The organism is Bradyrhizobium cytisi (assembly GCF_008123515.1).
GTDB classification, from domain to species: Bacteria; Pseudomonadota; Alphaproteobacteria; order Rhizobiales; family Xanthobacteraceae; genus Bradyrhizobium; species Bradyrhizobium cytisi.
In genome coordinates this window covers 168,156-225,106 of the sequence record NZ_VSSR01000042.1, presented here as the reverse complement: position 1 = coordinate 225,106, position 56,951 = coordinate 168,156, and the positions used below count along the sequence as shown (strand labels likewise).

Genomic DNA, 56,951 nt, shown 5'->3' with positions numbered 1-56,951 from the left:
CGAGCCGACATTGACGCGCGAGAAGCTGCGCAGCGTGCTCGGGTCGAAGTTCTGGATGCTGGTGCGGAAATCGACGGTGCCGACGCGGTACTGCTGGCCTTCCTCGATCTTGAAGGTGACGTTGAAGCCCTTCTTCTCCGGATCGTATTCAGTGAGCGCGGCCACGACCTGGACGTCGGCGAAGCCGTTCTTCAGGTAGAAGCGCCGAATCAGGTCGCGGTCGGCCTCGACGCGGTCCGGATCGTAGACGTCACCGCTGCTGAGGAAGCTCAGCAGATTCGACTCGTGCGTCTTGATGACGTCCCTGAGGCGGTAGGATGAGAACGCGGTGTTGCCGATGAACTCGATCGACTTGACCGAGGTCTTGGCACCTTCGTTGACGGTGAAGATGAGATCGACGCGGTTGTTCGGCTGCTCGATGATCTCCGGCGTGACGGTCACGTCATAGCGGCCGGAACGGCGATAGATTTCGGCGATTCGCAGCGTGTCCGACTGCACCATGGCGCGCGAGAACGTGCCGCGGGCCTTGGACTGGACTTCGGCGGTGAGCTGCTCGTCCTTGATCTTCTTGTTGCCCTCGAAGGCAATGCGCCCGATCACCGGGTTTTCCACCACGGAGACGACGATCTGGCCGCCGGCGCCGCGGTTGATCTTCACGTCCTGGAACAGGCCGGTCTCGATCAGCGCCTTGAGGCCGTCATCGATGGCGGCCTGATCGAGGCGACCACCGGGGCCGGGCTTGAAATAGGAGCGGATCGTCTCCACCTCGACGCGGCGATTCCCTTCGACGGAAATCGACTGCACCGTCTGAGCGAGCGCAGACGAAGACACCAAAACAGCCCCAACCGGGGCAAACACCGGCGCGCCGAACATGATCAGGGTTGCGAGCAAGCCCCCCCGGAGTCGCAGTCCAAACTTCATTGCGCAACGCGCCCTTATCAACTTACCAGACCCAACCCCAAAGTCGGTCTGGGAGATTCCCCAAGTTCGAAGCCGCTTGTAGCCAATTTCACCGACGCCGCAAACGGCCGAGCGCGCCGCAATTTCAATTTCATTCCAAGACGTTGCCCAATAGCAACGCCACACAAAAGCCCCTATCAAGAAGCCGCCATTCGCAGGATGTCGTTGTAGGTGGCAAACACCATCAGCATCAGCACCAGGCCGAGCCCGATTCGGAATCCCATCTCCTGGGTCCGCTCGGACAGCGGACGGCCCCGGACCACCTCGGCCGTGTAGAACAGAAGGTGCCCGCCATCTAGCAGCGGGATCGGGAACAGGTTCAGAAGCCCGATCGAGACCGACAGCACGGCGCACAGATTGATCACGAACTGGAACCCGGCGCTGGCCGCCTGCCCCGACATCTTGGCAATGCCAAGCACGCCGCTGACCTCATTCGGATTGCCCTGGCCGATGAACAAGGAGCCCAGGAACTTGAAGGTGCTGGTGATGATGAACCAGACCTGCTCGCCCCCGATCTTGAGCGCCTCGCCGACACCGACCGGGGCGGTCGAGGCCTCACCGGTCTGCGACTTGTGCTCGACGCCGAGCACGCCGACGTGGTGGCTGTTGCCGAACGGATCCTTGCGCTCGAGCAGCGCCGGCGTCGCGGTCAGCGACACGATCGCGCCATCCCGCTTCACCTGGAAAGCCAGCGCTGAACCGGCGCTCGTCGCGACGATCCGCTGCATGTCGGCAAAGCTTTCGATCGGCTTGCCGTCGATCTGCACGACGACGTCGCCGATCTTGAAGCCGGCGGCGGCCGCAGCGCCTTCGGCGACGACGCCGTCGACGCGCGCGATCGTGCTCGGCTTGCCGTAATACAGGGCCATGCCTGCGAAAATCAGGGCACCGAGGATAAAATTGGCAATCGGACCGGCCGCGACGATGGCGGCGCGCGGGCCGACCTTCTTGTGGTGGAAGCTGCCGGCGCGCTCCTCGGCCGTCATGGCCGCCAGCGCTTCGGCTGACGGGGTCGAAGCCTCGCTCTCGTCGCCGAAGAACTTGACGTAGCCGCCGAGCGGGATCGCCGAGATCTTCCAGCGGGTGCCGTGGCGGTCGTTGAAACCAACCAGCTCAGGTCCGAAACCGAGCGAAAAGGTTAACACCCGAACGCCGGCCCACCGCGCGACCAGAAAATGGCCAAGCTCGTGGAAGAACACGACGATGGTCAGGACGAACAGGAAGGGAACCGCGTAACCGAGGAGCCCATGGCTCAACGTATTGAAACTATGGACGAAAAAGTCGATCATCGAATTCCCTCATCCAGCGCCGCAAGGCCCTGGCCCCGAACTACCTAGGATGCCTTTAAGGCAATTTGAGGCAATAGGGCGGCAGCTTTATTTCGCGAAACATGGTCAACGGATATTGCATCGTCCGCTGAGGTCATGGGGCCGTGGTTCCCGCCCCGGATCCAGTCCTCCAACGTCGCCTCGACCAGCCGGGCAATGGCGCCGAACCGGATCTTGCCGGCGATGAAGGCCGCGACCGCGACCTCGTTGGCGGCGTTGTAGACGGTGGTTGCCCCCTTCCCGTGCCGGAGCGCATCGAAGGCCAGGCGCAGCCCGGGGAATCGCTCGAAATCCGGTGCCTCGAAGGTCAACTGGCCAATCTTGGCCAGATCGAGCTTTGCTGCCGGTCCCTTGATCCGGTCGGGCCAGCCGAGGCAATGGGCGATCGGCGTGCGCATGTCCGGGGAGCCGAGCTGGGCCATGACCGAGCGGTCGGAGAACTCGACCATGCCGTGAATGATCGACTGCGGATGCACCAGAACGTCGATCTCGTCCGGGCTCAGCGCGAACAGATAGGACGCCTCGATCACCTCGAGCCCCTTGTTCATCATCGAGGCGGAATCGATCGTGATCTTCTGGCCCATGCTCCAGTTCGGATGCTTCAGGGCCTGCTCGAGGGTCGCCTGCTCGATGTCGGCCGGCTTCCAGGTGCGGAACGGGCCGCCCGAGGCGGTGATGATGACGCGAACCAGCTCGTCGCGATTGCCCGATGCCAGCGCCTGGAACAGCGCGTTGTGCTCGGAATCGGCCGGCAAGATACAGGCGCCCGCCTTCGCCGCGCGCTGCATGAAGAAATCGCCGGCGCAAACCAGGCATTCCTTGTTGGCGAGCGCGACATGCGCGCCGCGATCGACCGCAGCCAGAGCCGGCTTCAGTCCGGCCGCGCCGCTCACCGCCGCCATCACCCAATCGGCCGGACGCGCGCCCGCCTCGATCACCGCGCTTTCGCCGGCGCCGCATTCGGTGCTCGTGCCTGCAAGTGCGGACTTGAGCTCGGCAAGCTTGGAGGCGTCTGCGATCGCGACGAAGCGCGCGGAGAATTCCTTCGCAAGCTTCGCCAGCGCCTCGACATTGCCGTTCGCGGTCAGGGCCTCGACGCGATAGCGCTCGGGCGAGGCGCGCAGCAGATCCATCGTGCTGTCGCCGATCGAGCCGGTGGCACCGAGCACCGTGACGCTGCGGATGTCGGCCGCAACAGGCTTGTTGTTACGCAAAGGGACAGCGCTCATATCCTCACCAAACCATAAGACCGCTTCCGGCGCTATGCACACCATGGCGGAGGAAGCCGATAATCCATGCCACCAGGATGGCGGCGACAAAGCCGTCGAGGCGGTCCAGAAGTCCGCCATGGCCGGGAATTAAGTGACTGGAATCCTTGACGCCGAAGCGTCTTTTCACCGCGGATTCGAAGAGATCCCCGAGCTGCGAAACCACGGTCAGGACGGCGCTCACGAGCAGCAGCGGAACCGCCTTTCCGGTCCCGCAGGCGGCAAAGCCGGCCGCGACCGCAAGGCTCGCCGCAAAGCTGCCGAACGCGCCGGCCCAGGTCTTCTTGGGGCTGACGCGCGGCCATAGCTTCGGTCCGCCAATGCTGCGGCCAGCGAAATAACCGCCAATATCGGTCGCCCACACCACCAGCAGCACGAACATCAGCGCGGCGAAGCCGTGCGCGAGATCCTGCCGCACCAGAATCGAGGCCAGCAGGGCCGCGGAAGCATAGGCGAATCCGGTTGCGGCCCAGACGAACTTGCCCCGCGCGATCAGCGTCACGATCGCGCCGCCGACACAGCCGGCGATGACGCCGGTCTTGAGGGCACCGAACGCGGCGCAGAAACCCATGATGGCGAGAACGATTGTCCCGGAAGCGGTCAGCGCGGCAGACCCCGCCCCCACCACCATCAGCCATTCCGCGAACAGCCCGATCGACACCAGGGTAACGAGGAGCGCCCATAGCCAGCCGCCGGCATAGGCGAGCGCAATCGCGAGCGGCGCCAGCACCAGCGCTGCGAGGACTCGCATCACTAGATTGCTGGAAGCGGGCGCAGAGCCCGCCGGTGCGGCGTCGTGTTCGCTCACGAGGCGGTTTTCGCGACCAGGCCGCCGAAACGGCGCTCGCGCCTGGCGAATTCGGCGATCGCGCTTTCAAGCGCCGCCTTGTCGAAATCGGGCCAATGGACCGGCACGAACACGAGCTCGCTATAGGCAGCCTGCCACATCAGGAAATTGGACAGGCGCTGCTCACCGCTGGTGCGGATGATGAGATCGGGATCGGGAATGTCGGGCGCGTCGAGATGGGCGCCGAGAGCATCGGCGTCGATCGAGGCAGGATCGCGCCTGCCGTCTGCGACTTCGCGCGCAAGCTTCTGGGCCGCTTTCGCAATCTCCTGCCGCGAGCCGTAGTTGAAGGCGACAATGAGCGTGAGGCGCGTGTTGTCGCGCGTCAATTCCTCGGCCTCGTTCAGCAGCGCGCAGATGTCGCCCTCGAGCCCGTCGCGCTCGCCGATGATCCGAACCTTGACGCCGTCGCGATGCAGGGTCGCGAGATCGTTGCGGATGAAGCGCTTGAGCAGACCGAAGAGATCGCCGATCTCGCTCGCCGGGCGCGACCAGTTCTCCGAGGAGAACGAGAAGATGGTGAGATAGCGGATGCCGAGCTCGTGCGAGGCACGCACCACGCGGCGCAGCGCCTCGACGCCGCGGCGATGCCCCTCCGCCCGCGGCAGACCGCGCGCAGCCGCCCACCGCCCGTTGCCATCCATGATGATGGCGACATGCGCAGGCGCGTCGGACCGGTCTGGTCCTTCCGTGGCGGGCGCGGCGGCGTTGGACATGACGGCAGCCTTAAAACATGATCCGGACCCGAAGGGCCGCGTGAGCGCAAGGTGCGAAGCGGTGTTCCCTCGCGACAAACGCGGAACGCGTTTGCGCGGAGATCATGTACGAACAATACTCCAGAGCGTGACGATCATGCTCATCGAACTTTAGACGGTGAGGATTTCTTTTTCCTTGGCGGCCAGCAGCTGGTCGATCTCGGTGATGGTGCCGTCGGTCACCTTCTGCACCTCGTCGGCGTGACGCTTCTGATCGTCCTCCGACATCTCGTGATTCTTCTCCAGCTTCTTCAGAACATCGAGACCGTCGCGACGGACATGACGCGCGGCCACCTTGGCGGCTTCGGCGTATTTGTGCGCGACCTTGACCAGCTCCTTGCGGCGCTCCTCGTTCAGCTCGGGAATGCGCAGGCGCAGCACCTGGCCTTCGGTTGCCGGCGACAGGCCGAGATTGGAATCGACGATCGCCTTCTCGACCGGCTTCACCATCGACTTGTCCCAGACCTGCACCGAGATCAGGCGCGGCTCGGGCACGCTGACGGTGGCGAGCTGATTGAGCGGCATGTGACTGCCATAAGCCTCGACCTGCACCGGATCGAGCATCGAGGCCGACGCGCGGCCCGTACGCAGGCCGCCAAGCTCGTGCTTGAGCGACTGGACCGCGCCCTGCATGCGGCGCTTCACTTCGTTGAGGTCGAAATTATCCGTGGCCATCACGTTTCTCCTTCAATATCCCGGCGACCTCACCGCGCCCTCGGGCGCGCCAGATGAGCCGTCAGCCGGCGACGATCGTCCCGTGGCCGGCGCCGCATAGAATCGCGCCGATCGAGCCGGGCTCCGCGATCGAAAACACGATGATAGGCAGCGATGTCTCGCGGGCAAGTGCGAAGGCGGTCGCATCCATCACCTTGTAGCCGCCCTCGATGGCCTGCGAATGCGTCAGCCGATCGAATCGCGTAGCGGACGGGTCCTTCTTCGGATCGGCCGAGTAGACGCCGTCGACGTTGGTCGCCTTCAGCACCACCTCGGCACCGATCTCGGCGGCGCGCAGCACCGCCGTCGTGTCCGTGGTGAAGAACGGATTGCCGGTTCCGCCGCCGAGCAACAGGATCCGGCCCTCGGCGAGGTATTTGTGCGCCGCGGCGCGGGTGAACAGCTCGGAAACCTCGGGCATGACGAACGCCGAGAGCGCCTTCGCCGGCGTGCCCTTACGCTCGATCGTGGCTTCGAGCGCGAGGCAGTTCATCATGGTGGCAAGCATGCCCATGGTGTCGCCGGTCGGGCGCGACACGCCGCGGGAGGACACCTCGACGCCGCGAAAGATATTGCCGCCGCCGATCACGACCGCAATCTCGGTGCCAAGCTCGCGGGCGGCGATCAGATCGTCCGCAACCCGGTCCATGGTCGGCTGATCGATGCCAAAGCCTTGCTGTCCCGCGAGATATTCGCCGGACAGCTTGATCACGACGCGACGATAGACCGGATCAGTCATGAGCACTTTCCTCGTCCGGGCGCCGCTTCCGGCGGCACGCCGGAAGGAACGTTCCGGCGCTTACTTCTTGCCGCTGGCCGCCGCGACCTCAGCCGCGAAGTCCGATTCCTGCTTCTCGATTCCCTCGCCGAGAGCATAGCGCACGAACCCCGCGATCTTCACGGCGCCGCCGACCTTGCCTTCGGCTTCCTTCACCGCCTGTGCCACCGACTTGCCGGTGTCGTGGATGAAGGCCTGCTCGAGCAGGCAGACTTCCTTGTAGTAGGTCTTCAGGCCGGACTCGACGATCTTCTCGATCACGTTCTCCGGCTTGCCCTGCTGGCGATATTTGTCGGCGAGCACGTCCTTCTCACGCTTGACGACAGCCGGATCGAGACCGGACGGATCGAGCGCGAGCGGGTTGGTGGCGGCGACATGCATCGCGATCTGGCGGCCGAGCGCTGCGAGCTCGTCGGCCTTGCCGGGCGATTCCAGCGCCACGATCACGCCCATCTTGCCGGCGCCGTCGACGACCGCACCGTGGATGTAGCTCGACACCACGCCCTGGCTCACTTCGAGCGAAGCGGCACGACGCAGCGTCATGTTCTCGCCGATGGTGGCGATCGCGTCGTTGATCGCAGCTTCCACCGTGACGTCACCGATCTTGGCGGCCTTGATCTTCTCGACGTCAGCGCCAACGTCGAAAGCGACCTGGGCGACCATCTTGACCAGGCCCTGGAACTGGCCGTTACGCGCGACGAAGTCGGTCTCGGAGTTGACCTCGACCACGACGCCCTTGGTGCCCTTGGTGAGCGCGCCGATCAGGCCCTCGGCCGCGACCCGGCCCGACTTCTTGGCGGCCTTGGACAAGCCCTTCTTGCGCAGCCAATCCTGCGCCGCTTCCATGTTGCCGTCGTTCTCGGTCAGCGCGGCCTTGCAGTCCATCATGCCTGCGCCGGTGGACTCGCGCAGATCCTTGACCATCGCAGCAGTGATCGTTGCCATCGTTGAAAATCCTTCTTGCCTGCCGGTTCGCCGCGGCGCGGCTCCAATTGCCCCGCCGCGGTCCATCTCAGGTATTCGCGTCAACTGAATGAAATGGTGGCCGGATCCTATCCGGCCAACCGATCGCTCTTTTTGACTATTCCGCTTCCGCGGTCAGCGCCTTGGCCTTGGCCACCCACGCATCCGCACGGCTCGGCAGACCGACTTCTTCGCCGATCTTGTGCGCGGTGTCGTGATCGAGCTCGGCGAGCTGCCAGAAGTGGAAGATGCCGAGGTCGTTGAACTTCTTCTCGATCGCGCCCGACACGCCCGGAAGCTTCTTGAGGTCGTCGGCGGTGCCGCGCGGGCCGGCAAGGCCCTGGAAGCCGGCGGTCGTGGGCAGCTCTTCGGCGACTGGACGGGCCGAGGCGCCGACGTCGATGCCGGAATCGCCCTGGGCGCGCGAGATGCCGTCGATCGCGGCGCGCGCAATGAGATCGCAGTACAACGAAATAGCGCGACCGGCGTCGTCATTGCCCGGCACCACATAGGTGATGCCCTTCGGATCGGAGTTGGTGTCGACGATCGCGGCGACCGGAATGTTAAGCCGCTGGGCTTCCTGGATCGCGATGTCTTCCTTGTTGGTGTCGATCACGAAGATCAGGTCGGGCAGACCGCCCATGTCCTTGATGCCGCCGAGCGAGCGATCGAGCTTGTCGCGCTCGCGCTGGAGCGTCAGGCGCTCCTTCTTGGTGTAGGAGCTGGCTTCGCCGCCGGCCAGCACCTCATCGAGGTGACGCAGACGCTTGATCGAGGCCGAGATCGTCTTCCAGTTGGTCAGCGTGCCGCCGAGCCAGCGCGAATTGACGAAATACTGCGCGCAGCGCTTGGCCGCGTCCGCGACGCCGTCCTGCGCCTGGCGCTTGGTGCCGACGAACAGGATGCGGCCGCCCTTGGCAACCGTGTCGCTGACGGCCTGGAGGGCCGTGTGCAGCAACGGCACGGTCTGGGCGAGGTCGACGATGTGGATGTTGTTGCGGGCGCCGAAAATGAACGGAGCCATTTTCGGATTCCAGCGGTGAGACTGGTGACCAAAGTGCACGCCAGCTTCGAGCAGCTGACGCATAGTGAAATCGGGTAGTGCCATCGTTCTAGTTCTCCGGTTGGTTCCTCCGGAAGCGTGTGAGCAAGACGGAGCGTTTCGCCCCGGCTGCCACCGGACGGCCTTGTGAGCCATGCTTCCGTGTGAGATGGCGCGCTGTATAGCGCCATTTCGGCCAGAAGCAAGGAAATAAGGGCCTTTCCGGGCTTTACCGCCCGCGAAAGGCCCTTTTCGGGGTTTCCGCCCTACCCGCTAGCACCTGGGCTGGTTGGGCGGGCATTTTTTCGCCGCTGGCGGCGGCGCAGGCGGTCGTGGCGGAGGGGCGGCCGGACGCGGCGGCGGTGGCGCGACCGCCATTCGCGGCGGCGGCGGTGGGGGCGCCGGCCTGGCGACGGGCGGCGGTGGCGGAGCGGGCCGTGCGGCTGCAACCGGCGGGCGCGGTGGCGGGGGCGGCGCCACGTGTGGCGGAGGTGGAGGCGTCGGCCTTGCGAGCGCCTGCGGGTGCGGCGCTGGCGGCGGCGGCCTTGTGACCTGCGCGGGCGATGGCGTTGCAGGCCGCTGGCCCTGCGGCTTGATCGGCTCGCGCGCGGCGACGGGCGGCGAGGGCTGCGTCGGCTTTCCATTGGTCACATTGGTCGTGGTCACGCCCGGCTTACCTGCCGGGGTCAGCTTGGTCTCGCTGGGCCTTACCGGCGCAATGGCCGTATTGGTGGGATTGGCCGTATTGGCATGCTCCTGGACGTTCGGACGCGCTCCTCCGGTAGGCGGCGCATTTGACGGCGTCGTCTGCGGTGTAAGTTTGGCGTTGGCAGGCTGCGAGCTGCTACCGGGTTTGGTGGTTGCGCCAGAGCCACCGACGGGGTTCGTCGAGGACGTCGACGAAGACGTGCCCGTGGCAGCAGTTCCTGTCTGTGGCGCGCCCTTGATCGCGGGCGCGGTCTGGCCGGGCACGGGCAAGGAGTGGCCGGCCGGCGCACCGGCCTTCGTATCCGCCGTGCTCGGCGCGGTAGCTGTCGCCGGATTGGCCTTGCCTCCGGCCGTGGTTGCGGTTGCGTTGCCGGTGACCGGAGCGCCGGGGGCTCCCGTCTTCGTCGTAGCATTGCCGGTTCCGGGCGCGCCCGCCGGACTCCCCGCAGCAGCGTTGCCGGTCTGCGTCGTGACTTGGCTCCTTGTCTTCAAGGCTGCCGCGCCGGCCTTCGTTGTCGGATCGACCAAGGCTGTCTTGGGGACAGGAGCCTTGTTGTCCCGAATCAAGGCGGCCTTTTGAACCACGGTCGGCGGCACAGCCGTCGTTGCCCCGACAGGCTTTCCGGATGCTGCCACGGTCGCGGTGATGGCTGGATCACCCGCTGCCGCTGCTGGTGCCGGTGCTTGCTGGTTGATCACGGTGTTGATCACCGTGGTGTTATGGATGTTGTTGAAGATGATGTTGTTCGGCGGCGGCGCGACATAGACCGGCGGACTGTAGAACGCCGGGATCGGCACGAACATCGGCTGCGGCAGCACGAACAGGCCGACGACGGCGAGCGGCGGTGCCAGCACCACGAAATCCGGCGGCGGCGGCGGACAGAAATATTCCGGCGGCGGCGGCGGCGGCGCGAAGCCAAAATCAGGGTCGCTGAAATACAGCACGGGACGATCGACATAGACCACCTCGGCCGGCGGCGGCGGCGGCACGTCATAGTCCATCATCGCGAAGGTCGGCGGCGGCTCGAGCGGCGCGGTCAGGATCGCCAGACGCCGACGCGCATCGCCCGCATGCGGTCCGCGCGGATAGCGGCGCAGATACGACCAATAGGCGTCCGCCGTGTCGGCGCGATAGGATCGCCGCCAAGTGATCGCCTCGCGGCGCGCCGCCACGATCGCCATCACGCGCTTCGCCATGGGATCGCCGGGATAGGCGGCGAGAAATTCCTCATAGGCCGGCAGCGTGTCGCGCTCGAGCGCGGCCGCATAGGCGTCCTGCACGCCGAGATCGCGGATCGGCTTGTTGCGGATCGCAGCGACCTGGTCGGGCGCAGCCTGCGGCGGCGGCGCGTCCGGGGCGCGCTCGAAGAAGGCGAATTGCGCGGAGACCTTCTGGTCGTCCCACGGCACCTGCGCGCCCTTGGAGGCCTCGTTGACGCGCAAGCGAACGCGGTCGAACACCTCCGGCAACGACAGGCCGCCGGTGCGGATCATCTCGGCGAGCGATTGCGCATAGATGCCGTACGGCCCCGGCTCTTCCGGCGCCACCGTGCCGGGCGCGGCGTTGAAGGCGATCAGCATGTTCGGATCGGGCTCGACCAGCGCCAGGCCGCTCGCGATCGGCTGCTGGCCGCCCTCGATGAAGGGCTGCGCGCGCGCCGCGTCGAGCACGACGATATTGGCCTTGAGCGGAATCGCGGCGAGCTGGCGGGTATAGTCGCTGATGCGCAGTGCCTCGGTCGGAACGTCGGTATCGCGGCTGATGTTGGAATCGACCGGGATGAAATAGTTCTCGCCGGCGAGCTGCACGCCATAGCCGGCCAGATAGATCATCGCGACGGTGCCGGGGCCTGAGGCCTGCGCCTTCTGGATGAAATCGCGAAAGCTCTTGCGCAGCGTGTCGCCGTCGAGATCGCGTGCGCCGACCACGTCGAAGCCCGCCGCCTGCAGCGTCTGCGCGATCAGGCCGGCATCGTTCGCGGTGGTTGCCAGCGGTGACTTGGCATAGGCGCCGTTGCCGACCACGAGCGCGATACGCTTTTCCTGCTGCTGCGCGCGAGCCGGTGTCAGCGCGCCCGCAACGAAGAGGATCGGCAGAAGGAGGCAGATGAAGGCCTTGTGTGTCCCGCGCATGGCTTGCTCGTTATTGTTGTTGAGATGCCAGCACGCATGAGACGCGCGGCCGGCTGAACGGCAGTTGAACGAAAGTCCCGGATTGAGGCAGCGGCATGGCGCCAGCCGAGCGCGATGTCCTGTGTAAGCTCCGCGTAAGCCTCAGCCTTTTTGCGTGAGCATCAGCCTTATGCTTCAGCCTTGCGCGATCGGATCCACGGTTCCCGTGGTGAGCCGATAGATGCCGCCGACGATCTTCAGCTTGCCCTGTTCCACGGCTGCACTGAGGATCGGCGCGGCCGACTTCAGCTTGGCGATGTTGTCGACCACATTCTGCCGGGTCGCCTTGTCGAGCACGTCCCCGCCCTGCTGCATTGCAGCTTTCGCGGCCGGCGCGATCGCATCGACCAGCGAGGGAATGTGTCCCGGCGGCGATGTGTTGTCCTTGAGTGCCTTCAGCGTCGCACCGATCGCGCCGCAGGCATCATGGCCGAGCACGAGGATCAGCGGCGTGTTGAGCACGGCGACCGCGTATTCCATGCTGGCGATGGTCTCGGTGCCGGCAAAATTGCCGGCAACGCGGCAGACGAACAGATCGCCGCGGCCGGTGTCGAAGGCGTATTCCGGCGCGATGCGCGAGTCTGCGCAGCTCAGCACGGCTGCGAACGGATTCTGGCCGCCGGTCAAGGCCTCGCGCTCATGCTTGAAATCGTGGCGCCGCGTCACGCCGTCGACGTAGCGCGCATTGCCGTCCATCAGCCGTTTCAGCGCCGCATCCGGCGACAGCACGTTCTGCGGTTTAGGCGGCCTCTTGTTCTCCTTGGCGAAGGCTCGGCCGGCGAAAGCGACGCTCAGCGCCGAAGCGGTCAGCAGCATCGCGGAGCGCCGCGACGGCGTTGATCTGTCACGCATGGTTCCAGAGCACTGATCGCACATGTCCCGATCCCTCCCGGCGCGACGGACGCGCCCTCATGGACGAGCACCGTCGCGGCCGATCATAGCCGCGATCACGTGACGAAACCACTACATCCGCAACGCGCCTTCGCGGCAGCAGGCTAGATCTGCTGCACGTCCACCACGCCCGCGACCGCCTTGATCGCACCTGCAATCTGCGGCGAGACCTTGAAGCGGCCGGGCAGCTTCATCTCGACCTCGGTCTCGAGGTCGAGCATCATCACCAGCGAGACCTCGCCGTCGCCGCCACCGCGCGGTGCGATGCCGGGGCTGCCGATCTTTGGCGCGGCGCCGTTGGCGTCTGCGGCCTCAGGTCCCGCCAGGCGCTTGGCGATCGAGTCCAGCGACTTGGTGTCACGCACGAAGATGCGCAGGCCCTTCTGCGTCTTGGCGGCGGCGTCATCGAGCGGCTCGGCATGCAGGACGCGGGCGCGGACGTCCTCGCCCTGCAATTCGGCACCGAGCTGGAGCAGCACCGCGGCGCCCGGCTCCAGCACGTCGCGATATTGCGCAAGGCCTTCGGAGAACAGCACCGCCTCGAAATGACCGGTGGGATCAGACAGCCCCATGATGCCCATCTTGTTGCCGGTCTTGGTGCGCCGCTCCATGCGCGACACCACGGTGGCCGCGACCTTGCCGGCGGTGGCGCCGGTCTTCACCGCGCGCGAAAATTCCGCCCAGCTCTGCACCCGCAGCCGCTTCAGCACGGTGGCGTAATCGTCGAGCGGATGGCCCGACAGGAAGAAGCCGATCGCGTCATATTCGCGGCGCAGCCGCTCGGCCGGCAGCCACGGCTCGATCTGCGGCAGCATGATGGTGGGCGCGTCCGCCGACATGCCGAACATGTCGTTCTGGCCGATGGTCTCGGCCTGATGGGCGCGCTGGCAGGCGGCCAGAATCGAGTCCGCGCCGGCGAAGACGCGGGCGCGGTTCGGCTCCAGCGTGTCGAAGGCGCCAGCGGCAGCCAAACTCTCGATAATGCGCTTGTTGATCGCCCGCGGATTGACCCGCGCGGCGAAGTCGGCGAGCGAGGTGAACAGGCCCCGCTTGGTCCGCTCCTCGATGATCTGATCGATGGCCTGGATGCCGACGCCCTTGAGTGCTGCGAGCGCGTAGTAGATGACCTTGTCGCCGACCTCGAAGGTCGCGCCGGAGCGATTGATGTTCGGCGGCTCGACCTTGATGCCGAGGCGCTGCGCCTCGGAGCGGAATTCGGAAAGCTTGTCGGTGTTGTTGAGATCGAGCGTCATCGACGCTGCGATGAACTCCACCGGATAATGCGCCTTCATGTAGGCGGTGTGGTAGGACACCAGCGCATAGGCCGCCGCATGGCTCTTGTTGAAGCCGTAGTCGGCGAACTTTGCGAGCAGCTCGAAGATGGTCTCGGCCTGCCCCTTCGGCACGCCGTTCTTCACCGCGCCGGCGACGAAGATCTCGCGCTGCTTCTCCATCTCGGCGCGGATCTTCTTGCCCATGGCGCGGCGCAACAGGTCGGCGTCGCCGAGCGAATAGCCCGACATCACCTGCGCGATCTGCATCACCTGTTCCTGGTAGATGATGACGCCGAAGGTTTCCTTGAGGATCGGCTCGAGCACCGGATGGAGATATTCCGGCTCCTCGTCGCCATGCTTGCGCGCGCAATAGGTCGGGATGTTCGCCATCGGGCCCGGGCGATAGAGCGCGACCAGCGCGATGATGTCCTCGAAACGGTCGGGACGCATGTCGACCAGCGCACGCCGCATGCCCTGGCTTTCAACCTGGAACACGCCGACCACCTCGCCGCGCGCCAGCATCTGGTAGCTGTCGGCATCGTCGATCGGCAGCGTCGCGAGATCGACATGGATGTCGCGCGGCTTGAGCAATTTGCAAGCGACGTCGAGCACGGTCAGCGTCTTCAGGCCGAGGAAGTCGAACTTGACGAGACCGGCCGGCTCGACCCATTTCATGTTGAACTGGGTCACCGGCATGTCCGACTTCGGATCGCGGTACATCGGCACGAGCTCGCTTAGGGGGCGATCGCCGATCACGATGCCGGCGGCGTGCGTCGAGGCATGGCGGGTCAGGCCTTCGAGACGTTGCGCGATGTCGAAGGCGCGCGCCACCACCGGGTCTTCGTCGCGGAAGGCCTGAAGCTTTGGCTCGCTCTCGATCGCAGCCGCCAGCGTCACCGGCGCGGCCGGATTCTGCGGCACCAATTTCGTCAGCTTGTCGACCTGGCCGTACGGCATCTGCAGCACGCGGCCGACGTCGCGCAGCACGCCGCGCGCCTGCAGCGTACCGAAGGTGATGATCTGCGCGACCTGGTCACGACCGTAGCGCTCCTGCACGTACTTGATCACCTCGCCGCGGCGGTCCTGGCAGAAGTCGATGTCGAAGTCCGGCATCGAGACGCGCTCGGGATTGAGGAAGCGCTCGAACAGCAGGCCGAACTTGATCGGGTCGAGGTCGGTGATGGTCAGCGCCCACGCCACCAGCGAGCCCGCGCCGGAGCCACGGCCCGGCCCGACCGGAATGCCCTGGCTCTTTGCCCATTTGATGAAGTCGGACACGATCAGGAAGTAGCCCGCGTATTTCATGCGCATGATGACGTCGAGCTCGAACGCCAGCCGCTTGGAGTAATCCTCGTCCGTCGTGCCCTGCGACAGGCCGTGCACGCGCAGACGATTGGCGAGCCCCTCCTCCGCCTGCCGCTTCAGCTCGGTCGACTCGACCGCAGCGGCATCGGAGCTCGCAGCGGCGCCGACCGTGAATAACGGCAGGATCGGTTTGCGCGTCATCGGGCGGAACGAGCACCGCTCGGCGATCTCCACTGTGGACGCCAGCGCCTCCGGAATATCGGCGAACAGCACCGCCATTTCGGCGCGGGTCTTGAAGCGGTGATCGGGCGTGAGCTGCTCGCGCTCGGTCTCCGCGATCAGCCGCCCGCCGGCGATGCAGAGCAGCGCATCATGGGCCTCGTAGTCGTCGGTCGTGGCGAAATACGGCTCGTTGGTCGCGACCAGCGGCAGGCCTTTAGCATAGGCCATGTCGATCAGCCCGCTCTCGATGCGCCGTTCCTTGTCGATGTTGTGGCGCTGCAATTCGACATAGAGGCGGTCGCCGAACAGGCCGGCGAGACGCTCGCAGCGCGCGGCCGCAATCTCGGTCTGGCCGCTCGCAAGCGCGAGCGAGATCGGCCCGTCCGGGCCGCCGGTCAGCGCGATCAGTCCCTCGGTCTCGCCATCGAACCAGTCGAACTTGATGAACGGCGCGTGGCTGTCGGGCGATTCGAGGAACGCGCGCGAATTCAGCCGCATCAAGCTGCGATAGCCGCGCTCCTGGGCTGCCAGCAGCACCACGCGCGAGGGCGGCAGCGCGTTGCGCGCATTGGGGTCCTGATCGCCGAAATCGATCGCGAGCTCGCAGCCGACGATCGGCTGGATTCCGGAACCCGCCATCTTGTCCGAGAATTCCAGCGCACCGAACAGATTGTCGGTGTCGGTCAGCGCCAGCGCCGGCTGGTGGTCCTTCTTTGCAAGCTCGGCGAGCTTGGCGATCTTGATCGAGCCCTTGAGCAGCGAATAGGCCGAGTGAACGTGAAGGTGGACAAATCCGGCGCTCGGCATGGTCGCGTGACGGCCTCTTGCAGATGAGTTGGAGCGGTTGCCGGCAGTGGAGGCATCCTGCACTCGCCCGGCCGACTCGCCTCACAATGGTGGGGGCTCGCCGCGCCGGAGTCCACGCCAGAGCCGCCGATCGGCCGCCTCATCCCGCTTTTCCCCAAGGGGCCGCCCAGCGGCGCGCTGTCAGGTTCCCGACCAACGGTTTACAAAACCGCTGGTCTAAAGCTGCGGGATCAGAGCTGCGGTATGACCTGGGCCCAGATCGCGATCATCCCGACGAACAGTGCGATCGAAGTTAGTGCAGCGGCTTCTTCCACGAAGATCCTGAACATGGCTTGCTCCATCACCAGAACGTATGAAGAACATTGTTCTCATTTCGTTCTCAGGAGTCAAGCAGACACAGCCGCTTCAAAATGAAATGGTTAACTTGCTGAATTACATAATAAAAAAGCCCCGGCGCAAGGCCGGGGCTTTCGACGACCGCCTCTTGCGAAGCGATCGTCTCAGTATCTTGCTCAGTACTTGGCGAGGATCGGACCACCGAACTTGTAGTTCAGGCGGACGAGACCCATGTCGACGTCCTGGCGAACGCGATCGGTCTGAATACCAGTAAAGGTGATGTCCTTGTCCGACAGGAAGATGTGGTTGTACTCGACACCAACCGACCAATTCGGAGCGAAGCCGAACTCGAGGCCCGCACCGACGGTGCCGCCCCAACGGCTGTCGCTGACGGAAGCAACGGTCGCACCGGCAAGACGAAGCTCGTTCTTGGTGCCAACCACAGCCGCACCGCCCTTGATATAGAGCAGGACGTTGTTCCAGGCGTAGCCGACCTGGCCGGTGATCAGACCGAACGAATCGATCTTCGAGCGATTGGTGAAGCCGGTCAACGCGCTGAGATTGTCGCCGGAGAAGTCAGCCCAGTTGCCCTGGCCTTCCAGGCCGAACACCCACTGCGCCGACTGCCAGCGATAACCGACCTGACCGCCGACCGTACCGCCGGTCGCGTTGTGCGAGCCTTCGCCGCCAACCAGCGGAGCGCGCTGATCCCAGGTCGTGTGAGCCGAAGCGCCACCACCGTTGATACCGATGTAGAAGCCGCTCCAGTCATAGACGGTTGCGATCATCGCCGGCGCCTTGGTGTAAGGACGTGCAGCGAGGTCAGCAGCGAGCGCCGGTGCAGTCGCGCTGATCGCGACGAGGCTCACAGCTGCAAGCAACATATTCTTGTTCATTTGAATCCCGTTCCAGTTTCGTCGTTAGGCCCCCGGGCCATGGCGACGTCATATCAGCCATCGACGGAATTGCTGTAACCTCGACGCAACAGTTCACTCCAAAGGGCCTCGCAACATTAATGAAAGTTTAGCGACGCGCGCGCGGAAACCCTTTGAAACAAGAGTCTTCAGCAGTTCCAACGTCATCGACGCGACATGCATCGCGACCGCGCGAAACAACGTCGCACGCACGATCCTGTGATCCGAGAATCGAAGAATGCGCGCATCGTTTTCTCTCCCCATTGTCGCCACATTCTCACGCGCGATCGCCACAATTGCGTTCATGTCGGGCGTGAACTCTCCCGTGCGCGGGCAAACCTATGATCCCCATTATTGATCCCGACTGTCCTGCCTGCATGCAGATCTACGGCAGCGTCAGCTATTTCGATTGCTGCTGCGCCTCGCTGGAGCAATGCCAATTTCTCGCCGTCGGCCGCTCCGCAAGCTGCGTCGCAATTCCGTATTTCGCACAGAAGAAGCCCGGCGGCCCTCGCCGCTCGCGACGCGTCGATTGAGGGATCAATGCCGCTTGCGGCGGACCCAGCCTCCGCACGCGGGAATGCCACTAAAAGTTGTGACCACTCCGATCATCCTGTAACGTTGGCGCGTGTCCTTTCCCGCCCGGTCTGCTCATTAGATGCTTGCCCGTATTCTGCTTCTCGTAGCCTCGCTGACGATTCCCGGCGCATTGCGTGCAGAACAGACACCGGCCGAGAAGGCCGGATTTGCCGCCAGGCTCACGATCTACCTTGCCAAAGGGCCCGCAGACGCGTGCGGGCCGGGCTGCGACCGCTGGATCGCGATCGAGGGCCAGGTCGATAATGACGCTGCGTCCCGCGTTCGCCGCTTCCTCGCCGGCGTCAAGGACACGCAGCGTCCGGTCTATCTTCATTCGCCCGGCGGCAATGTGGAGCAGTCCTACGTCATCGGGCGGCTGTTGCGCAGCCGCAAGGCGGTGGCGCGGGTCGGCCAGACCATCGCGACGGCATGTGCCGCGGGCACGCAGGTGGACGCTGCATGCCTGAAGACGAAGAACGCAGGTGGCGAGATCGAGGCCGAGCTCACCACCTACCATGCGATGTGCAACTCGGCCTGCGGTTACCTGTTTCTCGGCGCGACGTCGCGCGAGGTGGCACCCGACGCCGCGCTGGCGGTCCATAACTCCAGGCTCGTCCTCGCCATCCACGGCCATCCGCCTCCGGGACTGCTCGCCGAGCTCAGGCAGCAGCGCACGGCAACCGCCGACCGCGATCGCACCGCCTACATTGCCGCCATGGGGATCAGCCGCGAGCTTGATGATCTGATCCACACCGTGAAGTTCGAAAATCTGCATCTGCTGACGCGCGCCGAGCTGTATCGGTTCGGGATCGACACACGACCGCTTGCCGAGACGATGTGGCGGCTGGAGAAGGGAACGTGGCCCTACGTCAGCAAGTTCGCGGTGCGGAAAAAGGAGAACGATCCTTCATTCCGGACGATGGAATGGCGCCTGTTCTGCGAAAGCAAGAATCGCGTGCCGCTGATGTTCGCGGCCGAAATCGACGACGCGGCGACCGGCAAGAGTACGATCACGATGACGGTCGGCGCCGATGCGATCAGGGAGACCGGCGGGCCTCTGGTGCGAGCCACGAAGTACGAGATGTGGAGCGGCGCCGTCGATCCCGACATGGTCAAGACGATGCTGACATCCCGCACCCTGCAAGTCCGCGAAGGCAAGACGATGCCGGACGGAAAGGCGGAGATGGCAAAGTTCGACATCGACGTGACGGGCCTGGCGCCGATGTGGACGCAGTTGGTGGCATCGTGCCCGCCGGCAACGACCACCCCGAAGAGCGCCTGGCCAGCCATTCCGCCACCGAGGCGCGGCAGTTAGCCATGGGCCCGTCGCGCTGACGCGAGGATTGCTCCCCTTCACCCTCGACATTTCAAGTTGGCCTTCGCAACCGCCATTTTCGCAAACTGACGTCCGGCCGCTCAGCTATACCAAGGCCTGTTCCGAACGCGTGTACACGCGTTCGGCTTGCGCAAAGTGGGATCGTGATCTTCGAAGTAGTCGAAATTGACCGTCCCAAACGTCGTCTGAGGCTTCGGGCGAATTCCGGCCTACGATCACCAGTTGATCCGGAGTCCAACCTTTCCGTTGTAGGCAAACTCACCTCCGTCAAAGCGGCTCTGGTATGACGCATTGGCGTAGAGTGTCGTCGTCGTATCGATCTGCCCGCTTATGCCGGCGTTGATCTCTCCCCAAAGACCGCCGAGGTCTGCGTGAAAAGGGACGAAGCCCGTCTCGGAGGAGAACAGGGTTGTCGGATTGCCGAGAAACTCGTTCCAGAGATTTGGACGTATCCAGGCTGTGACAGTGCGCGCACTATCATCGATCGCCCAAGTCCGGCCAAACCGGGCGCCGACGCGGGCGGCGAGCGAATTGACGTCCGTAAAGCGGACTTGGGCAGCGATGTCGCCCGCGTCGTTGATATGGATGTTCTGATAGACCAGTTGCGCTTGCGGTTCGATGAAATATCCATTTCCAAGCTTGAACGGATATCCGCCCTCGAACGACACCGCTCCGCCCTGGGCACCGGTCTTGAGCGCCGGAATCCCCGAGTAATCACCCACGCTGCGAATGTCGTAGAAGGTGCCTTGCACGATTGCGTCAGTGTACCAGCCGGTCGACCCGAAATGCGTCCAGTAGCCGCCGAGCGTGTAGGCCGCGAAGTCGCTGCTGCCCATTTCACCATCGAAGTGAGCAACCCGCCCCTGGGCACCGCCAATCGCAAAATAGGCCCCCGCCTGATCGCGCGAACCATCGGGACGGTCATGCCGGTAGAAATCCATGCCGCCCTGCACCGCCTGGAAATTGTACGAGAAATGTGGGCCTGCCGAGCCGCCAAGCACGCCGAGACTATCGCCTTGGTGCACGCCATTGACCCCGATCATGCGAGCCCAACCAACCTTCGCGTTCTCGGGATTGACACGGGCGCGCTCGTCTTCTTCGTCGCCGACGCGCTCGTGAAGCGAGTCGAGCAGACTGCGCCCATACAGCAGCGTCATCGACGGGATTGCCGCATAGAGCGACGTCTCTTCCCGATAATCCGGAAGAACGCCGCCGCCGCCGCCGCCGCCGCCACCACCACCACCGCCGCCGCCACCGTCACCGCCACCGCCACCGCCACCGCCACCGCCACCGCCACAGATGCGCAAGTTCGGATGAGCAGTGCAATCGAGCGCCGAGCGCAAATACCAGGCCTGCGGATTGCTGGCGTCCACGCTCGATCTGAACAATGAGTATCGATAGGGCCCGGCCAAAACCGGACGCGACAAATTGAACGATCCAGGGTCTGTGGTCCCACCGTTGATCGCGTCGACGACAAGGATGCCATTCCCGCTGGTGAGCGCGCCGGCGCCGGTGGTGTTCGATATCCGCAAGAAGGAGTGGCCGCTCGCGTTACCGCCATCGATGACGAGCCTGTCCGACGGCGAACCATCCGTTCCCAGATATGTGTTCAGACCGAGCCTGCCGCCCTGGCCGACATAGTTCACCGCGGTGAGCGTCTTGTAGCTGGATAGTTGCGTCGGGTCGCTGCCCGGAGGTGTGAACTGGATCAAGCTCCAGGCATTGGTCAGGTTGGTGAGATTGGAATTCCCCGTCATCGTCCAGAGTGAATTGTTCTGAAGCGTGACGGTTGAAGTGCTGCCGCCGTCGGTGGTCGCGGTCCCCTGAAAACTCGAACTGTCGGCAACGAGGTTGAATGCCGCACCGCCGCTCACGGTCAGCCATTGACCGTTGTTGACTGTCGCCGTCACACCGGTGAAACTCAGATTGTTCGTGCCACCAGGCGCTGCGACCGAGGCGCCGTTCGGGCTCGTCATGACCACGCCGGAGAGCGTCACATCGCCACCACTCACGTTGAGTGCGTTGGCCCCGCTCCCGTTCGCCGTCAGCGAACCGCCGCTCATGCTCAAGACGCCGCCCGTCGTGACGCCGGCGGCGTGGGTGCCCGCGCCGGATGTGGTCACGGTGGTACCACCGGTGAGCGCCATGCTTCCCGAATTGTCGGCCTGAACACCACGTCCGTTTTCGCTGGTTGGAACAGTCACGACCGCGCCGGACGCAGTGAGTGTGCTGCCGGCGCCGCTGGACTGCATGCCGATTTCGCCGCCGCCGCTACCGGTTGCTGCGACGCTGCCTCCAGTCAGCGAAATCGCTCCACCGTCCAATGCTTTCGCGCCGACATCGCCACCGCCTCCGGACACGGTGATTGCACTGTTGGTCGCGGTGATCGTGCTTCCCGCCGACTGCGCCAGCAAGCCGGTCTCGCCGCCGCCATTGCCTTCTAAGGTGACGGTGGTCTGGTTCAGCGAGACCGCCGCGCCGCCATCCGCTCGAACACCGATGTCGCCTCCCCCTCCGCCAGGCATCGAAATGCTGGTTCCGGTCGAAGCGATCAGGCTACCCGTGCCGGTCGCCCACAATCCGGTATTGCCACCGCCGCCGGCGGCATAGCTGATCGTATCGTTCGAGAGATCGATGGAGGCGCCGCTCGTGGCTCTGGCCGCCACGTTATTGCCGCCACTGTTCAGGCTCACGCTCAGCCCCGTCGAGCTGATCCTTGTGCCGGTGCCATCGGCCAGGAGTGCAGTGCCACCTCCTCCGAAGGCGGGATTGATCGCCGACCCCGGTAAAAAAATGATTTGCCCGCCGCTCTGCGCTGAAGCCCCGATGCTCCAATTGCCATTGATGCTGGATCCTGGGCTGAAGATGATCGTGCCATTCGTATCGGCAAGCCCGCCAACGCTCCCGCCATTGAACGGGTTTATGGTCACGTTGTTGGTGGTGATGGACGCGCTTGTGCTGGCGTGAACGTCCGGCGTCCCGGTCAGCGTGGTGTTCGCGTCGATTGCGCAATTTCCGGATGTAAGCGTGACGGTCGAATCGGGTGCCACGGTACAAGATTGGGCCGAAGCCGTATCAACCACCACCCCCGAGGCGATCATGGCGATGGCAGCCAGACCGAACCTGCGGATGTTGCCCGGGATATTCTGAGACTCGGTCCTCTTACGCGTGTCGTTGACGGAGGCTGTCGGTAAAACCCTTGCGAACCCGTTTGCACGCTGTGGCGAAACGACGCAATCGGTGGAGCTCGTGCGCAATGCCGAGCCAGTCAGATGCTTCATCGGGCAATCCCTTCCCTATCCAACAGTCGCTAAGCGACAAATTGAAAAAGCGGGGCCGCCGTTCTGGCGAGGAACGCTAGATTTTAATGCAATTTAACCTTGCAAATCATGATGCTCACTCTTCCGCCGGATCGCGCCGCGATTGTGACCGAAATGGCTTGGTTGAGACTTTGATGCCGAGCGTGGCGAGAGAGTCACAGATCAATCGTCGAACTCGATCGGGGTCATGCACCGTTGCGCTCTCGTCCATCGATCATCGGCACCACGACAGGCCACGGTTGCATTGGAAGTTTTTAGCGCATGCACGCCAGCCGCATACGGTTCCATGTGCGGCGGAGCAGCGATTGGCCTCACCGTGCCTCCAGCACGAATGATGGGCATTCCACGCGCGAGCATATTCGCACCTTTCGCGCACCCTGTGTTCTGCAGGAAGAGTTGCTGCCTCCTCTTGCGCTGCCACGCGGGAACCGCTTCTGCGGCTACACCGGCGTGTAGATCACGAGCTTCAGCGCGGGATCGTCATTGGCCTGAAAGCTCAGCTAGGGCCGCAAGCCCCCCGGCGCCGCTGTTTTGGCGCCGCCCGGATCGTCATATGCGTCGTGCTCAGCCTGCCGCTGCTATCTTCGCGCGGAACGACTCCTGTCCCTCGACGATCTTGTCGATCAGCGCATCGAGCGCCCAGAAGCGCTCGCGAATGTCGAAATCGACCGCCCGGCTCTCGATACGGGAAAAGGTGCCGAGCCGCTGATGATAGAGCTTGGCCAGTTTTGGATAGCCCATCGGCTCAGCCATCGCGGCAAGCGCGAGATAGACCGACAGCTCGTTCGCCAGCGACGGATGCTTCGTGTGCCGGGTCAGCAACCACTTGTAGAGATCGGGATGGAAATTCGTGAACACACCGGTAAACCCCGGCGCCCCCGATTTCATCGCGTCGAAGGCGATCGCGGCATTGGCGTTGACGATCGTCAGCGGCGAGCCGTTCGTCAGCTTGACCCGGCGCTGCACGGTCGCGAGATCACACGAGACGTCCTTGAGAATCGCGAAACGGCCGCTGTCGGCACAAAAGGCCAGCTCATCGTCGGAGAGAAGCCGGCGAAATGGCGCCGGGCATTCATAAAGACCGAGGGTCATTTCCCTGGGCAGCCGGTCGAGCAGCCAGGTCAAATTGTCGGTGAAGATCGTCCGCGTCGGATCGAGGGACGCGAGACGGTTGGTCACCAGAACCAATCCGTCGACGCCCGTCTTCGCGATCGATGTCAGCTCGGTGAGCTGGTCCTCCCTGGATTCGCTGATATGCCCGGATGCGATGACAGGAAGCCGGCCGGCAGCCGTCCTGGCGACAAATCGCGCCAGCTCGACACGTTCGTCCAGCGTCAGGAACTGCATCTCGCTGGACTGAGCGACCGCGAACAATGCGTCGGCACCGTTGGCGATATACCATTCGATCAGCCTTTCGAGGCCGGAATAGTCGATCGTCTTCGCTTCGGTGAACGGCGTCAGCATCACGGGAATGATGCCCTTGAGTGCGATGGTCACAAGCAAACTCCAGACAGTGGCGAATGAGGCGGCGATTCCGCTGCCGGTTCGCGGGGCCTTACACCGGAGGCGAGATCGCCTGCAAGACCTCCCTGAACACGCCGTACTGCAATTTGAAAGTTTCAGGGCTATAGTCTTGATAGTATCCCGCGGTCACCGCGACGACGAGATCGAGCTCCGGGACGATGCGGATCGACTGGCCACCTCGGCCCTGCGCGGCGATCGATTGGACAACACGCCCATTGAGCCGGGAGCTCCGCAGCCACCATAAATATCCATAGGACTGACCGTCGGTCGCCTTGAGCTTCATTGTTGTCGACGCCTCGATCCATGCCTTGGAAACGACTTGCCGATCGTTCCAGCGACCGCCCGCGAGGACGAGTTGGCCGATCTTAGCCATGTCGCGCGGTCGCAGGCGCAATCCCCCGCCGGCGTCGCTGTCGCCTTTGAATCGGCCCCACTCGAATTCGGTGATGCCGAGAGGATCGAACAGCGTCGCACGTGCAAATTCATCGAGCGGACGGCCGGTGGCCTTGCGGACGATCGCCGAGAGCAGCGTGAGCGCGCCTGTGTTGTAGAAGAACCCCTGCCCGGCCGGTGCAGTTACGGGAAGGCCGAGGACGTAGCGACAGGCATCCTGCGCCATATGCATGCGCACTTCGTCGTTGTCGTCACCTGTCGCCGGAGTTGCCTCCACCCACTTCAGGCCCATCGACATGGTGAGCACGTGTGAGAGCAGAATGCGATCCTTGTCCGGGGACCGCAGGTCGGACAATTCGGGGAAGAAGCTGAAGACCGGTTCGTCGAGGCTTCGGATGAGGCCCTGGTCGATCGCGATCCCGACGACCAGCGACGCGACGCTCTTTGAGCACGATTTCAGATTATGCAGTGTATCGGCGTCGAAGCTGATGTCCCTGACCCGGACGCCGAAGATGCGACTGGGGACCTCATCAGATCCTTTGAAGTATCGCTCGAACGCCAGTCGACCGTGGCGAGCGACCAGCACGGCATGGATGTTAGAGCCGGAGCTTTCGAGTCGATCGGTCATCCTGCACAGCGCGGCCTGGTCGACGTCATTGTCTCCATTGGCGGACGGAACAGACCAGCCGTCATCACGCCTCGCCGGAGCGGCACAATTGGCCGGTGGGCCAGCGCAGACCGGAGGCCCGGCGATTGGCGCCAAGGCAGCTCCGCCGAGAAGCGAAATGAATTGCCGACGCCTCATCCGATCCCTCGCCGACCTCGCTTTCCACCGCGAGCCAATGCTACGAATTGTAACATTAATTTGCGTTGGCCGCAATGATGGTGCGCGATCTTCGCTGCCTGCAGGCACTTTGCGACATTGGGCCTCACACCGGCGTATAAATCACGAGCTTCAGCGCGGGATCGTCATTGGCCTGAAAGCTCGTGTGCTCGAAATGCAGCACGCCCTTGGTCGGATGGGTCATGGTCTTGCGGCCCGACAAGGTGCCATGCACCTCGTGCGCGCCCCACCATTTGACGAATTCGGGACTGCCTTCGCGCAACCGCGTCAGCAATTCCGCAAACGCGGGATCGCCGGCCCAGACGTCGTGAGTGGCGCGAAACATCGCGACCATGCGCTTGGCCACGTCGGCCCAGCCTGCACCGTAGGACTTTCGCGTGCGCTTGTTGGTCATCATCAGCAGCAGCGTGTTGCGATCCTGCTCCGGCAGGCGGCCGAACGCAAAGATCTCCTCGGCGGCATCGTTCCAGGCCAACACATCCCAGCGTCGTCCGGTGATGTAGGCCGGATGCGGCAGGCTCTCGACCAGGCGCAGAATCGGCGGCGGCACCATCTCGCGGGCGAATGCCCCCCTCGCGCCGTCGCGCGCGAGGTCCTTGAGGTGCGCGTGCTCGGTCTTGCTGAGGCGCAGTGCTCGCGCCAGTGCATCGACGGTGGTGACCGACGGGCTGACGGTGCGGCCCTGCTCGAGGCGGATGTACCAGTCGACCCCGATGCCGGCGAGCTGGGCGACCTCTTCGCGGCGGAGCCCCGCGGTGCGCCGCCGCTGACCTGCGGGGAGACCGACCGTCTTCGGCGACAGCTTTTCGCGGCGGGAACGGAGGAAATCGCCGAATTCGACGCGGCGTGGATCGGCCATGGCGTGGTCCCGTGGATGGAGGGCTTTGGGAATACTAGGATAATACCAGGCCTTCCTATCCCTTCAAGGGCGCCGCATATGGATATCACCCGAGTTCGAGGTGAACATCATGAAAGCTGCCGTACTCAAATCCTTCGGATCGCCGCTGGTGATCGAGACTGCTCCGGACCCGGTGCTCGGCACCGGCGAGGTTATCGTCGACGTCGTCGCCACGCGCGTTCTGTCCTACATGAACGAGGTTTTCAGCGGTGAGCGCAATTATGCGCTCGAGCTGCCGATCATCCCCGGCCCCGGCGGCATCGGCCGGGTGCGCGCGATCGGTCCGGACGCAACCAGGCTCAGCATTGGCGACTGGGTGTTCTGCGACCCGACGGTGCGGTCGCGCGACGATGTCGTGGCGCCCGATATTGCCCTGCAGGGACTCACGGCAGCCGGCCCCGGCGGCATGCGCCTGCAGCAGCATTTTCGCCACGGCTCGTATGCCGAGCAGATGCGGGTGCCGACCGAGAACGTGAAGCGCCTTGGCGCGATCACGTCGGAAGAAGCCTCGCAATGGTGCGCGCTCGGAACGGCGCTGGTGCCCTATGGCGGCTTTCTTGCCGCAAACCTGCAAGCAGGCGAGACCGTGCTGGTGAGCGGGGCCACCGGCAATTTCGGCAGCGCCGCCGTCTCCGTCGCGCTCGCGATGGGCGCGGCCTGCGTGGTGACGCCCGGCCGCAACGAGAAAATCCTGGCCGACCTCGTCCGCCGCTTCGGCGCGCGGGTGAAGCCGGTCAGGCTCACCGGCAACGAGGACGACGACCGCGAGGCGATGAAGCGCGCCGCGCCCGGGCCGATCGACTGCGTGCTCGACATCATGCCGCCCTCGGTCAGCACGCGCGTGGTGCGGGCGGCGGTCATGACGGTGCGCGCCTATGGCCGCGTCGTGCTGATGGGCGGCGTCGGCATGGCGGGCGGTCCGGGCCTCGAGCTGCCCTACCCCTGGCTCATGCGCAACTGCATCTCCATTCATGGCGTCTGGATGTATCCGCCGGATGCGGCAACGCGTCTGATCGGGTTGGTGCGCGCCGGGCTGCTGCGGCTCGACGAATATGTGACGACGGATTTCGACCTCGACCACGTCAATGAGGCCGTGGCCGACGCCGCCGCCAATGGCGGACCGTTCAAATTGACTGTGATCAGGCCGTAAATTGCCTGCCCGCGGCAATGCGCTGCTGCGGCGGGTTTGCCTGATCAATCAAGCAACTGGAACACGTCACCCCGATCGTGGCCGGCAGCGGCCGTCTACTGTGCATGGGGTTGTTTTCGCGTTTGCTTTATTCGAGCTCGACGACCTGGCCGTCGGCCAGCGACACGCGCCGGTCCATGCGGCCGGCGAGCTCCATGTTGTGGGTCGCGATCAGCATCGAGACCTTGGTTGCCTTGACCAGCTGCATCAGGGCCTGGAACACGTGGTCGGCGGTGTGCGGATCGAGGTTGCCGGTCGGCTCGTCCGCGAACAGCACCCGCGGTGCGTTGGCGACGGCGCGCGCAATTGCGACGCGCTGCTGCTCGCCGCCCGACAGCTCCGCCGGACGATGGGTGATGCGGTCGCCGAGGCCGAGATAGCCAAGGATCTCCTTGGCGCGCTTGACGCTCTCGGACTTCTTCAGGCCGCGGATCATCTGCGGCATCATCACGTTCTCCAGCGCCGAGAATTCCGGCAGCAGCCGGTGCGACTGGTAGACGAAGCCGATATCGGTGCGGCGCAGCTGGGTGCGCTCAATGTCGGGCAGTTGCGAGGTCGGCGCGCCATTGACATAGACCTCGCCGGAATCGGGAGCTTCGAGCAGGCCCGCGATGTGCAGCAGCGTCGACTTGCCCGAGCCCGACGGCGCGACCAGCGCGACCGACTGGCCCGCCCACAGCGCGAGCTTGGCATTGTCGAGAATCGTCAGCGCCGCCTCGCCCTGCAGGTACTGCCGTCTTATCTCGTGGAGATAGATGACCGGTACATCTTCCGCCCCCTGCTGCTCCATCAGGCCCTCACTCGTACCGCAGCGCTTCGACCGGATCGAGGCGCGCGGCGCGCCACGACGGGTAGAGCGTCGCCAGGAACGACAGCGTCAGCGCCATGACGACGACGGCCGTGGTCTCGCCGACGTCGATCTCGGCGGGCAGCTTCGACAGGAAGTAGAGTTCCGGCGAGAACAGCTCGGTGCTGGTCAGCCAGGACAGGAATTGCCGGATGGATTCGATGTTGAGGCAGATCACCAGCCCGACGAAGAACCCCACCAGCGTGCCGACCACGCCGATGGATGCGCCCGTAATCAGGAAGATCCGCATGATCGAGCCTTGCGAGGCCCCCATCGTGCGCAGGATCGCAATGTCGCTGCCCTTGTCCTTCACCAGCATGATCAGGCCGGAGACGATGTTGAGAGCGGCGACCAGCACGATCATGGTCAGGATCAGAAACATCACGTTGCGCTCGACCTGGAGCGCGTTGAAGAAAGTCGAGTTGCGCTGGCGCCAGTCGACCAGGAACACCGGCCGGCCCGCGGCCTCCGTCACCGATTTGCGGAATGAATCGATCTTGTCGGGATTGGTGGTGAACACCTCGATCGAGGTGACGTCGCTGCTGCGGTTGAAATAGGCCTGCGCCTCGGCGAGCGGCATGAAGACGAAGCCGAGGTCGTACTCGGACATGCCGATCTCGAACACTGCGACGATCTTGTACGGTTTTATGCGCGGCGTGGTGCCCATCGGCGTCACCGCGCCCTTCGGCGCCACCAAGGTCACGCTGTCGCCGGCATGCAGCGACAGCTGGTCGGCGAGCCGCCGGCCGATTGCGACGCCCTGGCCGTCGTCAAACCCCTCGAGCGATCCCTGCTTGATGTTCTTGGCGATCGAGGTGAGGTTATTCAGGTCGTCGGAGCGGATGCCGCGCACCAGCACGCCCGAGGCGTTCCAGGGCGAGGACGCCAGCGCCTGGCCGTCGACCACGGGGGCAGCCAGCCGGATACCCTGGACCTGGCTGATGCGCTCGGCAACGTCCTTCCAGTCGGTCAGCGGCGATTCCAGCGGCTGGACCAGGATATGGCCGTTCAGCCCCAGGATCTTGTCGAGCAGCTCTTTGCGGAAGCCGTTCATGACGGCCATCACGATGATCAGCGTGGCGACGCCAAGCATGATGCCAAGGAAGGAGAACCCGGCGATGACCGAGATGAATCCCTCCTTGCGCCGCGCCCGCAAATAGCGCGCCGACAGCATCCACTCGAAGGGCGCGAACGGCGCGGTTTGAACGGTTTCAGTCATGGTCTCATCCATCGCTCGATAATCCCATGATTCGGGGTCAATTGTGGCCGGATTGGCGGCCGCGATATCAGGCGATGAACAATATTCAGCCGACTAGGCGGGCGACCGCGTCCGCTGGCGACATCGTCTCGCGGGAGCCGTCACTGCGCTTCTTGATCTCGACCTTGCCGTCAGCCAGCCCCTTCGGCCCGATCATGATCTGCCAGGGGATGCCGATCAGGTCGGCGGCGGCGAATTTGGCGCCGGCGCGCTGGTCGGTGTCGTCATAGAGCACATCGACGCCCTTGGCCTGGAGCTCGGCATAGAGCTTCTCGCAGGCCGTATCGACCGCCGCATCGCCCTGCTTGAGATTGAGGATCGAGACGCGGAACGGGGCCACCGCCTCCGGCCATTTGATGCCGGCATCGTCATGGCAGGCCTCGATGATGGCACCGAGCAGGCGCGAGACGCCGACGCCGTAGGAGCCGCCATGGATCGGCACGTCCACGCCGTCCGGGCCCGCCACCGTCGCCTTCATCGGTTCGGAATATTTGGTGCCGAAGTAGAAGATCTGGCCGACCTCGATGCCGCGGGTGTTCACGCGCTTGTCCGCAGGCACTTCCTGCTCGAACCGCGCGGGATCGTGAACGTCCTCCGTCGCGGCATAGACCGAGGTCCACTGCTTGATGATCGGGGTCAGATCGCTCTCATAGTCGACGTCCTCGCCCGGCACCGGCAGGTCCAGCACGTCGCGATTGATGAAAACACCGGATTCGCCGGTTTCGGCGAGCACGATGAACTCGTGGCTGAGGTCGCCGCCGATCGGGCCGGTTTCGGCGCGCATCGGGATCGCCTTCAGCCCCATCCGCGCAAAGGTGCGCAAATAGGCGACGAACATCTTGTTGTAGGAGATACGCGCCGCCGCCTCGTTGAGGTCGAAGGAATAGGCATCCTTCATCAGGAACTCGCGGCCGCGCATCACGCCGAAGCGCGGCCGCTGCTCGTCGCGGAATTTCCATTGGATATGATAGAGATTCAGCGGCAGGTTCTTGTAGGACTTCACGTAAGCGCGAAAAATCTCGGTGACCATTTCCTCGTTGGTCGGCCCGTATAGCAGCTCGCGCTTGTGGCGGTCGGCGATGCGCAGCATCTCCGGGCCGTAGGCGTCGTAGCGGCCGCTCTCGCGCCAGAGGTCGGCGAGCTGGAGCGTCGGCATCAACAGTTCCAGCGCGCCGGAGCGATCCTGCTCCTCCCGCACGATCTGTTCGATCTTCTTCAGCACCCGGAAGCCCAACGGCAGCCAGGCATAGATGCCGGCCGCCTCCTGGCGGATCATGCCGGCGCGCAGCATCAACCGATGCGAGACGATCTCCGCTTCTTTCGGATTTTCCTTCAGGATGGGCAGAAAGAACCGCGACAACCGCATGGCAAGACTCTGGGAATCAGTGGTGGCCCGCAGTGAAACCGGATTGGAAGCGAAAACACAAGACCGGGAATGAGGAAAAGCCGCTAACGCGGCGGAATTCCTGTCATTTTTCCGTCGACTTCAGGTTCGAGTTGAACCCTGCCGACTTAACGCGGCGCGACCTCGAGCTCGTCCTCGAGAGTGACTTTCTCGAAATCGGTCACCAGCGCATCGATCCGCACATGCCAGCGGCCGGCGAAGGGCAGCTCGACTTTGCGCACGTGCCAATAGCCGTCTGGTCCCAGCTCGGCGTCGCGTTCCATCGGCTCGATACCGCGCTCGGGCAGGCTGAGCGTCAGCGTCGCCTCCTTGACCTTCAGCGGCGTCGCCTCGCCGGTCATGAGCTGAAGCACGAAATCGTCCACGCCGGCCTTGCCGGGGGACACCAGCACCTGGAACATCGCCTTGTCGGTATGGATGTGGATCGCCAGCGGCGTCTCCGGGAGGATGGTCCGCGGCGGCGGCGTGAAGCGCCAACCGGCGACGACGGCAAAGATGCCGAGCGCGACCCCGCATTCGAACAGGATCGAGCGCCTGAGCGCGGGCGCGGCCCTTTGGTCCTTCGCCAGCGCCGGCGTCAGCCGAGTGCGATTGAGCGCGGCGAGCCCAAGCAGGGATAAAACCAGAGCCAATTTGACTGACAGAATGAGTCCGTAGCTCGTCTCGACCAGCGCTGACGGCTTTTCGAGCTGGATGATTGCAAGCGTGAGCCCGGTCAACGCCAGCGCGGCGACCACCGGCATGGCGATGCGCGAGAAGCGGTTCAGTAGCGGCAGCACCGCCGGCGTCGGCTTCGACAGCAGCGCTGCTAGCGGCGCCAGCGCGCCGATCCAAAATGCAACCGCAAGGCCATGGAAGAAGATCGCCGGCCGCGTCGGCACCTCCGGCGGCGCCGTTGCGGCGTGCCCGGTCATGGCGAGCGACAGGCCGACGCCAGCGAACGCGACCGCCGCAAGAGCGCGCGCATGCCACGCGCGGCCCAGCGCCATCAGCGCGAGCAGCATCGCCGCAATGGCGACGAGCAAGGCTGGGCCGGCGCTGGTGACGAATGCGACGGTCCAGGGAGCCGCCGTCACGAGTGCTGCCGGCGGCAGGCCAAGGAGATCGAGACCCAACACGCCCAGCGAGACAATTGCGCTTGGGAGACCGACAAGCAGCGCGGCGCGCGGCGCGCCCATCCCCGCCATTGACCGCGAAATCCAGCGGGCAAAGAATACGCCGCCGACACCGACAAACAGCCCGAGATAGAGACCGATCCGCGACAGCCAGATCAGCGCGTTCAGCCGGCCATCCGCATTGGCGGGCGGCTTCGTTGCGGTGGGCGCACCGATCGAGAAGATCACGGATCCCGCGACGGGATGGCCGTCCTGCGAGATTACCCGGTAGCTCACGACCACCGTGCCCTGCGGCAGGTCCGGCGGCATCGCAACCGAAATGCTCTCGCCGGATGTCGTGACGCGCGCATCATCGCGCGCCCTGCCCGCGCCGTCGATCAGCTGGATCGCGCCGGGTGTCACCGCCTCGTTGAAGCGCAGCTCAACCGCCTTCGGCGCGCTCTGTAGGAGGCTGCCACTCGTCGGCTCGACCGAGATCAGCGCCGCATGCGCCGACGCGCCGGTCGAATAGCCAACCAGCACGAGCAGTGTCGCGAGCGCAGCAAGAAGACGCATTACGGCTTTGGCAAGAGTTTCACGCCCGGCGCCGGCGACTTGCCCTCATGCGATGGCCCTGCCTCTTCCGCCGGGATTTCGATCCAGCGGCTGACACCCTTCTCGCATTCCTGCACCACCGGAAAATACAGCGTGGTGTTGGGCTTCAGGCTGTCGGTGAGGAAGCTGCTGACGACGAACTCGTCGTAATTGTGGTCCGGCAGCTTGCCGCCGGACCAGACCACTTCCTTCACGCCGGAGGTCAGCTTGTTGCCGTGATAGTCGTACGCACTGGCATACTGGCCCTCGACGACATCAACGTTCCAACCAGCCTTCGGCATCGGCTTCACCGCGATGACTCCGTCGGGGATCTGCACGCGGATCTTGACCGTCGGCGAGCCGGAGCAGCCGTGCGGCACGGCGAAGACGGCCTTATAGGACGCACCGACCGTGGCCTGCTTGCCTTCCAGATAGACATGTGCCGCCGCAGGCGATGCGGCGAGCGCAGCCATCAGGATCAGCCAGGGTGTCTTCGACATGCTCGATCTCCCGGGGTTTAGATCACACGCGTCACATTTTCATTCCCGAATGGTCGGGCATTTTCTTCATCATCATGCTTCCGCCGCCGCCGGGCGCCTGCGCGCCGACGCCCTGGACGTCGAGCGCGACGGCGACCTTACCGGCCTTCTCGAATTCGAGCGTCACCGCCACCTTCTCGCCCTCCTTGAAGGGGCCCTTGAGCTCTTGGAGCATCAGATGATAGCCGCCCGGGGCGAGCTTCACGGTCTTGCCCGGCCCGATAACGAGCCCCTTGTCGAGCGGGCGCATCTTCATCACGCCATTGTCCATCGTCATTTCGTGGACCTCGGCCTTGCCCGCGATCTCGGCGGTCACTTTGACGAGCTTGTCGGGCGCCGTGCCCTTGTTCTCGATGGTCAGGAAACCGCCGGCGACTTTCGCGCCGCTCGGGGTCGCCCGGCTCCAGCCCTGGGTGATGACGAGATCGCCCGCCTTGACGTCCTCGGCGCGGACCGGCACCGCGATCACGACCGCCGAGAGCACTGCGAGCGCGAAAATGCGTGAGAGTGTGTTCATGTTGATTGCCTTTCTTGTCGCCATTGAGGGGGTACCACCCGTCAGAACGTGTACTTGCCGGCGAGAACGAAAGTTCGTCCCGGGAATGGATGGAACAGGAAGTATTGCGCGTTGAAGAGATTATCGATGCCGAAGTCGAACGCGAAATTCTTCGTCGCGTTGTAGTGGATCTTCAAGTCCACAACAAAAAAGTTATCGAAGGCGCCGTAGACGTGCGGGATGATATCCGAGTTGTCCAGCGTCGAATACTGCTTGCCGCTGTAGCGCGCCGCAACCGTATAGGCCCAACTGTCGTTCGGCCGATAGGTCACGCCGAACTTGGCGCGCCAGTCAGGCACGAAAGGTACGCGCTTGCCGACGACACTGGTCGGTCCCTTCCAGTTCGGATCGGAGATGATTCTGGAATCGACGTAAGTGACGCTGCCGAAGACTTGCAGGCCGTTCACCACCACATTGTCCTTGTTAGCCGACAGTTCGACGCCCTGCATGCGAACGGCCGCGACGTTGCTGACCGCCGTCTGCACCGACTGCGCCCCTCTCGCGTCGGTCACCGTAGTCGATTGCGAAATCAGCGCATTGTTGGTCCGCTCGCCGAACACAGTGAGCCGCACCCGCCCATCGGCCCAGCGCCGCTCGAGATTGAGCTCGCCGGTGAAGTCCTGCTCTGGTGACAGCAGCGGATTGGCGAGATAGGTGACGCCGCCCACGCTGATGTTCTGGTAGAGCTCGGTCACCGTCGGATAGCGGTAGGCTTCACCGAAATTCGCAGTAACATTCCAGTCCTTGTTGGGATCGAACGACAACGACGCCTTCGGCGAGAAATTCGTCGAGGACAGGCCCGGCTGCCACGTCGGCACTGCCGACGTGACGACACCGGCGCTGGTCGTCGTGGTGTTGAGATTGAAACCCTCGACCGCCTGCCAGCTCTCCAGCCGTCCACCGAGCGTCAGCTTGACGATCGGAGTGATCTTCCAGGCATCCTGTACCCAGAGAGCTTCGGTGCGCGTCTCGCCGACACCGGTCGAATACAGCTGGCCGTTGCCCGCTGAGGGCGCATTGAACCAGACGGTCGAGGCATAAACGGGGTTCTCGAGCCGGTAGCGGTCGCCGTGCGCGCCGAAGCTGATCTCGTGCGGACCATCGATTCCGAACGGACGCCAGATGCCCTTAGCTTCGGCGTTCTGCCAGTTGGTGCCGTCCATCCGCGTCGCCTTGCCGTTCAACGAATAGCCAAGGCCCGGCGACGGCACCACAGTAAAGGGATTGATGAGGGTATCCTGGAGATAATTGTAGCTCGACGCGGCAAGGTCGAAATCGAATACGCCCTTGGTATCGCTTTTGAGCGAGACGGCGTTGCTCATATGGAGCTGATCCCAGGTGTACTTGCTGCTCGCAAAGCTGCTGATGCTGCCGAACGTCGGCAAGTCCGTTGCGGTCGATCTGAGATAGGTCTGCGGATCGGAGGTTTGGTGATTGTTCCAGATGCCGAGCGAATACGTCGCCTGCACCAGTGGCGTGATGTCGTAGGCGAGCCGCAGATTGCCGGAAGTCTGCTGCGAATGCGCCAGCGTGCCGGTGCCAACGACGTTGGCAACGCCACCGGTCTTGTTGAGTGCGGCAAAACCACCGGTCGTGCCGGCCGGGAACGAGGCGTTGGTCGTATATGTCAGCGGCTGCTGGTAGCTATCGAGATAGTTCGCGCTGACAAGCCAGGACAGCTTGCCATCGCGATTGCCTGCGGCGGCGCTGGTCTGGCTGGTTAAATAGGTGTCTTTGGTGCCGTATTGATTCCACGGCATCACCGAGACGGTTTCCTTGGCCACCGCAAACGGCTTTTCCGGCATCTTCGAGGTGATCAGCAGAACACCGCCGATGGAATTGCCGGGATAGGCGGCCGCGAACGGACCGTTGAGGAAATCGACCCGCCCGATCGCCTCGGGAGAGATCAAGTTCCATTTCGGCGAGGCGCCGGAGTTGTTGTTGCCGATCAGCGCCGAGATCAGGAGGTCATCGTAATAGATCAGCGTCCGCGCACTCGAGTTCAGGCCCCAGCTTCGCGTCGCGAGCACTGCCTGATTGTCACCGTCATTGCGCTTCCGCACGAACAGGCTCGGCATGTATTTGACGGCGTCCTCGGGGTCCTTGAGGTTGATGGTCTCGTCGACCTGCTTTGCCGTGATGCTGAAGGACCGCTGCGGCAGTTGATAGCGGGTTACCGCCGCCGGCTGATCCAGCGACGCCCGGACGCCGCCCGCGCCCTGGTCAGCCGCGACCGAGGTCGGTCGCTCGACCGCAGGCTTTGCCAAATTTCTCCTGGCGCCAGCGGTTTGCACCGCCGGCTTGCGCGGCTTGGGTTTTACCGCCGCGGGTGCATCGACGGTCACCGCGGGCAGCTCCTTTGGGCTGCTCTGGGCGAAAACGTCACTCGACGAGGCGAGCAGCGCAGCCTGAATGGCAACGACACTCACGCCGCAGCGGGCATGACGAGGTAACATCTCGGGATTCCTGACGCCGGCTTTCTCTTCCGGCCATTCGACAGCATCAATCGCCAACGGATCAACCGCGGCGATCACGAGGGGTCGTCAGGAAAAGTGGGGAGGTCCCCGCGCCTGGGCGCTTGAGCCCTTATGGGCAGCGACAGCGGACGCATCCGCCTCGTGCCACACCACGCGCTCGGCGTGGCGGAAGGGGACGGAGAGCACCGCGTGCGGCGGCGAATCGAACGATGCGTTAGCCTGCGCCAGACAGCACAGCGCGCAGGCGCCGGCATGCGCGGTCGGCGCGTTCTGGTCGTTCGGAGTACCCTGCTCGCTGACGCTGTGGCAGATAACGCCGGTGCCAAGCGGATCGGCAACGGCCTGGCCGGCCGCCCAACAGGCGGCAATCGGCGCCAGCACCTGCATCACCAAAGCGAGCAGGACAACCGGTAGGAATTTTTGCAGCCGAGCGCGCATCCGCCGAACCATTCGTTCGCTTACTAACTAAACACCGCCGGCCGCGGAGTCGAGATCGCTTTTTCGATTCGATTGACCGAGATCAAGCTCATGTGCTGTCGCTTTCAGTTTACGAGGTGTATCGCGGGGTGCATCGTGCCAAGGATCCCGACAATGGTGAGAACGGCAAGACCGAGAGCAAGCTCGATGGCGCTGTTGCACGCGAGCCGACGCAACGCGCCATTGCCGGACGGGGCAAGCCGCGGCACCAACACCAACCGGTTGATCAGGGCAATTATCAGCATAAGCGCGAACAGGCCAAGCTTGAGCAGCAACAGCCGTCCATACTCAGTGACGATAAGCGCATGCACCGAGCCGACCAGGATGAAGGAGTTGATGAGGCCCGTGAGCAGGAGCGCTACCACGCTGACCATGCCCATGATCGAAAATCGCCCCACAACGTCGCGGACCGGCGAGATCGCCTTGCTTCGATAGGCCGCATCCAGGAACAGGATCAACGATGCCAGGCCGCCGATCCAGGCTGCTGCCGCCATCAGGTGCAGCGCATCCGCAGTGAGATGCACGTAGCCTGCCTCGCCGAGGGTCGAGCCGGCATGGCCGCTCCAGGCGAGGCTTGCCGCAAATCCGAGTGCGGCCGCAAATCCAAGCCATTGCGCGATCGCCACGCGATCATAGACGAGGCAGGTTGCCAGACAGATCGCAAAGCCGGCTCGAACAGTTGTCAGCTGCCCGAACTGCGTTTCGTGGATCACTGTCGACAGCACGTCCGCGGACAACGCATCGTGGAGCGGCATCCCGCTCATCGAGGCGGCCTGAAGCAACAGCCAGATCGCGCCTGAGATTACGGCAACGCCAAGGCCGAGGCAGGAGACGCGCAGGGTCGGCGTCCCGAACGAAGCAGCCGCGGTCGCTTCCGTGCGCAAGGCCGGCACAGCGATGACGACCCGAAAGATGACATCCCCGACCGTGATCGCGGTCGCAGCGAAGTGTACGGCGCGCGTCGCCACCATCGGCGCGTCCGGTGCTGACCAGTCCATCGGCGATCAAGTCCTCAAGGACCGACCTGGAAGGTGAAGCTCCCATCGGTCGTATGGGTATCCACGGACAGCACGCGCCAGTTCACGTGGTAGGTACCGGCGCCGCCTGATTTCAGCGAGACCGACACCTGGTTGCCGCTGACGCGCGCCTTGCCGGCATCCACGCGCTGCCCGGAGGGACCTGTGACGGTTACCGAGCTGAACGCTGTCTCCAGTTTCTGGGTAAACCAGAGCGTCACCTCGCGCGGAGCACTCGCGACCCTGTTGCCGACGCGCGGCTCCGCATGGTCGAGAAAGGCGTGGGCGCTCGCTTTGCCGGACATCGGCGGAGCCAAGAAGAGGACCAGCAACGGTATGATCCAATTTGGGGATGCACGTCGCATGATCAATTCCTTGCAAAGGGATTGGCGGACTGGACCGGACCGCCGAAGATCGGCCTGCCGATCCCGCGCGGATCGATATCGTCGAGATAGAGGTGCAACTGGCCGATCACACCGACATGACTCCCGCTTTGCCGATTGATCGGAATCAGCGCCTCGACCCCTACCTGAAAGGTGCTCCCGACCCAAATGACTCCTGGGTTGATAGTGCCCGTCGTCATCGTACCCGACGTCAGGGTATTCGCCACCGGCGTCTGCAATGTCGCTTCAACCAGCGGGATCAGATGATCAATGAAGTCCGGCAGCCCAAGATCGATCACCGCGGATTTCAGATAGGGCATGCTGTACTGGATAGTCCCACCCCAGTTGAGCACCCGCGGATGGAATTCGGTATCGGCTATTACATCCCCAGTGTCGGGGTCGATGCCGAAGGTCGTAGTCGAGTTCCTGCCCGGTATCGAATAGCCAACCTGGCCGGTGATCGCGACCGGCCGAAGCCATGACAAGGTGTCGGGTAGATCGCCAAGACCTTTGCCGAAATAAATGGTTGGCGTGTAGGTATTGAACGGATCTGCTCCGACGCTGTCCGCGCCCGTACCACCCCATTCAACGTTCAGCCCCACCGACATGACGAATTCATGCGCGGGATCCCTGAAGATGCGGTACTTGAACGTGGTTTCGAGATTTTGAAATCCGTGTGCGCCGGTGCTCGTCGGACCACCGGGTGGGCTGAGCACGCTATAGGTTGTACCGACCGAGATCGCAAAGGCCTCGGTGATCCGTTTGGAAAACTCTGCCGAGAAGTCGCGCTGCCGGAACGGGGGATCGTCACCCGTCTTGATGCTCGATACCGTGGGTAGCGATAGTTCGTCGTTTACGCCTGGATCGTCGATACCTAGCGTGGCCGGAAAGAAGCGGTTGCCGACGATTTCGTGGGCACTTCCACTCAGCGGAGTGAGCGCGACAGCAAGACCCGACAGGGCTACGCCGGCGTGACGGATAAACATGAAACTCTCCACGGGCGTTGAGGTGTGAAGGCATTGGCGGCCGGCAGGCCGCAAGACTTCAGATCAACTGAGGTGGCGCGCGCGCCCGGGCATTGGAGCCGCCGTGGAGCACGACGATGGCCGCATCCGCCTCATGCCAAACCACGCGCTCGGCGTGGCGGAAGGGGACGGAGAGCACCGCGTGCGGCGGCGAATCGAACGATGCGTTAGCCTGGGCCAGACAGCACAGCGCGCAGGCGCCGGCATGCGCGGTCGGCGCGTTCTGGTCGTTCGGAGTACCCTGCTCGCTGACGCTGTGGCAGATAACGCCGGTGCCAAGCGGATCGGCAACGGCCTGGCCGGCCGCCCAACAGGCGGCAATCGGCGCCAGCACCTGCATCACCAAAGCGAGCAGGACAACCGGTAGGAATTTTTGCAGCCGAGCGCGCATCCGCCGAACCATTCATTCGTCCGCTAACTAAACACCACCCCCGCTCTGAGTCGAGGTCACTTCGGCCGCCTTGTTGGGGTGGCGCAGATCTCTCGAAAAATGTGCTCGGACGGCCTCGCTCCGAGGCCACGTCCGGCATTTGAGGCAGCCGCGCCGGCCTGTCCGTCCACAGAATTCTTATGTTTGTCATATACTTATGGGGTCAAATAACCCGATCATTTCGTCAACTGCTCGAATTTTGAACAATCGTTGCCGAAAATGATGACAAGTGAGAAAAGTTGATCTAGCATCCCTCTTGCTCAGGCTAGCCGCGAGGTCAAAGTCTGGTGGTCCAAGTCTCGGGAGGAGCCCCTGGCGCGCAAAATGCAGCGTCGCCCCGCCAATCAAGATCAAATCTTAGAATCGGGGATAATAGGGTCGACACAATTTTTGAGCGGGGCTAGGGCCCCGCTCTTTTTTTGCCTTGAGCGGCCGACACGCCGATGAACGCGTCATCCAATCGAACAGAGCTTTGAGATCGCGGCATCGCGCGGCCCGGATCTCACGCCGCTGGTCTATCAACGTCTGCTCCGCGAGCATCCCGAGACTGGGGCGAAATCCGCGCGATAGCGGATTGGGTGGCGTGAGCTCTTCGATTGTGAGAGACTTTCCAACATCGGTCGCGCAATCAATGACGCGCCGACAAAAATATATGGGAGCGAGCGATGTCCGGGACGAAAGATTTCTCGACGACGAGGCGCGATCTTCTTCAGGCGGCTGCGACCGCCGGCGCCGCAACTGCGATCCTCGGCAGCATGGGCATAAATCCAGCATTGGCAGCCGAAGTCGGACGATCCGAGAAGCCGCTGAAGGCGGCATTCTCCAACGCCGGCCTTCAGGCGACGTGGTGCGCACAGGGCAAGCAGGCCGCGGAATTCTGGGGCAAGCTGTTCAACGTCGAGGTCACCTGGTTCGATGGCCAGCTCGACGCCGTGAAACAGCGCGCGGCGATCGACAACATGGCCTCGCAGAAATGGGACTTCGTCGCAATCCAGGCCTTCGGCATCGGCACCCTCACCCAGCCGGTGCAGAAGATGATCGACGCCGGCACGCCGGTGATCGACATGGACACGCTGATTGCGCCGCTCGACCAGATCAACGTCCATTCCTTCCTCGCCCCCGACAACGAGTTCATGGGCGCCTCGGTGACGCAGGCGCTATGCAACGCGATGGGCGGCAAGGGCAAGATCATCATGACCCAAGGCGCGCTCGGACATACAGGCGCACAAGGCCGCGCCAAGGGGTTCAACAACGTCGTCAAGCAATTCCCTGGCATCGAGGTGCTCGACACCCAGCCGGCCGACTGGGACGTCTCCAAGACCGCGCGGCTCTGGGAAACCTATCTGACCAAATACCCGCAGATAGACGCGGCGTTCTTCCACAATGACGACATGGCGCTCGCTGCCGCCAACATCATGAAGGCGCACAACCGCACCAACATCCTGATCGGCGGCGTCGACGCCATGCCGCCGGCGATCCAGGCGGTGAGCGAGGGCCGCATGTTCGCGACCGTCCGCAATCCGTCCTGCCGCATCCATGGCGGCGCGATCATCGCCGGTGTCGCGGCAGTCGCCGGTGGCGAGAAGAGCGGCCAGGGCATCCCCAAGAACGTCGTCACCGACGGTCCGGTCGTGACCAAGGCCAATGCCGCCGGCATGCAGTGGATGCAGGATCACTTCCTGATCTGAAATCCTCCAAGATCTGATCTTGCATGCCTGAGGGTCAACAGCCCATCCTGGAACTCCAGGGCATCACGAAGAGCTTCGGCGGCGTCGAAGCGCTTCGTGGTGTCGACTTCGCGCTTCTTCCCGGCGAGATTCACGGTCTCGTCGGCGAGAACGGCGCGGGAAAAAGCACGCTGATGAAGATCATCGCCGGCGTGCACACCGAGTTCTCGGGCCGCGTCCTGATCGACGGCCAGGCGACCCACTTCCGCTCGGCGCGCGATGCGCACGCGGCCGGCATCGCCATGGTGCATCAGGAGCTCTCCGTCGCGCCCGATCTCACCGTCGCGGAGAACGTCTTCCTCGGCAACCAGCCGACCAACCGCCTTGGCCTGGTGCAATGGCGGCGCATGGCGCGCGAGGCCGGCGAACAGCTTGCTCGATTCGGCATCGACGTCGATCCGATGTCGCGGCTTGGCGACCTGCCGATCGGGCTGCAGCAGCTGATCGAGATCGCCCGCGTGCTGTTCTCCGGTGCCCGCATCGTCATCCTGGACGAGCCGACCTCCGCCCTCTCTCCACCCGAGGTCGAGCGACTGTTCGTAACGCTCAAGCGGCTGCGGGAGCAAGGCACGGCCATCGTCTTCATCTCGCATTTCATCGAGGACATCCTTCGCGTGTCCGACACAGTGACCGTGTTCCGCAACGGGCGGAAGGTCGCCGAGACCGCGAGCGCCGCGACCTCCAAGGGCGCGCTGATCGAGGCCATGATCGGCCGCGGTGGCGAAGCGCTCGAGCACAGCTATACTGACGATTTGATGCTGCCGCGGCCGAGCGACAGCTCGGTCGTGCTGAAGGTCGACAAGCTGTCGCTGGCGCGCAGCCTTCAGGACGTCTCGTTCGAGGCGCGCGCCGGCGAAGTGCTCGGCATCTACGGCTTCATGGGCTGCGGGCAGCAGGAATTGTCCCGCATCCTGTTCGGCAAGCTGAAGCCGGACGCCGGCACCCTCGCCGTCGACGGCACGCCGAAGCGATTTACCAGCACGGCGGCGGCGCGGCGCGCCGGCGTGGCGCTGGTGCCCGAAAGCCGGCGCGCCATGCTGTTTCACCAGGAGCCGGTCTACAAGAACATCTCGATCAGCATTCTGGACCGCATCTCGTCGCTGCTGCTCAAGCCGGCGCAGGAGCGCGACATCGCGAAGCACCAGATTGATCAATTGCAGATCAGGCCGCCGGTGGTCGGCCTCGATCTCGGCATGCTCTCGGGCGGCAACCAGCAGAAGGTCGCGCTGGCAAAATGGCTGACCTATCCGCCCAAGCTGCTGGTGCTGTGCGAGCCGACCCGCGGCATGGATGTCGGCGCCAAGAACGACGTCATCAACATCGTCCGCGACCTCCGCGCCATGGGGCTCGCGATCATCGTGCTGTCGACCGAGCCGGAGACGGTGCTGTCGCTGGCCGACCGCATCCTCGTGCTCAAGCGCGGCGCCGTGGTGCGGGAATTCAGGAACGAGCCGGTCAGCAAGGACCGCCTGCTGGAAGCGGCGTGACGGAGAAGCACCATGGTGAGCAGTGAGACGGCTCCAGCGACGGGACAGCGCGCACGAGGCCTTGTGCCCTTCCTGCGCTCGCAGATGCGCAACATCGCGCCGTTCCTGACGCTGATCTTCCTGTCCGGCTTCTTCGCGCTTGCCAGCCCCTCCTTTGCGACCATCGACAATCTCGGCAACATCCTGACGCAGGTGTCGGTCACCGGCATCATCGCCGTCGGTCTCACCTTCGTGATCCTCTGCGCCGAGATCGATCTGTCGATCGCCGGCATCGCCAACGTCACCGGCATCGCAGTCGCCTACTTCACGCTGCAGGAATCCTACGTCAACATTCCAAACATCCCCCTTCCCGGCGCCGCCGCGATTCTGCTCGCGATCCTGCTCTGCGCGGCGCTTGGTCTCGTCAACGCGCTGGGGCTGACCGTGATCGGCATCCCCTCCTTCATCATGACGCTCGCCATGATGCAGATCGCGGCCGGCATCTCGGCGCTGCTGGTGCGCGGCCAGATCGCCTACAAGGTGCCGGACCTGATCACGACGCTCGGGTCAGGCGCGATCGGCGGCATCCCCTGGATCGTGATCGTCGCGGCCATCATGCTGCTCGGCGGCCATCTGGTGCTGACCTACACGCGCTTTGGCCGCTACATCTACATGGTCGGGGGCAATCGCGAGGCGGCCGAATATTCCGGCCTCAACGTCAAGCTCATCCTCGGCGCGGTCATGGTGATCTCCGCGGTCTGCTCCGGCATCGGCGGCATGCTCGGCGTCGCCCATTTCGGCAGCGCGCAGCAGAACGAGTTCGACACCTATTTGCTCGATTCCATCGCCGCCGTCGTGGTCGGCGGCACCAGCCTGTTCGGCGGCCGCGGCGGCATCGGCAACACCATCGTTGGGCTTTTCGTCCTCGGTGTTCTCAATAACGGCCTCGACCACGTCAACATCGACAGCTTCCTGAAGATCCTGATCCGGGGCGTGATCCTGCTGGCGGCGCTGATCATCAACGTCTATGCGCAGCGCCTACGAGAAAAAGCGGCGGACTAGACCGCCCCAAAACAAAGCCGCAAAAACAACCCCATGCACAGTAGAAATTTCTGGGGAATTTGGCGCGGAGCGGTTTGAGTGCCTGCCGCGACGGCGTTTGACACGTCGGGCAAAACAGGAGCACGATGTCATCATCGCGGTGTGTGCCGATGGGCTCAGGACCGTGCCCCGACCACCGTCATTGCGAGCGGAGCGAAGCAATCCAGACTGCCGCCGCGGAAAGATTCTGGATTGCTTCGCTGCGCTCGCAATGACGATGTGGAGACAGGAGAGCCATTTAGTCCGACGACAGCCGCGAGAAGCGGAAATTGCAATGGCTCGCGCCGCCCGCTAGCGTTTGTGCTCTTTCCAGGCGAATGCCTCGCGCTGCGTAGGCGACGAAATCGAGCCCGCAGATGTTCGGCAGGATTTCCTTGTCGCCATGGCGCGCCGCGAGTTTGCAGAAGCCGCAAGCCTTGTAGTTGATACCGAATTCAAAGGTGTCTTCCGGACCCGGCTCGACGAAGTCGTAGACGAAATCTTCCGGAAAATCCTTTTGATGGCTCTCAGTCGCGCTTGTTGCCGCCTGCTCGCGCAGCAGAGCCTGGTTCTCCGGCGACATGAATTGACGCCCCGAGGCGAGACGTTCCGCTTCTGACACGGCGAGCAATTGCGCTTTGTAGGTCTCCCGCTCGATCTCGCCGATCACGGGCACCGGCACGCCGTGCCGTCGCAGGACCCGACTAATGGCCATAAAACCCATCAGACGCATGAAGAAATCGCTCATGCGGCTTGCCGCACCGCCGACATAGGGCATCTGGGTGAGCACGATCTCGAATTCGTCCATCACCTCTCGTCTGATCCCGTCGATCCCGGTGAGATGCGCGCGTTCGCGCAACATCGCATCGGCAAGGTCGAGTCGATGGCGCATGGCGGCCTCCATGGCGTCGCGATGCGTCCCGTAGAAGGGATGGATGTTCTCAGCCATTGGACACCTGATAGGATTAGCTCATTGCACGATCAGCAAACTCGGCTTCAGTCGGCGGCGATCGCCTCGATCTCCAGCAGCCATTTGCTGTCGACGGTCTCGACGATCACGACCGTCAGCGCGGGCTGGTGTTCCCCGAGCACCCTGCCGCGAATGGTGCGGTTGGTCACGACCTGATCGCGATCGGTCAGGAACGTGGTGACCTTGACCAGGTGCTCGACGCCAAGGCCGGCGGCGGCGAGCACCTCGATAATGTTGCGCCAGGCCTGCTCGCATTGCGCCTCGAAACCCTCGGGCACGGTGCCGTCGAATTGCTCAGGGACCTGGCCGCTGATGAACAGCAGGCGGCGGTGCTGCTTCAATTCAAGTCCCATGCTGTAGCCGCCGGCAGGAGCATGGACCGATGCGGGATTGTGGCTGACGATGTGAGCTGGGGGCATGGGCTTTTCTCCTGATGGCGGGTCGACCGTATCCGGCGGCATCGGCGTCGCGCAAAGCATCATTCCTGCAGCTCAGCGCAAGAAAATCTATTGCAAGGTCACGGCCCGTCGGTGTCAAACTGGTGCGCGATGACCTACACCCTTCCACCCCTCAACGCGCTTCGCGCTTTTGAGGCCGCCGCCCGGCATCTCAGCTTCAAGCTTGCCGCGCACGAGCTGCACGTGACACCCGCCGCCGTGGGGCAGCAGGTGAAAGCGCTGGAGGCCCGTCTCGGCGTGCAACTGTTCGATCGGCTGCATAAGCAGCTCATCCTCACCGCGGCCGGTCAGGCCTATCTGCCCGGGGTCTCTGAAGGCTTTCGCCACATCGCGGAGGCGACCTTGCAATTGAAACCGGCAGGCGCGGCGCTGCTGCAATTGGGAGTCCATGGCAGCTTCGACCTGCGCCGCCTCGAATTGGCGAGGTTTCGCAGCGCGCATGCGGAGATCGGCTTGCGGGTGCTGCACCCGGCCGGCCTGCACGAATTGGTCGAGGGCAAGGTCGATCTGCTGATCGCCCGCGGTCTCGGCCACCATCCGGGCTATCGCTGCGAGCGGGTCGATGAGGGATCGGGCTTGGGCGATTGGCTGGTTGCGCCTGAAGGCACCGCGGATTGCCCTGAGATCGTCAGTTTTCGCGAATGGTTGCGCGCCCTGCCGGTTGCGAATCCGCTCGCAAACCGGCGCCCTCGTCTTGTCGGCGGCGCCGGAAGTTGAGAAGCACGAACCCTCGATCCGATATCTCCACGTCCGCTCTCAAAACTCAAGCTTGTCACGTATGGCTGCGATCCCGGCTCTCGCGCAGGCTTCATCCGCATCGCCGCCCGGCGCTCCGGACACGCCGACCGCTCCGACCAGAGCGCCGCCTGCCTCGACGATCAGTCCTCCTCCTATGATGACCACCCCGGGAAGACTCCGAATGCCCGACTGCATCATGCCCGGCTGGCTGACCGCATTCAGCTCTGTCGTGCTGGTCTTGAACGACGCAGCTGTCCAGGCCTTGCCGGATGCCGTTGACAGCGTATGGGCGCCTGCAAAGCGATCACGCAACATCACTTGCGTCACGCCGAAGCGATCGACAACGGCGACGGCAACCTGGTAACCATGATCACGGCAGCTGCCCAACGCAGCGGTCGCGAGATCGAGCGCCAGCTCCGGAGTGAGTGACTTATAGGCGACCAACGCATCTTCCGCCCGCATTGGGCAGATCGACGCGATCAGCAGGGCCGTCGCGACCGATAAACATCTGACATTCATGGTGGTCTCCGGCAAGGTGGACGAACCTCTATTTGATCTCACCATATGTCAGATCGTCGAACAGGGTCACGCTATCCGCCTTGGTCCAGAGGCCGATCATGCCGGCATCCACGATGGTGGCGTCCTCCACTTCGAATATTGGCTTTCCGTCATAGCTCACCTTGAATCGACCTCCAGCGAAATCGCAACGCAGCACGTGCCATTGCCCTGATGTCACGGGTGCGCTGACGCCGTATCCGCCCTTGCGGCCGACGATCCCCAGCGATGTCCGAATGCCCTTGATCGTCTTGTAGAGCACGACATTGTCCTCCAGCGCGTTGGCCCGGACGACGTAGTAATTGTCGGCATCCCTCGCCCGCCAGATGATGCCCGCGGCGCGATCTTCCGACCCGGAGACGGCCTTGAATTTGACCTCAACGAAGCCGTTGCGGATGGCAGTGTCGCGTCTGATCGCCACCGGAAATGTCGCTCGTCCGGATTGCTTGAGAACGTTCGGCTTGCTTGGCGCGGAGGGTTCGGCCTCGACGGTCCATTTCGGCTCTCCCTTGCCGGTCATCGTCAAGGTCCATCCCTCGGGCGGCATTCCGACAGGAGCATTGTCAAAATTCAGGGTCTCGGCCACGGCGTTTCCTCCCACTGAAAAAATCAGCACAGTCGCCACGAGCCTCGCGCGTAAAGAAGATCGCGACGGAAAGCCTGCGATGGTGCACATCATCAATCGTCCTGCCATAGAGATTCGGGCCATCGAAGTCGTTTGCGACATGCCGCCGCTCCAGTTATCACCCATCGGAGAGCACCAGCACGCCGCCGTGGCTCGGCGAGATCACGTAGAGCCGATCCGGTCCCACCAGAGCGGTCGTATGCGCGCCGGCGCCCGTCACAGTAGTGATGCGATCGCCCGACCGAGGATCGATCGTCTCGATGACGCCTGGGTTCCCAATCGCCACATGCACGCGACCGGTCGCCGGATTGAAGAATGTCACGTCAGGCGGCCCGGCAATCGGCCAGACGTTGGTAACCTTCCCGGATGTGCTATCGATCTCCACGAGATCACCGTCGTCGCAGGCAGCGTAAAGGCGGTTGCGCACGTGATCGATATCGAGACCGTGCGCGCCGCCCGACGGCAACGGCCAATGAACGATGTCGTCGAGATCAGGCAGCCGCGCCGACAGGATCATCGACGGTTCGCGGATGCAGAGAAACACGCGCTCGCCATTGGCGTCAGTAACGCACCAGCGCGGCCTGCCCGGGAGTTCAATGCTGCGCTGCGTCATCTGCTTCAAATCAATGAGCTGAAGCGTCGGTCCTTGATTTGCGTCGCCGATGCAGGCGGCAATGCCAATCTGCCTGTTTTTGATAATGACCGCGCCGTTCGGACGCTGCCCCGACGGGAACACGCCCTTGATCTCGTATGTTGCAGCGTCCATCCACGTGATCGTCGCCGCGCCACGGTTGGTCGTGAGTATCTCCCCGTCGTCGGCGACCGCGCCGGCTACGGCCGGAAAACCAGGGAGAGTTGCGATATGCTTCTGCGCATCGTGATCGATCACCTCAATGCAGCCATGTGCCGTATGCGCGATGAAAACGCGACGGGTCTTCGGATCGAAGGCGGCGTGATCGAAATCGCTGTCCTGTCCGTTGGGGATGGCGATCGTGCCAACAGTCTTCAGCGGCATGGTGTCCTCATCAATCAGCGAAGGGAAGGAAGCGTCGATGCGATCAGCGACACTCCCGCGAACAGCAGCAGCGCAAGCACCGTCTTGCGGAAGGTCTCGTCGTCAATCTTTCCGAACAGCCGGAAGCCAGACCACAGGCCGACGACCATGAAAGGGACGCCCAATGCGTACAGCTTCGCCGTGTCTTTCGTGATGGTTCCGGCGGCGATTTGAGAGAGCGAGATCACGACGAAGGCCACGAACAACACCGGCTGGAACACGGCCCGTTGCACATCCTTGGGCCAGCCCCGCCATTGGCAGGAGATCGTGGAGATCACGCCGCCCAGCCCCGTCAAACCGCCAAGCAGACCATTCGAAATGCCGATGGCGATGTCGGCTCGGGTGCCGATCTTGATCGGAGCGAACACCGGTCGTGCGAGGCCGTATATCGAGTAGACCATCAATAACACACCGACGCCGAGCCGAAGGTAAGCCGGGTTGAGATACGAGAGAATCCCAACTCCAATCGGAATCCCGATAACGGTCCCGAGCGCGAGGGGCCACGCCCTGCGCAAATCCAGCGACTTGCGCAGCTTGAAGATGCCGTAGCCCTGTGTGAGCAGGCCGTAGCCGGCGATCAGAGAAGCAGTCTGCATCGGCGAGATGATGTGCAACCAGACACCGGACACGACCAGCCCCATCGCGAAGCCCGAAAAGCCGCTGACGAAGCCGCCCACAAGGGCGGCAAGAGCAAAAACAACAAAGACAAGCCCATCCATTAGGTCGTGCTCCCCTAGCGAGGTGCGAGCACTTGGATGGACCTCCATCTTATTGGGACGACGACGACAGACTGCCCCGTCGTCAAGCGCGAGCCCCAGTCCCGAACGTCGAGGTGAGAGCGTCTTGTCGCGCCAGGTATCAAGCGCGGATCTGCCGCGAAGTCCGCGTCGATACGCACATCGATCAGCGTCGGCGAAGTGGCCGTGCCGATCAGTCGGGATAATTTGTCGGGTGAGATAGAGGCGTATGATGTTGACATGCTGCGCCCTTGGTGACCAGGACGCGATTCTTGGGCATGTCGCCTCGCGGGGAGATCGCAATTCCCCGTGGCGCGAATAAATGCCCTGATGGCCGGACTGTCAACCCGCCTGCGTTGAAAGCTGCAAAGAAGTCATCGGGGGGAACGCGGGGGGAACCCGTCACCGCCGTCCGCCCCGCCGGCGCATCGTCAAGCCGTTCGATCGGGGCGTGGGTCGCGCCCAAGGCGGCGAGGTACCACGGCGCATAGGCTTGTCGCTCCGGTGGACCGCATGGCCGAGATCCCGGCCTCGAGCAAGAGGAGACGGCGCTTGCTTGGCACAACGACTTCCATCACGGCGCTCCTGTGGATGCGCGGGGCCGTGGCGGCGCCGGGACCTGTCAGTCAGCGCCAGGCCGGTTCGTTCTTCTGCTCATAGTCCTTGAAGGCCTTCTCGAGACCACCCAAAACCTCGGCGGACGTCTCGAACATCGCCTTCAACTGTGGCTCGTCGACCTTCTGGATGTCTTCGCGCAAATGGTTCCGGATATCCCGGAGGGCCTTCTGCATCTTCTGAGTATGGTGTCGCGGATCGCGGCCTGCCGCACTTGCCATAACCAGTCTCCTCGCTGCTCATATGGCTCCGCCGGACTCGAAAAAGCGTCCGGCGCGACGCCGCGTCAACGGACGACGAGAGACGTCGTTCCAACTATGTTTCGTGCAACCCCTTAGAGGTTACCACAGCGAGGGCGAAGATCCTGTTCCAGCGTGGCCGTCGCCCTTCGCGGGCCGCTGAAGAAGCGGCCACCTCAGGATGGCGGGGATAGAGCGAAGCTCGCTCAACCGAGCTCGTCATTGCGAGCGCAGCGAAGCAATCCAGGCTGTCGCCGCAGAAGGATTCTGGATTGCTTCGCTGCGCTCGCAATGACGATGGGGAGATAGCACGCCAAGACGGACCCACCATCCTAGAGGTGCTCGCTTTCGTTCGAAGCCAACGCCGCCTGCCCCGCAATCTCATCCGCTCGCCAGCAGCGCACCGCATGCCCATCCGCGCGCGTCTCCAGCACCGGCCCCGGCTCCCTGCGGCATACCGCTTCCGCATAACGACACCGCGGGCTGAACGCGCATCCGTTCGGCGGATTGAGCGGATTGGGCTGGTCTCCCCCTGTCGTCGCCAGCGGGGCATGGCGCAAGGGATCGGGGATGGCGGCAATCAAGGCTTGGGTATAGGGGTGCGCCGGGCGTTCGAAGATTTCGCGCCAGTCGCCGTTCTCGACGATGCGGCCGAGATACATCACGGCAACCCTATCGCTCATGTGCTCGACCACGCCGAGGTCGTGGCTGATCATGATGTAGGACAGACCGAGCGTGTCCTTCAATTCCAGCAGCAGGTTGATGATCTGGGCGCGGATCGAGACGTCGAGCGCCGAGACGGGCTCGTCGCAGATGACGAGCTTGGGGTTGAGGATCAGGGCGCGCGCAATGCCGATACGCTGGCGCTGGCCGCCGGAGAATTCATGCGGGTAGCGGTCGGCCTGCTCGGGCCGCAGGCCGACATGCCGCAGCATGGTCGCGACGCGATCCTCGATCTCGCTCCTTGCGGTCACGCCATGCACACGAAGGGGATCCTCCAGCGTGCGACGCACGGTCTGGCGCGGATTGAGCGAGGCGTAGGGGTCCTGAAAGACGATTTGGACAGTCCGGGCCAGTGATTTGCGATCGCCGGACGGCCGGCCGGTCACGACCTGCCCGTCCAGCACGACGCGGCCGCGCGTCGGTGTCAACAGGCCCAGGATCGACAACGCCACCGTCGACTTGCCGGAACCGGACTCGCCGACGAGGCCGAGGCACTCGCCGCGCTTCAGCTTGAGATCGACGCCGTCGACGGCACGAAGTAACCGCTGGCCGCGGCCGAACAAGCCGCCGCCCAGCGGAAAATGAACCGCGAGATCCTCGACGCTGAGAATGAGATCGTCGTCCGGCCTCCCCTCACCCGATCTGTTTTTGGGCTCATGCATGGTGATGACACCTCACCAGGCCGCCGGCTTCAAGAGCATCCGCCATCGGCACGACGGTCCTGCAAATGTCCGTCGCATTTGCGCAGCGCGGATTGAACCGGCAGCCCTCCGGAAAACTCGTGATCGCCGGGACGACGCCCGCGATCTCCTTCAGCCTGCTGCGGCCGAGCGCAGCACGGCTGCCGAGCCGCGGCAGCGAGGCGACCAGGCCTTGCGTATAGGGATGCGAGGGCGCGCGGAAGATGTCGGCGGAGCCGCGCTCCTCGACGATGCGGCCGGCATACATGACGGCGACGCGGCGGCAGACATTGGCGACCAGGCCGAGGTCGTGGCTGATCATCAGGATCGCCGTGCCGCGTTCGGCGCAGAGATTGCGCATCAGCTCGATGATCTCGGCCTGCACGGTCACGTCGAGCGCGGTTGTCGGCTCGTCGGCGATCAGGAGATCCGGACTGCAGGCGAGCGCAATGGCGATCATCACGCGCTGGCGCATGCCGCCGGAGAGCTGGTGCGGGTAATCGTTGACGCGCCGCTCCGGCGCGGGAACGCGGACGCTCGCCAGCGCCTCGACCGCAAGCTTATTGGCCTCGCGCCAGCTCTTGCCCTTGTGCAGCACGAACATCTCGGCAATCTGCCGCCCCACCGGCGAGACCGGGTTCAGCGCCGTCATCGGCTCCTGGAAGATCATCGCGATGCGATTGCCGCGCAGATCCCGTTGCCGGGCGGCTGAAAGGTGCTGGATCTCCTGTCCGTCAAACCGGATGACGCCGCCGCCGATCGACAGCGGCTGCCGCAGCAGGCCGATCAGGGCGAGCGCCGTGATGCTCTTGCCGCAGCCGGATTCGCCGACAAGACCAAACGTCTCGCCACGATCGATGCGGAATGAAATGCCCTCGGCCGCCGCAACGCGCCGCGATCCATTGTCGAGATCGATGCGCAAATCCTGGACCTCGATCAGCGGCGCGCCGGTCATGTCCGCCTGCTCCGCGATTGGGGATCGAGAATGTCGCGCAGGCCGTCGCCAAGCAGATTGAGCCCGAGCACCGTCAGGAAGATGGCGAGGCCCGGAAATACCGAGAGCCACGGCGCCGTCGTGATCTGGTCACGGGCGTCCGACAACATGCTGCCCCAGCTCGGAAACGGCGGGCGGACGCCGAGGCCGAGGAACGACAATGCGGCCTCGGAGAGGACCGCGCTGCCCATGCCGAGCGTGCCGATGACGACGATCGGCCCCAGCATGTTCGGCAACAGCTGCGTGATCATGATGCGCAGATCGCCGTAGCCGAGCACGGTCGCGGCCTGCACATAGCCCTGGCTCCTCAGCGACAGCGCCGAGGCCCGCGCGATCCGGCAGGTGAAGGACCAGTTGGTCAGCCCGAGCGCGATCAGCAGGCTCGTCAGGCCGGGTCCAAGCACCGCCATGATGGCGAGCGCGAAGATCAGCGAGGGGATCGCGAGCATGACATTGGTCAGGGCGTTGACGACATCGTCCCACCAGCCGCCCCAATACCCCGCGCTCAGGCCCAGCGCCACGCCGATGACGCTGTTGATGAGCTGCGAGACGATGCCGACCGTCAGCGAGACACGCGCGCCGTAGACGACGCGGGAATAGATGTCGCGGCCCTGGTCGTCGGTGCCGAACCACCAGGTCCAGCCCGGAGGCTCCTCCGCGTTCAGCAGATTGGCGTCCAGGACGGGATCGGTGTGCGCCAGCCACGGCGCGAGCACACCGACCAGGATCGCGAGCGCGAACAGCGCGCCACCGATGATGAGATTGGCGCGGAGCTTCATGCGTATCTGATCCTGGGATCAATCACGCCGTAGAGCACGTCGATCAGCAGATTGATCGCGAGGAAGGCCAGCACCACTACGAGAATCGAGCCCTGGACGGCCGGAATGTCGCGCTGCAGGACGCTGTCGACCAGCAACGAACCGATGCCCGGCCAGGAGAACAATTTCTCGACGACGACCGCCTGCCCCATCAGCCCGCCGAACTGCAGGCCGACGGTGGTGAGAATGATGACCAGCGCGTTGCGCATCACGTGCCATTTCACCACCCTGACCTCGCTCATGCCCTTGGAGCGCGCGGTGCGGACGAAATCAGCCGTCATGATCTCGAGCACCGCAGCGCGCGTCGTCCGGGCAAACAGCGCCATCGGCGAGACGCCAAGCGTCACCGCCGGGAGGATCAGGTATTTCAGGCCGCCATCGCCATAGCCGAAACTCGGCAGCCAGCCGAGCTTCAGCGCAAACAGATACATCAGCACCAGCCCGAGCCAGAACTTGGCAATGGACAGGCCCGACACCGCCACGACCATGGCCGCGCTGTCGACCAGACCGCCCGGCCGCAATGCCGCGATGAAGCCGAGCGGCACGCCGAGCAGAACCGAAAACGCCATGGCGGTGAAGATCAGTTGCAGCGTCGGCCAGGCCCGCTTGGCGATCATGGTCGTCACAGGCTCGCGGGTCCGGAACGACGTGCCGAAATCACCGGTGGCGAGCTTGGCGATATAGCCGCCGAAACGCACATGGACGGGCTCGTCGAGGCCAAGCTGCTTCTTCAGGCGCAGCTCGACCTGGGGATCGGCGTCGTCGCTCATGGACGAGACGATGCTGCCGGGAACGACGCTGAACAGCACGAACACCAGAGCCACGACAGCTAGCACGGTCGGAATGGTTTGCAGCAGGCGGCGGATCAGGAAGGAGAGCATCGGCACTTTCTTCCGCCCCCCATCGCTCATGGCGATGGAGGGAGCACGAGAACGCGTGTCACTTCGCGGGCGAGGTCTCGTCGACCCAGAGGTCCTCGACATTCTGGTGGGTCAGCTCCGTCGCGTTCAGCTGAACGCCGTGGAGCCACGGCTGCACCGCCATGACCGCCTTGTTGTAGTTGAAGAACCAGACCGGCGCCTCGTCATAGAGCAGCGCGTTGGCCTTCTGCAGCAGCTGGGTGCGCTTGGCAGTATCGTCGGCCTGCCCGGCCTCATCGATGATCTTGTCGAACTCGGCATTTTTGAAGTTCATGTAGTTGCAGGCCGATTGCGGCGTCGAGGAGTGGAAGCATTTCAGGGCGGCCTGGGGGTCCGGGCCGGTCTGCTGGGAATAGATGAAGGCCTGGTAGTCGCCGGAGCGAACCACCTCCGACAGCACCGCGGCCTCGACCTGCTTGACCTTCGCCTTGATGCCGACCTTATCCAGCATCGGGATCACGGCCGCGACGATCGGCAGGCCCCAGCTTTCATTCTGGCTGGTGGTCCATTCGAATTCGAAGCCGGAAGGATAGCCGGCCTCCGCAAGCAGCTGCCTGGCCTTGGCGGGATCGTAGGGGTACGGCTTCATCGCCTTGTCGTAGGCCGTCGAGGTCAGAGGCAGCCAGCTGGTGGCACGATAGGCCTTGCCCTTGACCAGCTTGTTGATGATCAAATCAGTATCGATCGCATAGTTGATCGCCTGCCGGACACGCTTGTCGGCGAACGGCTTGAACGCGGGATTGATCCCCATGTAACGCGTGAACACCTCGGCGACCTCGGCGATGGTGCCCTTGAGGTTGGGATCAGCCTGATAGGCGACATATTGCGCCGGCCCGAGCACGGAGGTGTCGATCTCCTTGTTGCGGAAGGCGACATCGCGTGCCGCGGCCTCGCCCATGACCGACACGATGACCTTGTCGGCGTAGGGCTTGCCGGGCTTGTAGAACCGGTCCCAGCGCTCCATGACGATGCGCGATCCCGGCACGTGCTCGACGAATTTGAACGGTCCAAGGCCGATCGGGTGCTGGATGAAGCTGTCCTTGACAGCCTCGTCGGCGGGATAGATCGAGGTCAGCGCGGTGAACAGGTAGAAGGCCGGATCGACCTTCTCGGTCAGCTTCATCTCGACGGTGAAATCATCGATCTTCTTCAGGCCGGATATCTCCTTGGCCTGGCCCTTCTCCACCGCGGCCGCGCCCTCGATGATGCGGACATAACGCGCGCCAGGATAGGCCTTGCTGCCGTCCATGATGCGGTTGTAGGACCAGATGACGTCGTCGGCCGTCATCTTGCGGCCATTGTGGAAGTAGGCGTCGTCGCGGAGCTTGAAGGTGTAGACGAGACCGCCGCCGGAGACGACAGCCTCCTTGGCAAGTTCCGGAACCGGCTTTCCTTCCGCGGAATCCCAGATGTAGAGCGAACGATGCAGGGCCTTGGCGTAGATCTCGTCCTGGGCGCGCTGGGTGGTGTGGATGTCCAGACTGGTGAAGCTCGAGCCATAGGGCGCGGTCATGCGGATGGTTCCGCCCTTGCGCGGTGTCTGGGCCTCTGCCGGGGCGGCGAGCGCCAGCCCCAAGCCCGCAACGATCGCAATCATCCTGAACATCATATGTCCCCCAACAACGCAGGTATCCCGATCAGGGATTTGATCATTCGGAGCCCGTCGAATGCAAGCCTCGTTTTGATGGAGACGGGTTCCGGAGGCCTCTGCGATCGGGTTGCATTGACGCGGTGCGTCATGAAGCGACCGGGACCGGTGAACATTTTTCGCGATGAACGCGACCAAGCTCAGAATCGTTATCTGAGCCCCAGGGATCGCGGAAAAAATGACTCGCCGAACGCTATTTATCCTGCTCGCCGGCACGCTGGTCGCCGCGACGGCTGCGATGGCGATCCCCGTCACGCCAGATCCGGCCCAGGACGGCTCCACAGACAGCATCCGGTTCGGTTGGCGCCGCACCTCACGGTCAAACGACTACATCGACCAGACCTGGTGGGCGATCAGGGACCGTTGCTGAAGCGGCTGATATCATCGTCAATGAGCGAACCATCACACTGGCGGCTCACGCCGGAGAGAAACTGGTGGACTCCGACGCCGAGGCCGGCGAATTGCCCGATAGCCAGAAGCTCGATCTGCCGCCGGGCAAGTACAAGGTCACCCTGAAGGTGGACGCGAGCGCGCCGCAGAGCCGGGAGTTTGAAGTCGCGGCCGACGAGACCTGGGGTCTGCTGGTCGGCCCGGACGGCGCTGCACTTCCGATCCGGCTGTATTGACGCGCCCTCAGCAATCGCGCGCTCTCGCCTCGTCATTGCGAGGAGCTCTTGCGACGAAGCAATCCAGACTGCCTCTGCGGAAAGATTCTGGATTGCTTCGCTACGCTCGCAATGACGGAGGATGCGGCAGCGCCTCGCGCAATTCCGTACCACCGTGCATCGCAAACGAAGGCACCCGCAGACGAACCAGCTCTCTCCGCCGTCATTGCGAGGAGCTCGCGACAAAATTGCGTAGCAATTTTGCGCTGATGCGACGAAGCAATCCAGGCTGCTTCCGCGGAAAGATTCTGGATTGCTTCGCTGCGCTCGCAATGACGGACCGCGGAGGCGCACTCCTCGCCATGAGGCTCCGGTCAGCCGGATAGCTCCGGCTGCCAATCGCGCAATTTTCGCGCAGCGCCTGTGACGTCGGCGATCGTCCGAAACGCCACCGCCTCCACCATCATTCCGCGTGCGAGCCGCACGGCGCGGGCTTCGCTGATGGCGCGGCTCTTCGGATCCTCGATCAGCTCAAAGTCGATGTTGTGAGCGAGTCCGAAGATGCGGCGGATCGTTTTCGCGGCGGCGAACCCGACCGTGTCGGTGAACAGACGCTGTAGATAGGCCTGCCGCTCGATCTCCAGCCGCGCGGCGCCCTTGTCGCCGGCGAACAGCGAGACCGGATAGGCGTCGCCGCGGGCTTCCGTCCGCCAGAGGCCAAGGAATTTTCGCGCGAACCCGTTCCAGACTTTCTCGACTGTCTGCAGCACCCAGCTCTCAAATGCCTGCCGCTCGCCAGGCGCGCGTTCATGACCGCTTGATGCAAAATAG

At 63.8% G+C, this 56,951-nt stretch carries 52 protein-coding genes (2 of these 52 cut by a window edge); 9 read left to right on the top strand and 43 right to left on the bottom strand.

Annotated features, from left to right (window positions below; translation table 11 throughout):
• The 14 genes from bamA to FXB38_RS25425 all read right to left on the bottom strand — a co-directional run.
• Nucleotides 1-921, bottom strand: partial view of an outer membrane protein assembly factor BamA gene (gene bamA, locus FXB38_RS25490; RefSeq protein WP_148753688.1) — the 5' portion only. Its footprint begins 1,617 nt before the window's first position; only the first 921 of its 2,538 coding nucleotides appear in the window; its start codon is at nt 919-921; its stop codon lies beyond the left edge, outside the window.
• Between the two features lie 176 nt (nt 922-1,097).
• Entirely contained in the window at nt 1,098-2,249 is a 1,152-nt protein-coding gene (rseP, locus tag FXB38_RS25485; protein WP_148753687.1) for an RIP metalloprotease RseP, read from the bottom strand.
• Nucleotides 2,250-2,293: 44 nt separating this feature from the next.
• Complete coding sequence (gene dxr, locus FXB38_RS25480) at nt 2,294-3,517, bottom strand: 1-deoxy-D-xylulose-5-phosphate reductoisomerase (protein WP_148753686.1); 1,224 nt, start codon at nt 3,515-3,517, stop codon at nt 2,294-2,296.
• 4 nt (nt 3,518-3,521) lie between these two features.
• Nucleotides 3,522-4,307 (bottom strand): phosphatidate cytidylyltransferase, encoded by a 786-nt coding sequence (locus tag FXB38_RS25475; RefSeq protein ID WP_430640187.1) that lies wholly within the window; start codon nt 4,305-4,307, stop codon nt 3,522-3,524.
• Nucleotides 4,308-4,360: 53 nt separating this feature from the next.
• Nucleotides 4,361-5,119 (bottom strand): isoprenyl transferase, encoded by a 759-nt coding sequence (locus FXB38_RS25470; protein ID WP_148753684.1) that lies wholly within the window; start codon nt 5,117-5,119, stop codon nt 4,361-4,363.
• A gap of 150 nt (nt 5,120-5,269) precedes the next feature.
• Nucleotides 5,270-5,833 carry a ribosome recycling factor gene (gene frr, locus FXB38_RS25465; RefSeq protein ID WP_148753683.1) on the bottom strand — a complete coding sequence of 188 codons (564 nt, stop codon included), beginning with the start codon at nt 5,831-5,833 and terminating at the stop codon, nt 5,270-5,272.
• Nucleotides 5,834-5,894: 61 nt separating this feature from the next.
• Nucleotides 5,895-6,611: a UMP kinase gene (pyrH, locus tag FXB38_RS25460; protein ID WP_148753682.1), complete on the bottom strand. Its 717-nt coding sequence runs from the start codon at nt 6,609-6,611 to the stop codon at nt 5,895-5,897.
• Between the two features lie 60 nt (nt 6,612-6,671).
• Nucleotides 6,672-7,595 (bottom strand): translation elongation factor Ts, encoded by a 924-nt coding sequence (gene tsf / locus FXB38_RS25455; protein WP_148753681.1) that lies wholly within the window; start codon nt 7,593-7,595, stop codon nt 6,672-6,674.
• 136 nt (nt 7,596-7,731) lie between these two features.
• Nucleotides 7,732-8,721: a 30S ribosomal protein S2 gene (locus tag FXB38_RS25450; protein ID WP_148753680.1), complete on the bottom strand. Its 990-nt coding sequence runs from the start codon at nt 8,719-8,721 to the stop codon at nt 7,732-7,734.
• Between the two features lie 207 nt (nt 8,722-8,928).
• The gene (locus FXB38_RS25445; RefSeq protein WP_187435135.1) at nt 8,929-11,496 is read right to left on the bottom strand and encodes a caspase family protein; all 2,568 of its coding nucleotides are present in this window, start codon (nt 11,494-11,496) and stop codon (nt 8,929-8,931) included.
• A gap of 174 nt (nt 11,497-11,670) precedes the next feature.
• Nucleotides 11,671-12,411 carry a carbonic anhydrase gene (locus FXB38_RS25440; protein ID WP_148753678.1) on the bottom strand — a complete coding sequence of 247 codons (741 nt, stop codon included), beginning with the start codon at nt 12,409-12,411 and terminating at the stop codon, nt 11,671-11,673.
• 119 nt (nt 12,412-12,530) lie between these two features.
• Complete coding sequence (gene dnaE, locus FXB38_RS25435) at nt 12,531-16,034, bottom strand: DNA polymerase III subunit alpha (RefSeq protein WP_148753677.1); 3,504 nt, start codon at nt 16,032-16,034, stop codon at nt 12,531-12,533.
• A 512-nt stretch (nt 16,035-16,546) separates the two neighbouring features.
• Nucleotides 16,547-17,266: an outer membrane protein gene (locus FXB38_RS25430; protein WP_148753676.1), complete on the bottom strand. Its 720-nt coding sequence runs from the start codon at nt 17,264-17,266 to the stop codon at nt 16,547-16,549.
• Between the two features lie 93 nt (nt 17,267-17,359).
• Nucleotides 17,360-17,590 (bottom strand): hypothetical protein, encoded by a 231-nt coding sequence (locus FXB38_RS25425; protein WP_148753675.1) that lies wholly within the window; start codon nt 17,588-17,590, stop codon nt 17,360-17,362.
• A gap of 35 nt (nt 17,591-17,625) precedes the next feature.
• Here FXB38_RS25425 and FXB38_RS25420 point away from each other — a divergent pair, with 35 nt between their 5' ends.
• Nucleotides 17,626-17,820 (top strand): DUF3551 domain-containing protein, encoded by a 195-nt coding sequence (locus tag FXB38_RS25420; RefSeq protein WP_246230120.1) that lies wholly within the window; start codon nt 17,626-17,628, stop codon nt 17,818-17,820.
• Between the two features lie 122 nt (nt 17,821-17,942).
• Nucleotides 17,943-19,178, top strand: a complete 1,236-nt coding sequence (locus FXB38_RS25415; protein WP_148753674.1) for a hypothetical protein — start codon at nt 17,943-17,945, stop codon at nt 19,176-19,178.
• Nucleotides 19,179-19,414: 236 nt separating this feature from the next.
• Here the strand turns inward: FXB38_RS25415 and FXB38_RS25405 are convergent, their stop codons facing one another.
• The 4 genes from FXB38_RS25405 to FXB38_RS25390 all read right to left on the bottom strand — a co-directional run bounded on the left by FXB38_RS25405 (nt 19,415) and on the right by FXB38_RS25390 (nt 26,139).
• A complete protein-coding gene (locus tag FXB38_RS25405; RefSeq protein WP_148753673.1) occupies nt 19,415-22,480 on the bottom strand; it encodes an autotransporter family protein in 3,066 nt (1,021 codons plus the stop codon).
• Nucleotides 22,481-23,083: 603 nt separating this feature from the next.
• Complete coding sequence (locus FXB38_RS25400) at nt 23,084-24,016, bottom strand: dihydrodipicolinate synthase family protein (protein WP_148753672.1); 933 nt, start codon at nt 24,014-24,016, stop codon at nt 23,084-23,086.
• A gap of 58 nt (nt 24,017-24,074) precedes the next feature.
• Nucleotides 24,075-25,064 carry a serine hydrolase domain-containing protein gene (locus tag FXB38_RS25395; protein ID WP_246230117.1) on the bottom strand — a complete coding sequence of 330 codons (990 nt, stop codon included), beginning with the start codon at nt 25,062-25,064 and terminating at the stop codon, nt 24,075-24,077.
• A gap of 301 nt (nt 25,065-25,365) precedes the next feature.
• A complete protein-coding gene (locus tag FXB38_RS25390; RefSeq protein WP_148753671.1) occupies nt 25,366-26,139 on the bottom strand; it encodes a helix-turn-helix transcriptional regulator in 774 nt (257 codons plus the stop codon).
• A 109-nt stretch (nt 26,140-26,248) separates the two neighbouring features.
• Here FXB38_RS25390 and FXB38_RS25385 point away from each other — a divergent pair, with 109 nt between their 5' ends.
• Entirely contained in the window at nt 26,249-27,328 is a 1,080-nt protein-coding gene (locus FXB38_RS25385; protein WP_187435134.1) for a quinone oxidoreductase family protein, read from the top strand.
• Nucleotides 27,329-27,455: 127 nt separating this feature from the next.
• Here FXB38_RS25385 and FXB38_RS25380 read toward each other — a convergent pair whose 3' ends face one another.
• The 12 genes from FXB38_RS25380 to FXB38_RS25325 all read right to left on the bottom strand — a co-directional run bounded on the left by FXB38_RS25380 (nt 27,456) and on the right by FXB38_RS25325 (nt 39,441).
• Nucleotides 27,456-28,157 carry an ABC transporter ATP-binding protein gene (locus tag FXB38_RS25380; protein ID WP_187435133.1) on the bottom strand — a complete coding sequence of 234 codons (702 nt, stop codon included), beginning with the start codon at nt 28,155-28,157 and terminating at the stop codon, nt 27,456-27,458.
• A gap of 7 nt (nt 28,158-28,164) precedes the next feature.
• The gene (locus FXB38_RS25375; RefSeq protein WP_148753668.1) at nt 28,165-29,445 is read right to left on the bottom strand and encodes a lipoprotein-releasing ABC transporter permease subunit; all 1,281 of its coding nucleotides are present in this window, start codon (nt 29,443-29,445) and stop codon (nt 28,165-28,167) included.
• A gap of 73 nt (nt 29,446-29,518) precedes the next feature.
• A complete protein-coding gene (gene proS, locus FXB38_RS25370) occupies nt 29,519-30,838 on the bottom strand; it encodes a proline--tRNA ligase (protein ID WP_148753667.1) in 1,320 nt (439 codons plus the stop codon).
• Nucleotides 30,839-30,984: 146 nt separating this feature from the next.
• Nucleotides 30,985-32,547 (bottom strand): copper resistance CopC/CopD family protein, encoded by a 1,563-nt coding sequence (locus FXB38_RS25365; protein ID WP_148753666.1) that lies wholly within the window; start codon nt 32,545-32,547, stop codon nt 30,985-30,987.
• Nucleotides 32,547-33,065, bottom strand: coding sequence for a YcnI family protein (locus FXB38_RS25360; protein WP_148753665.1), 519 nt, complete (start codon nt 33,063-33,065; stop codon nt 32,547-32,549). Before FXB38_RS25360 ends, FXB38_RS25365 begins: the two co-directional genes overlap by 1 nt.
• A gap of 31 nt (nt 33,066-33,096) precedes the next feature.
• Nucleotides 33,097-33,621, bottom strand: coding sequence for a copper chaperone PCu(A)C (locus FXB38_RS25355; RefSeq protein WP_148753664.1), 525 nt, complete (start codon nt 33,619-33,621; stop codon nt 33,097-33,099).
• A gap of 41 nt (nt 33,622-33,662) precedes the next feature.
• Nucleotides 33,663-36,116, bottom strand: a complete 2,454-nt coding sequence (locus tag FXB38_RS25350; RefSeq protein ID WP_187435132.1) for a TonB-dependent receptor — start codon at nt 36,114-36,116, stop codon at nt 33,663-33,665.
• An 87-nt stretch (nt 36,117-36,203) separates the two neighbouring features.
• Complete coding sequence (locus FXB38_RS25345) at nt 36,204-36,575, bottom strand: DUF2946 family protein (protein ID WP_187435131.1); 372 nt, start codon at nt 36,573-36,575, stop codon at nt 36,204-36,206.
• A 104-nt stretch (nt 36,576-36,679) separates the two neighbouring features.
• On the bottom strand, nt 36,680-37,612 hold the full coding sequence (copD, locus tag FXB38_RS25340) for a copper homeostasis membrane protein CopD (protein ID WP_148753662.1): 933 nt from the start codon (nt 37,610-37,612) through the stop codon (nt 36,680-36,682).
• A gap of 14 nt (nt 37,613-37,626) precedes the next feature.
• Nucleotides 37,627-37,935, bottom strand: coding sequence for a copper resistance CopC family protein (locus FXB38_RS25335; RefSeq protein WP_246230115.1), 309 nt, complete (start codon nt 37,933-37,935; stop codon nt 37,627-37,629).
• 62 nt (nt 37,936-37,997) lie between these two features.
• Nucleotides 37,998-38,999, bottom strand: coding sequence for a hypothetical protein (locus FXB38_RS25330; RefSeq protein ID WP_148753660.1), 1,002 nt, complete (start codon nt 38,997-38,999; stop codon nt 37,998-38,000).
• Between the two features lie 58 nt (nt 39,000-39,057).
• Entirely contained in the window at nt 39,058-39,441 is a 384-nt protein-coding gene (locus tag FXB38_RS25325) for a DUF2946 family protein (protein WP_148753659.1), read from the bottom strand.
• A 692-nt stretch (nt 39,442-40,133) separates the two neighbouring features.
• Here FXB38_RS25325 and FXB38_RS25315 point away from each other — a divergent pair.
• The 3 genes from FXB38_RS25315 to FXB38_RS25305 are packed head-to-tail and all read left to right on the top strand — an operon-like array spanning nt 40,134 to nt 43,723.
• Nucleotides 40,134-41,156 (top strand): sugar ABC transporter substrate-binding protein, encoded by a 1,023-nt coding sequence (locus FXB38_RS25315; protein WP_148753658.1) that lies wholly within the window; start codon nt 40,134-40,136, stop codon nt 41,154-41,156.
• 23 nt (nt 41,157-41,179) lie between these two features.
• Nucleotides 41,180-42,682: a sugar ABC transporter ATP-binding protein gene (locus FXB38_RS25310; RefSeq protein WP_148753657.1), complete on the top strand. Its 1,503-nt coding sequence runs from the start codon at nt 41,180-41,182 to the stop codon at nt 42,680-42,682.
• Between the two features lie 12 nt (nt 42,683-42,694).
• Complete coding sequence (locus tag FXB38_RS25305) at nt 42,695-43,723, top strand: ABC transporter permease (RefSeq protein ID WP_148753656.1); 1,029 nt, start codon at nt 42,695-42,697, stop codon at nt 43,721-43,723.
• Between the two features lie 277 nt (nt 43,724-44,000).
• On the opposite strand, the gene FXB38_RS25300 is transcribed toward FXB38_RS25305, so the two are convergent.
• Together FXB38_RS25300 and FXB38_RS25295 are read right to left on the bottom strand one after the other, a co-directional pair.
• Nucleotides 44,001-44,690: an L-2-amino-thiazoline-4-carboxylic acid hydrolase gene (locus FXB38_RS25300; protein ID WP_148753655.1), complete on the bottom strand. Its 690-nt coding sequence runs from the start codon at nt 44,688-44,690 to the stop codon at nt 44,001-44,003.
• 47 nt (nt 44,691-44,737) lie between these two features.
• Complete coding sequence (locus FXB38_RS25295) at nt 44,738-45,130, bottom strand: RidA family protein (RefSeq protein ID WP_148753654.1); 393 nt, start codon at nt 45,128-45,130, stop codon at nt 44,738-44,740.
• Nucleotides 45,131-45,259: 129 nt separating this feature from the next.
• Between FXB38_RS25295 and FXB38_RS25290 the strand changes: the two genes are divergently transcribed.
• A complete protein-coding gene (locus FXB38_RS25290) occupies nt 45,260-45,886 on the top strand; it encodes a LysR family transcriptional regulator (protein WP_148753653.1) in 627 nt (208 codons plus the stop codon).
• 39 nt (nt 45,887-45,925) lie between these two features.
• Here FXB38_RS25290 and FXB38_RS25285 read toward each other — a convergent pair whose 3' ends face one another.
• The 10 genes from FXB38_RS25285 to FXB38_RS25230 form a co-directional block, all read right to left on the bottom strand.
• Entirely contained in the window at nt 45,926-46,426 is a 501-nt protein-coding gene (locus FXB38_RS25285) for a GlcG/HbpS family heme-binding protein (protein ID WP_148753844.1), read from the bottom strand.
• A 28-nt stretch (nt 46,427-46,454) separates the two neighbouring features.
• On the bottom strand, nt 46,455-47,048 hold the full coding sequence (locus FXB38_RS25280) for a hypothetical protein (RefSeq protein WP_246230113.1): 594 nt from the start codon (nt 47,046-47,048) through the stop codon (nt 46,455-46,457).
• A gap of 157 nt (nt 47,049-47,205) precedes the next feature.
• Nucleotides 47,206-48,102 carry a YncE family protein gene (locus FXB38_RS25275; protein WP_148753652.1) on the bottom strand — a complete coding sequence of 299 codons (897 nt, stop codon included), beginning with the start codon at nt 48,100-48,102 and terminating at the stop codon, nt 47,206-47,208.
• A gap of 14 nt (nt 48,103-48,116) precedes the next feature.
• Nucleotides 48,117-48,860 carry a sulfite exporter TauE/SafE family protein gene (locus FXB38_RS25270; RefSeq protein ID WP_148753651.1) on the bottom strand — a complete coding sequence of 248 codons (744 nt, stop codon included), beginning with the start codon at nt 48,858-48,860 and terminating at the stop codon, nt 48,117-48,119.
• 644 nt (nt 48,861-49,504) lie between these two features.
• The gene (locus FXB38_RS25260) at nt 49,505-49,714 is read right to left on the bottom strand and encodes a hypothetical protein (RefSeq protein ID WP_148753650.1); all 210 of its coding nucleotides are present in this window, start codon (nt 49,712-49,714) and stop codon (nt 49,505-49,507) included.
• 350 nt (nt 49,715-50,064) lie between these two features.
• Entirely contained in the window at nt 50,065-51,117 is a 1,053-nt protein-coding gene (locus FXB38_RS25250; RefSeq protein ID WP_148753648.1) for an ABC transporter ATP-binding protein, read from the bottom strand.
• Nucleotides 51,110-52,090, bottom strand: coding sequence for an ABC transporter ATP-binding protein (locus tag FXB38_RS25245; RefSeq protein WP_148753647.1), 981 nt, complete (start codon nt 52,088-52,090; stop codon nt 51,110-51,112). Before FXB38_RS25245 ends, FXB38_RS25250 begins: the two co-directional genes overlap by 8 nt.
• A complete protein-coding gene (locus FXB38_RS25240; RefSeq protein ID WP_148753646.1) occupies nt 52,087-52,908 on the bottom strand; it encodes an ABC transporter permease in 822 nt (273 codons plus the stop codon). Before FXB38_RS25240 ends, FXB38_RS25245 begins: the two co-directional genes overlap by 4 nt.
• Nucleotides 52,905-53,828, bottom strand: coding sequence for an ABC transporter permease (locus FXB38_RS25235; protein ID WP_148753842.1), 924 nt, complete (start codon nt 53,826-53,828; stop codon nt 52,905-52,907). The genes FXB38_RS25240 and FXB38_RS25235 overlap by 4 nt, the downstream gene beginning before the upstream one ends.
• Nucleotides 53,829-53,886: 58 nt before the next feature.
• Nucleotides 53,887-55,476, bottom strand: coding sequence for an ABC transporter substrate-binding protein (locus tag FXB38_RS25230; protein WP_148753645.1), 1,590 nt, complete (start codon nt 55,474-55,476; stop codon nt 53,887-53,889).
• 217 nt (nt 55,477-55,693) lie between these two features.
• Here FXB38_RS25230 and FXB38_RS43990 point away from each other — a divergent pair, with 217 nt between their 5' ends.
• Nucleotides 55,694-55,885: a hypothetical protein gene (locus FXB38_RS43990; RefSeq protein ID WP_246230111.1), complete on the top strand. Its 192-nt coding sequence runs from the start codon at nt 55,694-55,696 to the stop codon at nt 55,883-55,885.
• Nucleotides 55,886-55,949: 64 nt separating this feature from the next.
• Complete coding sequence (locus FXB38_RS43985) at nt 55,950-56,141, top strand: hypothetical protein (protein ID WP_246230109.1); 192 nt, start codon at nt 55,950-55,952, stop codon at nt 56,139-56,141.
• Between the two features lie 353 nt (nt 56,142-56,494).
• Here the strand turns inward: FXB38_RS43985 and mtnK are convergent, their stop codons facing one another.
• Nucleotides 56,495-56,951, bottom strand: partial view of an S-methyl-5-thioribose kinase gene (gene mtnK / locus FXB38_RS25220; RefSeq protein ID WP_148753644.1) — the end only. Its footprint extends 833 nt past the window's final position; 457 of the gene's 1,290 nt are visible here — the last part of the coding sequence; its start codon lies beyond the right edge, outside the window; it ends in the stop codon at nt 56,495-56,497.

What these genes read in the sequence shown, in the direction of transcription:
- dxr (WP_148753686.1), bottom strand. Translation starts at nt 3,517, where the DNA reads ATGAGCGCTGTCCCTTTGCGTAACAACAAGCCTGTTGCGGCCGACATC.
- FXB38_RS25475 (WP_430640187.1), bottom strand. Translation starts at nt 4,307, where the DNA reads ATGCGAGTCCTCGCAGCGCTGGTGCTGGCGCCGCTCGCGATTGCGCTC.
- FXB38_RS25240 (WP_148753646.1), bottom strand. Translation starts at nt 52,908, where the DNA reads ATGAAGCTCCGCGCCAATCTCATCATCGGTGGCGCGCTGTTCGCGCTC.
- proS (WP_148753667.1), bottom strand. Translation starts at nt 30,838, where the DNA reads ATGCGGTTGTCGCGGTTCTTTCTGCCCATCCTGAAGGAAAATCCGAAA.
- FXB38_RS25270 (WP_148753651.1), bottom strand. Translation starts at nt 48,860, where the DNA reads ATGGATGGGCTTGTCTTTGTTGTTTTTGCTCTTGCCGCCCTTGTGGGC.
- FXB38_RS25250 (WP_148753648.1), bottom strand. Translation starts at nt 51,117, where the DNA reads ATGCATGAGCCCAAAAACAGATCGGGTGAGGGGAGGCCGGACGACGAT.
- FXB38_RS25230 (WP_148753645.1), bottom strand. Translation starts at nt 55,476, where the DNA reads ATGATGTTCAGGATGATTGCGATCGTTGCGGGCTTGGGGCTGGCGCTC.
- FXB38_RS25245 (WP_148753647.1), bottom strand. Translation starts at nt 52,090, where the DNA reads ATGACCGGCGCGCCGCTGATCGAGGTCCAGGATTTGCGCATCGATCTC.
- FXB38_RS25300 (WP_148753655.1), bottom strand. Translation starts at nt 44,690, where the DNA reads ATGGCTGAGAACATCCATCCCTTCTACGGGACGCATCGCGACGCCATG.
- FXB38_RS25360 (WP_148753665.1), bottom strand. Translation starts at nt 33,065, where the DNA reads ATGTCGAAGACACCCTGGCTGATCCTGATGGCTGCGCTCGCCGCATCG.
- FXB38_RS25470 (WP_148753684.1), bottom strand. Translation starts at nt 5,119, where the DNA reads ATGTCCAACGCCGCCGCGCCCGCCACGGAAGGACCAGACCGGTCCGAC.
- FXB38_RS25275 (WP_148753652.1), bottom strand. Translation starts at nt 48,102, where the DNA reads ATGCCGCTGAAGACTGTTGGCACGATCGCCATCCCCAACGGACAGGAC.
- FXB38_RS25345 (WP_187435131.1), bottom strand. Translation starts at nt 36,575, where the DNA reads ATGCGCGCTCGGCTGCAAAAATTCCTACCGGTTGTCCTGCTCGCTTTG.
- FXB38_RS25395 (WP_246230117.1), bottom strand. Translation starts at nt 25,064, where the DNA reads ATGACCGATCGACTCGAAAGCTCCGGCTCTAACATCCATGCCGTGCTG.
- FXB38_RS25330 (WP_148753660.1), bottom strand. Translation starts at nt 38,999, where the DNA reads ATGTTTATCCGTCACGCCGGCGTAGCCCTGTCGGGTCTTGCTGTCGCG.
- FXB38_RS25310 (WP_148753657.1), top strand. Translation starts at nt 41,180, where the DNA reads ATGCCTGAGGGTCAACAGCCCATCCTGGAACTCCAGGGCATCACGAAG.
- FXB38_RS25405 (WP_148753673.1), bottom strand. Translation starts at nt 22,480, where the DNA reads ATGAAGCATCTGACTGGCTCGGCATTGCGCACGAGCTCCACCGATTGC.
- pyrH (WP_148753682.1), bottom strand. Translation starts at nt 6,611, where the DNA reads ATGACTGATCCGGTCTATCGTCGCGTCGTGATCAAGCTGTCCGGCGAA.
- FXB38_RS25440 (WP_148753678.1), bottom strand. Translation starts at nt 12,411, where the DNA reads ATGTGCGATCAGTGCTCTGGAACCATGCGTGACAGATCAACGCCGTCG.
- FXB38_RS43990 (WP_246230111.1), top strand. Translation starts at nt 55,694, where the DNA reads ATGACTCGCCGAACGCTATTTATCCTGCTCGCCGGCACGCTGGTCGCC.
- FXB38_RS25350 (WP_187435132.1), bottom strand. Translation starts at nt 36,116, where the DNA reads ATGTTACCTCGTCATGCCCGCTGCGGCGTGAGTGTCGTTGCCATTCAG.
- dnaE (WP_148753677.1), bottom strand. Translation starts at nt 16,034, where the DNA reads ATGCCGAGCGCCGGATTTGTCCACCTTCACGTTCACTCGGCCTATTCG.
- FXB38_RS25415 (WP_148753674.1), top strand. Translation starts at nt 17,943, where the DNA reads ATGCTTGCCCGTATTCTGCTTCTCGTAGCCTCGCTGACGATTCCCGGC.
- FXB38_RS25285 (WP_148753844.1), bottom strand. Translation starts at nt 46,426, where the DNA reads ATGAATGTCAGATGTTTATCGGTCGCGACGGCCCTGCTGATCGCGTCG.
- FXB38_RS25445 (WP_187435135.1), bottom strand. Translation starts at nt 11,496, where the DNA reads ATGCGCGGGACACACAAGGCCTTCATCTGCCTCCTTCTGCCGATCCTC.
- FXB38_RS25420 (WP_246230120.1), top strand. Translation starts at nt 17,626, where the DNA reads ATGATCCCCATTATTGATCCCGACTGTCCTGCCTGCATGCAGATCTAC.
- tsf (WP_148753681.1), bottom strand. Translation starts at nt 7,595, where the DNA reads ATGGCAACGATCACTGCTGCGATGGTCAAGGATCTGCGCGAGTCCACC.
- FXB38_RS25315 (WP_148753658.1), top strand. Translation starts at nt 40,134, where the DNA reads ATGTCCGGGACGAAAGATTTCTCGACGACGAGGCGCGATCTTCTTCAG.
- FXB38_RS25430 (WP_148753676.1), bottom strand. Translation starts at nt 17,266, where the DNA reads ATGAACAAGAATATGTTGCTTGCAGCTGTGAGCCTCGTCGCGATCAGC.
- FXB38_RS25305 (WP_148753656.1), top strand. Translation starts at nt 42,695, where the DNA reads ATGGTGAGCAGTGAGACGGCTCCAGCGACGGGACAGCGCGCACGAGGC.
- FXB38_RS25295 (WP_148753654.1), bottom strand. Translation starts at nt 45,130, where the DNA reads ATGCCCCCAGCTCACATCGTCAGCCACAATCCCGCATCGGTCCATGCT.
- FXB38_RS25290 (WP_148753653.1), top strand. Translation starts at nt 45,260, where the DNA reads ATGACCTACACCCTTCCACCCCTCAACGCGCTTCGCGCTTTTGAGGCC.
- frr (WP_148753683.1), bottom strand. Translation starts at nt 5,833, where the DNA reads ATGGCCACGGATAATTTCGACCTCAACGAAGTGAAGCGCCGCATGCAG.
- FXB38_RS25390 (WP_148753671.1), bottom strand. Translation starts at nt 26,139, where the DNA reads ATGGCCGATCCACGCCGCGTCGAATTCGGCGATTTCCTCCGTTCCCGC.
- FXB38_RS25365 (WP_148753666.1), bottom strand. Translation starts at nt 32,547, where the DNA reads ATGCGTCTTCTTGCTGCGCTCGCGACACTGCTCGTGCTGGTTGGCTAT.
- FXB38_RS25355 (WP_148753664.1), bottom strand. Translation starts at nt 33,621, where the DNA reads ATGAACACACTCTCACGCATTTTCGCGCTCGCAGTGCTCTCGGCGGTC.
- FXB38_RS25235 (WP_148753842.1), bottom strand. Translation starts at nt 53,828, where the DNA reads ATGCTCTCCTTCCTGATCCGCCGCCTGCTGCAAACCATTCCGACCGTG.
- rseP (WP_148753687.1), bottom strand. Translation starts at nt 2,249, where the DNA reads ATGATCGACTTTTTCGTCCATAGTTTCAATACGTTGAGCCATGGGCTC.
- FXB38_RS25425 (WP_148753675.1), bottom strand. Translation starts at nt 17,590, where the DNA reads ATGAACGCAATTGTGGCGATCGCGCGTGAGAATGTGGCGACAATGGGG.
- copD (WP_148753662.1), bottom strand. Translation starts at nt 37,612, where the DNA reads ATGGACTGGTCAGCACCGGACGCGCCGATGGTGGCGACGCGCGCCGTA.
- FXB38_RS25260 (WP_148753650.1), bottom strand. Translation starts at nt 49,714, where the DNA reads ATGGCAAGTGCGGCAGGCCGCGATCCGCGACACCATACTCAGAAGATG.
- FXB38_RS25450 (WP_148753680.1), bottom strand. Translation starts at nt 8,721, where the DNA reads ATGGCACTACCCGATTTCACTATGCGTCAGCTGCTCGAAGCTGGCGTG.
- FXB38_RS25325 (WP_148753659.1), bottom strand. Translation starts at nt 39,441, where the DNA reads ATGGTTCGGCGGATGCGCGCTCGGCTGCAAAAATTCCTACCGGTTGTC.
- FXB38_RS25385 (WP_187435134.1), top strand. Translation starts at nt 26,249, where the DNA reads ATGAAAGCTGCCGTACTCAAATCCTTCGGATCGCCGCTGGTGATCGAG.
- FXB38_RS25375 (WP_148753668.1), bottom strand. Translation starts at nt 29,445, where the DNA reads ATGGATGAGACCATGACTGAAACCGTTCAAACCGCGCCGTTCGCGCCC.
- FXB38_RS25380 (WP_187435133.1), bottom strand. Translation starts at nt 28,157, where the DNA reads ATGGAGCAGCAGGGGGCGGAAGATGTACCGGTCATCTATCTCCACGAG.
- FXB38_RS25335 (WP_246230115.1), bottom strand. Translation starts at nt 37,935, where the DNA reads ATGTCCGGCAAAGCGAGCGCCCACGCCTTTCTCGACCATGCGGAGCCG.